Origin of the sequence: Metabacillus malikii, assembly GCF_030813355.1 — a bacterium.
Lineage (GTDB): Bacteria > Bacillota > Bacilli > Bacillales > Bacillaceae > Metabacillus > Metabacillus malikii.
Window position 1 is genome coordinate 1 of sequence record NZ_JAUSUD010000025.1, and the last position, 57,671, is coordinate 57,671.

A 57,671-nucleotide genomic window follows, 5' to 3' on the forward strand; every position below is an offset into this window, starting at 1 on the left:
AGGTCTAGCGAAAGTTAGAAAGAGTGAAGGGCTGAACAATTTTATCGTTATAGAAATCTCAATTGGGGAAGGAAAAAGACCACTGGCAAAACGCGAAAAAGTGGATACCAACCTACGAGAAGGAAAGGAAATAACAAGTATGCATGAAAGAAAGATACTCGATAAGATACTAGACAGGGATAACCTTAACCAAGCATACAAACAAGTAAAGAAAAACAAAGGTGCTGCCGGTGTAGATGGGATGACCGTGGATGAGTTAGCTGGATATATGGCGTTGAATAAGGATGAAATTATTCGTCAAATCCGGAAAAGAGAGTATAATCCTCAACCAGTACTTAGGGTAGAAATACCAAAACCAAATGGTGGAAAGCGCCTTCTAGGTATTCCAACTGTTATAGATAGAGTCATCCAACAGGCAACTGCCCAAGTTCTAACACCCATGTTTGACAAACAATTTAATGAAAATAGCTACGGTTTTAGACCAAGACGATATGCAGAGATGGCCATTCTAAAAGCGTTAGAGTTTATGAATGATGGATACGACTGGATTGTGGATATTGATTTAGAGCGTTTCTTTGACACAGTGCACCACGACAGATTGATGAACCTCATATCGAGAACAGTGGACGATGGAGATGTTATTTCACTCATTCGTAAATTTTTAGTAAGTGGTGTACGAATTGACGAAGACTACAAAGAAACAATAATCGGTACACCACAAGGAGGGAACTTATCTCCGTTACTCAGTAATATCATGCTTAATGAACTGGATAAAGAACTAGAAAACCGAGGATTGCGTTTCGTTAGATACGCAGATGACTGTATTATCATGGTCAAAAGCGAGATGTCAGCTAAGCGAGTCATGAGGTCTGTGTCGAGGTATATTGAAGAGAAGCTGGGTTTAATTGTAAATGTAGAGAAATCGAGAGTGACGAAACCTAATGACCCCGACATGAAGTTTCTAGGGTTTGGATTCTTCAAAGATTATCAAGCTGATTTATACAAAGCAAAACCACATCAAAAATCAGTCCAAAACTTCAAATACAAGATTAAACAACTAACAAGAAAGAATTGGAGTGTTAATACGAAATATCAGGTTGAACGAATCAATCAGTTAATAAGAGGTTGGGTTAACTACTTTAAAGTCGGCTATATGAAGAAACTACTTCGGGCAATAGACGCCAATACCAGGTTTAGACTGCGAATGTGTATCTGGAAGAAATGGAAAACAGCGACGAATCGTAGGAAAAACTTAATTAAACTAGGTATGGACAAATATAGTGCATACAAAAATAGCCACACAAGTAAAGGGGTAACCCGTATCGCTTACTCTTGGATACTAACTACGACAATAACCAATAAAAGACTAGCCCAATTTGGACTAATCTCCTGCACGAAACATTACAACAAAGTGCATGCTTAATATAAAATTGAACCGCCGTATACGGAACCGTACGTACGGTGGTGTGAGAGGTCGGGAGTTAACCACTCCCTCCTACTCGATATTTTTAAAAAGGCAGTTTTCCCAAACATTGTTGCTTTTTACTTAGTTTGTTGTTTTGGGTTGGTTTCCTCTTGCAGTACTCGCTTTCCGCGGGATGGCCTTTAGTGAGAATGGAAATAACTAAAATTTAAATAATAATTTTCAATGAATTATCAATGAGAAAATCTTACCAATTTAGCTACATAGGGCGATTGTGGATTTTTAAAAATTCTTTAAAAAAATTTTAAAATAGTATTCCAATCACATCAACAATGTAAGCGGATACAACAAATCCAATTAATCTAAATTATCAAATAATTCATAAAACACTGTTGACACTTTATTCGATAGAGCGTAATATAAATTCAAATAAAGTTACACAAACATTTGAAAAACAACTAAAATTCAATCAATTCATAAAATAATTTCTAGTTAAAACGTTTGTGTAATTCCAAACCATCTTAAATGAAAATCATGAACTTATAGCAAAAACTTATATAGTAAAACGTTGAAGAGGATAAGTAATCTTTGGTAAAAGTATCTACAGAGAATCGGGTTAGCTGGAAGCCGATGATACTCCCATTAGATGAACTCGCCTCTGAGTGTTAATCTGAACATTAGTAGGATTAACCGAGTCCCTTTCTTCGGTACTCGTTATCAAAGTGAACAGTAAACCTGTTCGTAAGGTGGTCATGTTTTGACCATGAAGAAGGGTGGTACCGCGAAAAAGTTTATTAACCTTTTTGCCCCTTTGGCACACTAGTTTATGTGGAGTCTTATGAGGGGTGGGAAGGTTTTTTATATGCTGTTTTAGCCATTATAAATTTGTGAAGTAGTGAAATATTTATTAAAGGGAGGAAAGAGTATGAGTACAAATGTTCAGTTGAATAGTTCAACAGCCAAATGTACCAACACTATGTCGGGATCGTTAATGCTTATAGAAGCGCTTAAGCAGGAAAAAGTGGAAGTCATCTTCGGATACCCTGGTGGTGCTGTCCTACCTATTTACGATAGTCTATATGATTCAGGTGTATTCCATGTATTAACCCGTCATGAACAAGGTGGCATACATGCAGCAGAAGGCTATGCACGAGTTTCAGGTAAGCCTGGTGTTGTCATCGCAACATCTGGACCGGGAGCTACAAATTTAGTAACTGGTTTAGCTGACGCAATGATTGATTCATTACCTTTAGTAGTCTTTACAGGTCAGGTTGCATCAAGTGTCATCGGCTCAGATGCTTTCCAAGAAGCGGATATACTTGGGGTTACAACTCCGATTACAAAGCATAACTATCAAGTGCGTGAAGTGAGTGAGCTTCCTAGAATTATAAAAGAAGCTTTTCATATTGCAACAACAGGAAGACCTGGTCCGGTGTTAATTGATATACCGAAAGATATTGCCACAATTGAAGGCGAATTTAAATATGATATGCCAATTAATTTACCTGGTTACCAACCTACTAGTGAACCAAACTATCTACAAGTTCGTAAACTTGTAGAAGCAGTAAGTAGAGCGAAAAAACCAGTTATTTTAGCCGGAGCTGGCGTATTACATGCTAAGGCATCAGAAGAACTAGTGAAATATGTAGAACAGCAGCAAATCCCTGTAGTAAATACATTATTAGGATTAGGTGGTATTCCTGCGGATAACCCGTTATTCCTAGGTATGGGTGGAATGCATGGCACATATGCGGCCAATATGGCACTTTATGACTGTGACTTATTGATTAGTGTAGGGGCTAGATTTGATGACCGTCTAACAGGGAATTTGAACCATTTTGCAAAGAAAGCTACCGTTGCACATATTGATATTGACCCTGCTGAAATTGGGAAAAATGTTCCGACACAAATCCCTATCGTCGGTGATGCGAAAACAGTTCTTGAACAATTAATTAAACAAGATGGCAAACGTGGCGACCATAAGGAGTGGAACGAATTAGTTTCTAACCATAAAAAAGAGTACCCGTTAGTCTATAAAGATAGTGATGAGGAATTAAAACCTCAAAAAATTCTTGAACTCATTCATCAATATACAAACGGCGATGCAATTGTAACAACAGATGTTGGCCAGCATCAAATGTGGTCAGCTCAGTATTATAACTTCCTTAAACCGAATAAATGGGTTACATCAGGTGGTTTAGGAACTATGGGCTTCGGGTTACCTGCAGCAATTGGGGCACAGTTAGCTGATAGAGAATCAACTGTCGTTTCAGTTTTAGGTGATGGCGGCTTCCAAATGACATTACAAGAACTTGGTGTTATCCATGAGCTAAATTTACCAATAAAAATTGTTATCCTAAATAATCGTGCTCTAGGTATGGTTAGACAATGGCAAGAATTATTCTATGAAGAGAGATATTCACATTCGAAATTTGTTTCTCAGCCAGATTTTGTCAAACTTACTGAAGCATATGGTATCAAAGGAGTTCGGATTGATAACAGTGAAGGCTGGCAGGAGCGATTAAAAGAAGCGATAACATCCGATGGCCCAGTTTTATTAGATGTCCAAGTTAGTAAGGATGAAAATGTGTATCCGATGGTTGCAACTGGTAAAGGTGTGCATGAAATGGTAGGTGTTAAACTATGAAACGCATTATCTCATTAACGGTATTAAACCAAACAGGTGTCTTAAATCGTATTACAGGTCTTTTTTCAAAAAGACATTTTAATATAGAAAGTATAACAGTTGGTCATTCTGAAACTGAAGGCATTTCACGGATGACATTAGTTGTTAACGTTCAAGAAGAAAAAGAAGTAGAGCAAATTACAAAACAATTGAATAAACAAATTGATGTTATTAAAGTAGTTGATATTACGTCACAGTCAATTGTTTCAAGAGAACTCGCGTTAGTTAAAGTAGTATCTACACCAGCAACACGTATGGAAATTCAAGGACTCATTCAACCTTTCCGTGCAACAGTCATTGATGTAAGTCGTGACAGTGTAGTTGTTCAAGTAACAGGTGAGCCTGAAAAAATTGAAGTACTAATCGACTTACTGAAACCATATGGCATTAAAGAAATTGCTCGTACTGGGACAACAGCGTTCACACGTGGTACTCAGCGAGTATCGAAAGAAGTACCAATTTCAATTGTCTAAATCTTAGGTTTGAAATCTTACCTGAAAATCAGGTTTAAAAGATTCATATAAATAGCAACAAATATACTAGAATTCTTAAAAATTGAGGGAGAGATTATACATGACAAAGGTATATTATAACGGAGACGTAAACGAAGCAGCATTACAAGGAAAAAAAATTGCCATCATTGGTTACGGTTCACAAGGACATGCGCATGCACTTAACTTAAAAGAAAGTGGCTTCGACGTAGTAGTAGGTGTACGTAAAGGTGGTTCATATGACAAAGCGGTTGAAGATGGTCATACAGTTGTTTCAGTTACTGAAGCGGCAGAGCAAGCAGACTTAGTAATGGTATTATTACCAGATGAGCAACAAGCTAAAATTTATGAAGCAGAAATTAAACCTGGATTAAAAGCAGGTAATTCTTTAGTATTTGCACACGGCTTTAATGTACACTTCAGCCAAATCGTACCTCCTGCTGATGTTGATGTATTCCTAGTGGCTCCAAAAGGTCCTGGACATTTAGTAAGAAGAACATTTGAAGAAGGCGCTGGAGTACCTGCATTATTTGCAATCTACCAAGATGTTACTGGAACTGCAAAAGATAAAGCATTAGCATATGCAAAAGGTGTTGGCTCTGCACGTGCAGGTGTTTTAGAAACTACATTTAAAGAAGAAACTGAAACAGACCTTTTCGGTGAGCAAGCAGTATTATGTGGTGGATTAACATCATTAGTAAAAGCTGGTTTCGAAACATTAGTAGAAGCAGGCTACCAACCAGAAGTTGCATACTTCGAGTGCTTACATGAATTAAAATTAATCGTTGATTTAATGTATGAAGATGGTATGGCTGGAATGAGATACTCAATCTCTGACACTGCACAATGGGGTGACTTCGTTTCAGGACCTCGCGTAGTTGATGGCCGTTCAAAAGAAGCAATGAAAGAAGTACTTAAAGATATCCAAACTGGTAAATTTGCTCAAGAGTGGATTTTGGAGAACCAAGCAAACCGTCCACAATTCAATGCAATTAACAATAACGAAAATGCACACCAAATCGAAGAAGTTGGTAAAAAGCTACGTGCAATGATGCCGTTTGTTAAATCTAAGCAAAAACAAAAAGAAGCAGTAGCGAGTGCACAAAAATAATAAAACGATTTTAGCAATAGTCTTACAAACATGCGGCTTAGGGAGAACTTTACCCTAGGCTGCATGTTTTATACAAAAGCACTTTTCTAAAGGCTCTATTCTAAAAGATTTAGGCTTTCCTTTAAGGGGTAAGTAGAAGCTAAAGCTAATGACAAAAACGTGCAATATTAAAAAATGCATGGAAATCATAAAAATTACATTCAAAGGAGGCTGAAGGATGAAAAAAACAATAGCACTATTACCAGGCGACGGCATCGGTAAAGAAGTTGTCGATGTCACAGTCGAAGTATTAAAATCTGTTGCCGAACATTTTAACCACCAATTTCAATTTAACTATGGCTTGATTGGCGGAGATGCGATTGATCAAAAAGGTAATCCACTACCAGAAGAGACATTGGAAGTTTGCCGTAATGCGGATGCTATTATTTTAGGAGCAGTTGGTGGTCCTAAATGGGATCAAAATCCTGTAGAATTACGACCAGAGCGAGGCTTATTAGCACTCCGTAAAGAGCTTGATTTGTTTGCGAATCTACGTCCTGTTAAAACATTTGAAAGTTTACTAGATTCATCTCCATTAAAAAAGGAATATGTTGAAGGGGTAGACTTTGTCATTGTTCGTGAATTAACTGGTGGTCTCTATTTCGGAAAGCCAAGTGAACGTATTGATTATAACGGCGAGGAAGCAGTAGTAGATACACTCTTTTATAAAAGAGCTGAAATCGAACGTATTTTAGTATCTGCATTTGAAATCGCCAAAACTCGTCGAAAGCATGTAACATCAGTAGATAAAGCGAATGTATTGGAATCTAGTAGACTATGGCGCGAAGTTGCTGAAGAGGTAGGAGCTAGATACCCTGATGTAGTACTTGAACATATGCTTGTAGATAATGCGGCGATGCAACTTATTCGTTCCCCTAAACAATTTGATGTTATTGTAACGGAAAACATGTTTGGTGATATTTTAAGTGATGAAGGCTCAATGATTACCGGTTCATTAGGTATGTTGTCATCAGCAAGTCTCTCATCAAGTGGGTTGCATTTATATGAACCTGTACATGGTTCGGCACCAGATATCGCAGGGAAAAACATTGCGAATCCAATCGCAACAATCTTATCAGCAGCGATGATGTTAAGACAGTCTTTAGGTTTAGAAGAAGAAGCGAAAGCAATTGAGAAAGCGGTAGACAATGTTTTAAATTCTGGACTCCGTACGGCTGATTTAGCTGATGGTGGCAAATTTGCTACAACAACAGAAATTGGCGAAGAAATTAAAAATGCTCTTGCAGATGACTATGAAATTATAAATATTATCAATAATTATTCTTAATTTTTGGCTCTTTTCTAAAAGATTGTGGCTTTTCGCACTAACCTTTATTAAGGGTTTGTTGGAGCGAAAGTGCGAGACTCCTGCATGATGCGTGGGAGAGGTGAGACGTGAGCAGGCGTTTACGCTGAGGAGGCTCACCACCCACCCCGCGGAAAGCGAGTACTGTAGCGGAGACAAACCCTAAACGACAACTCAGTTAAAAGCAACATTGTTTACGAAAACAGCCTAATTTTTTTAGGGATATGCCGCAGTAAGTAAAAGGTGAGTATACCCATTATATTAGTTTATTTGAGAGGTTAGACCCTTCTATAAGAGTTCCCTCTCATTTTCCATCTATAAGAAGGGAGTTTATGATGATGCAGCCAAAAACGATCATTGAAAAAATCTATGATGAACATATCGTTCGACAAGAACCAGGTAAACCGGATTTGGTCTATATTGACTTACACTTAATCCATGAAGTTACATCTCCACAGGCTTTTGAAGGGTTACGAGAAAAAAATCGTAAGGTAAGAAGACCTGATCGAACATTTGCAACAATGGATCATAATGTACCGACCATTAACCGTTTTGTCATTAAGGATGAAGTTGCGAAATTACAAATAGGTGCACTTGAAAAAAACTGTCAAGAGTTTGGCATTCGCTTAGCTGACCTTAACAGTGAAGACCAAGGGATAGTTCATGTAATTGGTCCAGAGCTAGGCCTAACACTTCCTGGTAAAACGATCGTATGTGGTGATAGTCATACTTCAACACACGGTGCCTTTGGAGCAATCGCTTTTGGTATTGGTACAAGTGAGGTTGAACATGTATTAGCGACACAAACGATCTGGAGACAACGTCCAAAAACATTGAATATTCATATTCCAGGTAAGCTTCAAGAAGGAGTAACAGCAAAAGATGTCATTTTAGCTGTTATCGGTAAATATGGTGTCCGTTTCGGTACTGGTTTTATTATTGAGTACACAGGAGAAGTAATTGAAAATCTAACAATGGATGAGCGGATGACAATTTGTAATATGTCAATTGAAGCTGGTGCTAGAGCGGGATTAATAGCTCCTGACGAAACAACATACTCTTATATTAAAGGCCGTAAATATGCACCACAAGGCGAGGAATTTGAAAAAGCAGTAGAATACTGGAAAACATTAAAAACAGATGAAGGTGCAACATACGACAAAGTTATTACTTTACAAGGTGAAGAAATCGCACCAATGGTTACTTGGGGTACGAACCCTGGTATGGCTGTAGGCGTTGATGAAACAACACCTGATTTAGCTAATTTCCAAACAGAAGATGAGATAGATGAGGCAAAACGTGCATTTGACTATATGGGATTAAAACCAAATACAAAAATGGAAGACATTACAATTGACCATGTTTTCATCGGTTCTTGTACAAATTCTCGTATAACAGACTTAAGACAAGCGGCTTCCATCATTAAATCATTTAATGGTAAAAAGGTTGCACCAGACGTTAGAGCAATCGTTGTGCCTGGGTCACAAACTGTTAAAAAGGTTGCCGAAGCAGAAGGGTTAGACATCATCTTTAAAGAGGCAGGCTTTGAGTGGAGAGAATCCGGTTGTAGCATGTGCTTAAGTATGAATAATGATGTTGTACCAGAGGGAGAGCGTTGTGCATCAACTTCAAATCGTAACTTTGAAGGTAGACAAGGTAAAGGTGCAAGAACTCATCTTGTTAGTCCGGCAATGGCAGCAGCTGCAGCTTTACATGGTAGATTTGTAGATGTGAGAAATATTAATAAGCAAACAACGACAGCATAATCGATTTAGTAAATAGAACTAAATAAAATAGGAGGGGCAAAATGAAACCTTTTACAACACATGAAGGAAAAGTAGCAGTACTTAATCGTTCAAATGTCGATACAGATCAGATTATTCCTAAGCAGTTTCTAAAACGAATCGAAAAAACAGGTTATGGACGCTTTGCATTTTTTGACTGGCGCTACCTTCCAGACGGCTCAGATAATCCTGAGTTTGAATTGAACAAAGCGGAGAGCAAAGGTGCAACCATTCTATTAGCCGGTGAAAACTTCGGGTGTGGTTCATCACGTGAACATGCTCCATGGGCCTTATCAGATTATGGCTTTCAAGTTATTTTAGCACCATCATTTGCAGATATTTTCCATCAAAACTGTTTAAAAAATGGGTTGCTTCCTATCAGCCTAGAACAATCTGTTTTAGATGTGATTAGAGAACAAGCAAGACAGGAAGGCTACCAATTAAAAGTAGATTTAGAAAATCAAACGTTAACAGATAATGCGAATTTGTCGAAAACATTTGAAGTCGACCCTTATTGGAAAGACATGTTGTTAAATGGTAAGGATGAAATAGATTTAACATTATATTATCAAGAAGATATTTCTAGATATGAAACGGAAAGAAGAGCGACATTTTTATAATGTTTAGCTCTTTTTTTCTTGTTATGTTTTAAGTAATATCATATTAATGAAGAGGTAGCTTGTTTTCGTAAGACAGGATTGATAAACTTGAATAACATTCTGGAATTAAATCGATGGTTGGTGCTTTTTGCTAACTAAGTAAAATCTACAATGTATACAAAAACAGCCTAAAAACAGAAGCTTCATGGAGTTGAAAGCATGGATGATCAGAAAAGAAAAAATGTCATTCCCTTTCCAAATTTAAAGGAACGTTACCTTGATAAAGGAATGGTGTTATTAAAAGAAAAAAAGTTTCAAGAAGCCCTTGAGATGTTTCAAGAAGCTCATAGCTTAGATGATGACAAAGCGGAAGTATTGTTTGGTTTGGCCATGTGCTACATGGAATTGGGTGAATTAACCGAAGCAAAGCGAATTTGTAAAAAAATGCTTTTAGAAGATATCGGACATTACTTTACAGTTCTACAAGTTTACTTAACAATCCTTATTCAGCTAAGAGAATATCGAGAGGTTCAATCTACGATAGAAGCTGTTTTAGAAGAGAATCATCTTCCACCAGAAAGTGCTGAGCAATTTTATCGTTTGCTTGAATTTAGTCGTAAAATGAATCAAGATGAAGATATTAACAGTACAATTGAAGCGGCTGATGATGAAGAACAAGCTGATTATGACCAGGGCTTTTTTACTGACGAGCATAGGCAGCTTGCTTACATACAATCATTGCATGAAGCGAATATTAGTAAACATTTTATAACGTTAAAAGGTCTCTTAGAAAACAATGAGATACATCCTATAATTAAAACAATGACGTTACAACTTATGACGGAACATGCTGTAGACAAGGAAGTAACGGTCAATAAACTAGGTAAAGTATTCACAGTAATACCGGCCGAACTTGAGGATATCTCAGAACAAGCATTTACGAAAAAGGTACTATCAATGTTAGATGATACGCTAGGAAATGAAAATCCAACATTATTTGAAGCTGTCAAAGAATTATGGATTCGACATTTATTCGTACTCTATCCGTTAGCACCAGAGCCTAATGATGTTAATGTTTGGGCAGCAGCACTTCATTTCGTAGGTTATGAGATGCATGGCATTACACTTGAAGCTGAAGAAGTTGAGGGATTATATGAAGTATCATCAGTAGCAGTTGAAAATGCCTGTCATAAAATTTATCAAATAGAAGAAATTTCTTATCTGCAAATATAGTCCTATATGTTGAAAGGTAACTTTTCTATGTTATAATAAGATGGTTGCAAAATAGTGATCATCGTATTTAGGTCTCTTAAGACCGTAAATTTTATCCTGTTCCAGAACGTCCCTTACAAATGGGCAGAGGGGACTCGATAAATGACACAACAAAAGTTTGGCTTTAGTCCATAGCTTTTTTTGTAAATTTATGCGAAATCCTTAAGCATGGTTAGTATTCGGTCCAAACAACCGTACATAAACAGGTATATCTTATTAGGTGAATGTTTACAATGGACAAGCAGCCATTTGAATTTACCTATCACTTATTCGCACAAATCAATATAGATTTTTGGAGGGAACACAAATGTCAGTTAAATGGGAAAAGTTAGAAGGGAACGACGGCGTTCTTACGGTTGAAGTTTCTGCAGAGGACTTCAACGTTGCTTTAGACGAAGCGTTCAAAAAAGTAGTAAAAACAGTTTCAATTCCTGGATTCCGTAAAGGAAAAATTCCACGTGGAATGTTCGAACAACGCTTTGGTGTAGAATCATTATATCAAGATGCTCTTGATATTATCTTACCTGAAGCATATCCAAAAGCAATTGATGAAGCTGGAATTGAGCCAGTTGACCGTCCTGAAATTGATGTTGAACAAATCGAAAAAGGCAAAAACTTAATCTTCACTGCAAAGGTAACAGTAAAACCAGAAGTGAAACTGGGAGAATATAAAGGTCTTGAAGTTGAAAAACTTGATGACACAGTAACTGATGAAGATGTTGATAACGAATTAAAACAACTTCAAGAGCGCCATGCAGAATTAGTTATTAAAGAAGAAGGTTCAATCGAAACAGGCGATACGGCTGTTATCGACTTTGATGGTTATGTAGATGGTGAAGCATTTGAAGGTGGAGCAGCAGAAAACTACTCACTAGAAATCGGTTCTGGTTCATTCATTCCAGGATTTGAAGAGCAACTAGTTGGTCTTGAAGCTGGAGCTGAAAAGGAAGTAGAAGTAACATTCCCTGAAGATTACCATGCGGAAAACCTTGCTGGAAAAGCTGCTGTATTCAAAGTAAAAGTTCACGAAATTAAAACAAAAGAACTACCAGCACTAGATGATGAATTTGCAAAAGACGTTAGTGAAGATGTTGAAACACTTGATGAACTAAAAGCGCAAACTAGAACTCGTCTAGAAGAAACGAAAAAAACTGAGGCTGAAAACCACTTACGTGACACTTTAGTTGAAAAAGCTGCAGAAGGTGTCGAAGTAGACATCCCAAATGCTTTAATTGAAAATGAAATTTCACGTATGATGCAAGAATTTGAGCAACGTTTACAAATGCAAGGTATGAACCTTGAATTATACTTCCAATTCTCAGGTCAAGATGAGGAAGCTTTAAAAGCACAAATGAAAGATGATGCTGAAAAACGCGTTAAGTATAACTTAACTCTTGAAGCAATTGTAAAAGCTGAAAACATTGAAGTTTCAGAAGAAGATGTAGAAGCTGAATTAAATAAAATGGCTGAAATGTACAATATGCCGATTGAAAACATTAAACAAGCGTTAGGCGGATCTGCTGAAGGTCTTAAAGAAGATTTAAAAGTGCGTAAAGCAATCGATTTTCTTGTGGAAAATAGCAAGGTTGTTGCATAATATAAATATAGAGACAAGGCGCGATTGGATCGTGCCTTGTTTTGTACAAATTAGCGGTTAAAATCATTGTCGTAATAAATTTTTAATACATAGTTTATTGTAAAATCAAGTATGTTTTAATTATATTCCTTTGGGAATGATATAAGAAAGCCCATTCATACATACACTAGTTTTAACTCGAAATTCATAACGAATGTCACGTATTGCAGAACAGACCTAAGCAGGATCATTTCCTGTTCATGCCATACTTATGGTAAAATGCAATACATACCTGTTTTAGGTAGCAAGACAATAGCCTGCCCATATTTACATATCAAATTATTAGGTAGGGAAGAAAGAAAAGCAGTTGACTTAGATAAAGATACAAGGGGTGAAACAATGTTTAAATTTAACGACGAAAAAGGACAACTAAAATGTTCATTTTGTGGTAAAACTCAAGATCAGGTTCGAAAATTAGTAGCAGGACCTGGAGTTTATATATGTGATGAGTGTATAGAGCTTTGTACAGAAATTGTAGAAGAAGAGCTAGGTACTGAAGAAGAAGTTGAATTTAAGGATGTTCCAAAGCCGAAGGAAATCGACGAAATCCTTGATGAATATGTAATTGGTCAAGACCAGGCCAAAAAATCACTAGCAGTAGCTGTTTATAATCATTACAAACGTATTAACTCCAATAGTAAAATTGATGATGTTGAACTTTCAAAAAGTAATATTGCAATGATTGGGCCGACAGGTAGTGGTAAAACGTTACTAGCACAAACGTTAGCTCGGATCTTAAATGTTCCATTCGCTATAGCGGATGCAACTTCATTAACTGAAGCAGGTTATGTAGGTGAAGATGTAGAAAATATCCTCTTAAAGCTAATTCAAGCTGCTGATTATGATGTAGAGAAAGCTGAAAAAGGAATTATTTACATTGATTAAATCGACAAAGTAGCTCGCAAATCTGAAAATCCTTCTATTACTCGTGATGTCTCAGGTGAAGGTGTCCAACAAGCATTATTAAAAATCCTTGAAGGAACAGTTGCTAGTGTCCCTCCTCAAGGTGGAAGGAAGCACCCGCATCAAGAGTTTATTCAAATCGATACAACAAATATTTTATTTATTTGTGGTGGAGCATTTGATGGAATTGAACAAATCATTAAACGAAGACTTGGCAAGAAAGTTATTGGTTTTGGTTCAGAAAACAAAAATGCCGACCTTGATAAAAAAGCATTACTTTCACAAGTATTACCTGAAGACTTATTGAAGTTTGGTTTAATACCTGAATTTATCGGTCGTTTACCTGTCATTGCAAGCTTAGAGCCGCTAGATGAGGATGCATTAGTTGAAATCTTAACTAAGCCAAAAAATGCTTTAGTTAAGCAGTATCAAAAAATGCTTGATTTAGATGGTGTAGAATTGGAATTTGAAGATGAAGCACTTCTTGAAATTGCAAAAAAAGCAATCGAAAGAAAAACAGGTGCTCGTGGCCTTCGTTCCATTATCGAAGGTATTATGCTTGATATGATGTTTGATTTACCATCTAGAGATGATATCGTAAAAACAATCATTACAGCTGATACCGTAACAGGTAACACACCACCAAAATTAGTCTTAAATGACGGTACAGTTATTCAAGAAGATAAAAAAACATCTGCATAAGTAAAAAAAGAAGCTGGGACCTCTCAGCTTCTTTTTATATACCTGTATATGTCTAGCTATGATGATTGTTTTAACTCCTATACCATATCCTCATTACTCGCTTTTAAAAACATCAGTACTGCAACTTCTAATAGATAAAGAATTTGTTCCATTCTTATTTTATACTTCCTTTTGTTTACGAATAGGTTTATTCCATTAAAAGCTAGGAGATACTAGCTATAAATAACCGCTAATAAAAATAAAGTATTTTACATATTTGAAACTGATACGGTATCGGTTAGCGCTGTTACCAAGTCTGACATTTTTATTTGTAAATTATTGATAAACATAAACATTGAAAGAGTAGCGGTAAAGACTTCTAAGCAGGAGGGACTACAATGAGTTGGACAAGTATCGCTTTGTTTATTCAGTTGTTTTTCGGAATTATTATCGGGATGTACTTTTGGAATTTATTAAAAAACCAGAGAACACAGAAAATTTCGATTGACAAAGAATCAAAGAAGGAAATGGAACAATTACGAAAAATGCGAGCTATTCGCTTAACAGAACCATTAGCTGAAAAGGTTAGACCGAAAAGTTTTCAAGACATCGTTGGTCAGGAAGATGGTATTCGTTCATTACGTGCGGCATTATGCGGTCCAAACCCACAACATGTCATTATATATGGTCCACCAGGAGTCGGTAAGACTGCTGCAGCCAGACTTGTATTAGAGGAAGCTAAACGAAACAAGCGTTCTCCTTTTAAAGATCAAGCAGTATTTGTTGAATTAGATGCAACAACTGCAAGATTTGATGAGCGTGGTATCGCAGACCCATTAATCGGTTCCGTTCATGACCCTATTTATCAAGGTGCTGGGGCGATGGGACAGGCAGGTATCCCACAACCAAAGCAGGGTGCTGTAACACATGCGCATGGTGGAGTTCTCTTTATTGATGAAATCGGGGAATTACATCCTATTCAGATGAATAAATTATTGAAAGTGCTCGAAGACAGGAAAGTGTTTTTAGAAAGTGCCTATTATAATGAAGAAAACACGCAAATCCCTACTCATATTCATGATATTTTTAAAAATGGCTTACCAGCAGATTTTCGTTTAATCGGTGCTACTACGAGAACGCCTAATGAAATCCCACCGGCTGTTCGTTCACGTTGCTTAGAAGTATTTTTCCGTGATTTAGAACAGGAAGAATTAGCGATTGTCGCAAGAAAGGCTGCCAGCAAAGTAGATATGAATGTTACAGATGAAGGAATTCAATTATTAACCTCTTATGTAAGGAATGGTAGAGAAGTTGTTAACTTGATGCAAATCGCAACTGGGATGGCAATGTCAGAAGACCGCCAAAATATTAGCGTTGAAGATATTGAATGGGTTATCCATTCTAGCCAGCTAACACCAAGGCAGGAAAAGAAAATTGAAAAGAAACCAAAGGTAGGTATCGTAAATGGACTTGCCGTTTACGGGCCAAATACCGGAGCTTTGCTAGAAATTGAAGTGACAGTATTACCGACTGATAAAGATAAAGGTATCTTTAATATTACAGGTATCGTTGAGGAAGAAAGTATTGGAGACCGTTCAAAATCAATCAGAAGAAAAAGTATGGCAAAAGGTTCTATTGAGAATGTATTAACAGTACTTCGTTCGATGGGAATTAGAGCGAATGACTACGACATTCATGTCAATTTCCCTGGTGGTACGCCAATTGATGGTCCTTCAGCAGGGATCGCAATGGCAACAGGCATATTTTCTGCAATTCATAAAATTGCGATCGATAATACTGTTGCTATGACGGGTGAGATAAGCATACAAGGCAATGTGAAACCTATCGGTGGAGTAATTCCGAAAATTAAAGCGGCGAAAAAAGCTGGTGCAAAGACAGTGATTATCCCGAAAGAAAATGTGCAATCGATATTAAAGGAAATTGAGGGCATTAATATTGTTCCTGTTACGACTTTACAGGAAGTGTTTGATTTAGCACTTGTTAATCCACCTACCGAAAAGGCAAACCCACTTATGCCAAATCAACAGGCATTTCCGAAGAAGGAATCTGTATAAAGGGGTCAGTCGCAACTTGAGTATGTATGCTAACGATTTAGCATCATAGTCTGAAGCGACTGACCTTATTATTTTTAAGAGATTTTCTTTTTCAAGTGTCAGATAATAGGGTATACTACCTAAATGAGAAAGTGGTTACAAATAGACAGTGGCGAAAGAATAAGATAGAATTGTACAATAACTAATATTATGTCATGGAGGTATAAACGCATGGCGAGATCGAATACACAAATAGTTCCCCTCCTGCCTTTGCGAGGTTTGTTAGTCTATCCGACGATGGTACTTCACCTAGATGTAGGACGGGATAAATCTGTACAAGCCCTAGAAAAAGCGATGATGGACGAAAATATCATCTTTTTAACAACGCAAAAGGAAATTGCGATTGATGAGCCAAATAAAGAGGATATCTATGAAATTGGCACATTAACTAAGATAAAACAAATGCTAAAATTACCGAATGGAACGATTAGAGTTCTAGTCGAAGGTCTTGAACGCGCTGAAATACAACGTTTTGTTACGGATGAGGAATACTTTTCAGTTGAGGTTGCGATTTATAAGGACCCTGAAACGAAAAGTGTTGAAGAAGAAGCATTAATGAGAACGATGCTTGAATATTTTGAACAATACATAAAGCTTTCAAAGAAGATATCTGCAGAAACTTATGCAACTGTGTCAGATATAAATGAACCTGGCAGAATGGCTGACATTATTGCCTCACATTTACCTTTAAAGCTTAAAGAAAAACAAGAAGTACTAGAAACATTAGATGTTAAAGAGCGAATTAATAAAGTTATTTCGATCATTCATAATGAAAAAGAAGTACTACAGCTCGAGAAAAAAATTGGTCAACGTGTAAAAAGATCGATGGAACGTACGCAAAAAGAGTATTATTTACGTGAACAAATGAAAGCAATTCAAAAAGAACTAGGAGACAAAGAGGGGAAAACGGGTGAGGTTTCTTCAATTACTGAGCGGATCGAACAGTCGGGCATGCCAGAAAATATTAAGGCTGTTGCACTAAAAGAGCTAGACCGTTACGAAAAAATCCCATCTAGTTCTGCAGAAAGTGCAGTTATCCGAAATTATATTGAGTGGCTCTTATCATTACCATGGTCAAATGCTACAGAAGACCGACTTGATATATCGATTGCAGAAGATATTCTTGATAAAGATCATTACGGTCTTGAAAAAGTCAAAGAGCGGGTCATTGAATATTTAGCCGTTCAACAGTTAACGAATTCGTTGAAAGGACCAATCCTATGCTTAGCTGGTCCTCCTGGAGTCGGAAAAACGTCATTAGCCCGCTCAATTGCCAAATCGTTAAATAGAAACTTTGTACGAATATCTCTTGGTGGTGTGCGTGATGAGTCTGAAATCCGTGGACATCGCCGCACATATGTTGGGGCAATGCCGGGGAGAATTATTCAAGGTATGAAAAAGGCAGGAACGATTAACCCTGTTTTCTTACTAGATGAAATCGATAAAATGTCAAGTGATTTTAGGGGTGACCCATCTGCTGCTTTATTAGAGGTATTAGATCCGGAACAAAATCATAGCTTTAGTGATCACTATATTGAAGAAACATATGATTTATCGAAAGTAATGTTTATTGCAACTGCAAATAATCTTGCAACAATTCCAGGACCGCTTCGTGATCGTATGGAAATTATCACGATTGCAGGATATACAGAGCTTGAAAAGGTTCATATTGCAAAAGACCACCTTTTACCAAGGCAATTAGAAGAACATGGTTTAAAAAAGTCCCATCTTCAACTAAGAGAAGATGCTATATTAGCAATCATCCGCTACCACACAAGAGAAGCGGGTGTGCGTGGTTTGGAACGACAGCTAGCAAAAATTTGCCGTAAAGCCGCTAAACTAATTGTGAAAGCGGAACGGAAAAAGATTGTGATAACAGAAAAAAACCTACACGAATTTTTAGGGAAGAATATGTTCCGCTATGGTCAGGCAGAGCTTGAGGACCAGGTCGGAGTGGCGACAGGTCTTGCCTACACAACTGTCGGTGGTGATACATTAGCGATCGAAGTATCAGTCACTCCTGGTAAAGGGAAACTCCTTTTGACAGGGAAGTTAGGCGATGTCATGAAGGAATCAGCCCAAGCAGCCTTTAGTTATATTCGCTCAAGAGCTGAAGAGCTCCAAATTGATGTTGATTTCCATGAAAAAAATGATATTCATATCCATGTTCCTGAAGGTGCAGTGCCAAAGGATGGTCCATCAGCAGGAATTACAATGGCGACAGCACTAATTTCAGCATTAACAAAAAGACCTGTCCGAAAAGAAGTAGGGATGACTGGAGAAATCACTTTACGTGGACGAGTATTACCAATTGGTGGCTTAAAGGAAAAAACATTGAGCGCACATCGTGCTGGATTAACGAAAATCATAGCACCACTGGATAATGAAAAGGATCTGGATGATATTCCAGAAAGTGTACAACAGGATTTAACCTTTGTTTTTGTATCACACTTAGATGAAGTATTAAAACATGCGTTAATAGAGGAGAAAGAATGAAAGTAACTAGTTCAGAAATTGTTATAAGTGCTGTAAAACCGGCACAATATCCAGAAGGAAACCTACCAGAAATTGCCTTGGCAGGTCGCTCAAATGTAGGAAAGTCATCATTTATAAATAAAATGCTCGGTCGAAAAAGCTTAGCAAGAACATCATCTAAGCCAGGTAAGACACAAACATTAAATTTTTTCATTATTAATGAGATTCTTCATTTTGTTGATGTACCAGGCTACGGATATGCAAAAGTGAGTAAAAAAGAGCGTGAAGCATGGGGGAAAATGATTGAGACATATATTACAACTCGTGATCAATTACGTGCAGTTGTACTTCTCATTGATGTTCGTCATCCGCCTACAAAAGACGATGTTCTCATGTATGACTTTTTAAAACACTATGATATTCCGACGATTATCGTTGCTACTAAAGCTGATAAAATACCGAAAAGCAAATGGCAAAAACATATTAAAGTGATTAAAGACACGTTGCAGCTTGAAGCATCTGACTCCCTTGTATTATTTTCATCTGAAACAGGTCAAGGGAAAAATGAGGCATGGAGAATCATTCTAGATTACTCAGGAAAATAATGAAAAAGACTGTATCCCAAACGAACGACTTGGATACAGTCTTTTTTTGTCATGATTTCTTACGAAAAAGTAAAAACAATATTCCTAATAGTAACAATAAAAATGGCCAATATGTTTCAATCAGTGGCACGATACCCTCTACTACCGAAAGAGAGTCACTTATTGATTGCAAGAAATGCAAAAATAGTCCTGTGATAAGTACTAATATGCCAGATGCATAACCCTTTTTAAGTTTTAAACTCGTAAGAATTAAGCCGATAGCTAATATGAATAAAATAGCCGCTGGATGGTCAGGCCAACCTGAAATACCAGCATGTAATAAGAAATGGAGGCCAAGGCCTAATAAAAGAATACCAGGCAAGATGGCACTATTATCCTTATCAAAATGCCCACTTATTAAAAATGCTGCCCCGAGAAGAATGAGGATAAATTGCCAGCTGTTTTGATTTTCAATAAGTTCGATGTTGAATTTTTGTAGTGAATAAAATATACCGAAAGATAAAATGATAATACTCGGGAGTAAAGGTACCTTTTTCATTGTTACACCTCTAATTATTAAGCTATGTGAAAAGTTAAACATAGCTATATTTAAAACGAACAAGTTTTATAGAACGAATCGATTATCATCTTAAAGACTACATTTTTAAAATCTAACCTAAATGTAATTCGAATGAAGGAAATGGTCAAGTAATACATAATCGTTTTTGTTAATAGCAATTGTGAAAACAATCATGTCAGAAATGAATATACTATGAGGGAAATAGCCCAAGTGTGAGCGGGATCACTTGATTAACTTCATATAATTTGTTATTGTACAGAGTGAATAGTTTGAGGATTGTGTCTAATATTGTAGGTTTTTTTATGAGAAGAAAGGCTTACAATTGACACTTAGTGAAAATATTAAATCAAAATTGTGTAATACATCTCTATCATGGTTCAAGAACTTTTCACAAAATATGAATGAGATGTAAATTGAGAATGATATACTAGATTATAGATAACCTTGCATGTGGGGGTGTAAAGGGAAAATGCATATTGTTGTAGTCGGCTTAAATTATAGAACAGCCCCTGTTGAAATTCGCGAGAGACTTAATTTCCAGCCAAATGAATTGTCAGAAGCGATGAAACAGTTAAAAAATGAAAAAAGTATCCTGGAAAATGTGATTATATCAACATGCAATCGTACTGAAATATATGCAGTTGTTGACCAAATCCATACAGGACGCTATTATATGAAATCTTTCCTAGCAGAATGGTTTGATATTGATAAAGAGCATCTAACACCATATTTAACGATATATGAACAAGATGGTGCACTAGAGCATTTATTCCGTGTCGCATGTGGCTTAGATTCAATGGTTTTAGGAGAAACACAAATATTAGGTCAGGTTCGTTCTAGCTTTTTGCTTGCTCAAGAGCATCAAACGACAGGTACTATATTTAATCAATTATTCAAACAGGTTATTACAGTAGCCAAGCGTTCACATTCTGAAACAGATATCGGTGCCAATGCTGTTTCTGTTAGTTATGCAGCGGTTGAGCTTGCCAAGAAGATATTTGGTAATTTAAAAACGAAACATGTGTTAATTTTAGGTGCTGGAAAAATGGGCGAATTAGCGGCACAAAACTTACATGGTAATGGCGTTGGACAAGTTACAGTAATCAATCGTACTGTTGAAAAGGCAAAGGAATTAGCAAGTCGTTTTGATGGGGATGCAAAAGGCATGAATGAACTTCAATGCGCACTCATCGAAGCTGATATTTTAATTAGTTCTACAGGTGCAAAAGATTTCGTCATTACGAGAGAAATGATGGCACTTGTTGAGAAGATGAGAAAAGGTCGACCATTATTTATGGTTGATATTGCTGTACCACGTGACCTTGACCCGAAATTGGCAGAGCTTGAAAGTGTCTTTTTGTATGATATCGATGATTTACAAGGCATTGTTGAATCAAACTTAGAAGAGCGTAAGCAAGCCGCTGAGAAAATTGAATTATTTATTGAAGCGGACATTGTTCAGTTTAAACAATGGTTGAACACGTTAGGTGTTGTTCCAGTTATCTCAGCTCTAAGACAGAAGGCGTTAACGATCCAAGCTGAGACAATGGAAAGTATTGAACGAAAATTACCTGATTTAACGGAACGGGAACGAAAAGTATTAAATAAGCATACGAAAAGTATTATTAACCAATTATTAAAAGATCCAATAATGAAAGTGAAGGAATTATCTGCGGAGCCTAATGCAACAGAATCTTTAGAATTATTTATGAAAATATTTAATATCGAGGATGCTGCCGCGGACCAAGTACAAACAGAGAAAGTGGAAACACTGAAGAGAAATGACAGACTGGTGAAACAACAAGTGTCGCTTCAATCGTAAGTGAGAGGAACCTTTCTATATGGAAATGAGTTTAACTAGAATTAATGAATTAACCATTATTTTTTATGCAATCTGTGTCCTTTTATATTTTATAGATTTTCTTGACCATAACCGGAAGGCTAAAAATGTTGCCTTCTGGTTACTTTCTATTGTTTGGCTTTTACAAACAATTTTTTTATTTAAGCATATGTACGACACGGGGCGATTTCCAGTATTAAATGTATTTGAAGGTCTCTATTTTTATACATGGGTTTTAGTTACCTTATCTCTCGTATTAAATAAATTTTTACATACCGAATTCATCGTGTTTTTTACAAATGTAATAGGTTTTATCATGATGACATTACATACATTTGCACCATCTCAATATGTCTCAGCAGCAGTGTCGAGTCAACTCGTATCAGAATTATTATTTATCCACATTACCATTGCAATCTTATCGTACGGTGCGTTCAGTTTATCTTTCGTTTTTTCGATTTTATATTTAATTCAACACAATCTATTAAAAAAGAAAAAGTGGGGAAAACGGCTGCTACGGTTAGAAGACTTATCAAAGCTAGATTATATGTCATATGTGTTAAATGTAATCGGTGTGCCCATGCTGTTATTAAGCTTAATATTAGGAAGTATTTGGGCCTATATTAAATTAGGGATGTTTTTTTGGTATGATGCAAAGGTTTTAGGTTCATTCTTAGTAATGGTCGCCTATAGCTTTTATTTATATATAAGACTTGTAAAAGGAATACGAGGTAAGACAGTTATATTAATCAATATAGCTTCATTTTTAGTTTTGTTAATCAATTTATTTCTATTCGGTAGTTTATCAAGATTTCACTTTTGGAATCCTTAAAAAGACAATATATCGGTATGTTTACTAGGCGGATGCTAGATACTGCCCTTAATATTTCATCATAGCTGATTTCTTAGAAATATTTGTTTTATGTACTAGTAAAAAGCAACAATGTAAGGAATACAGTTTATTAGAAAGTTAAACGACAAAATTTATTTACACCTTTTAGGAGGATATTATGCGTAAGATAATAGTTGGTTCTAGACGTAGCAAACTAGCATTAACCCAAACCAAATGGGTAATCGAGCAGCTGAAATCATTTCAATTGCCATTTGAATTCGAGATAAAGGAAATTGTCACGAAAGGTGATCGTATCCTTGATGTGACGTTATCTAAAGTAGGGGGAAAAGGGCTGTTCGTGAAGGAAATTGAACAGGCGATGATTGACGGGGAAATTGATATGGCTGTACATAGTATGAAGGACATGCCAGGAATTTTACCAGATGGTTTAACAATAGGATGTATTCCGAAGCGTGAGGACCATCGAGATGTCTTGATTTCGAAGGATAAAAAGAAGTTAGCTGAGCTTCCGAGTGGTGCTGTCGTTGGGACAAGTAGTCTTAGAAGAAGCGCCCAGTTGTTAATAGAGCGTCCAGACCTTGAAATTAAGTGGATAAGAGGAAATATTGACACTCGCCTAGAAAAATTAAAAACAGAAGACTATGATGCGATTATATTAGCTGCAGCCGGATTATCTAGAATGGGCTGGAGTAAGGAAGTTGTAACAGAATTTTTAGAGCCAGAAGTTTGCTTACCAGCTGTTGGACAAGGTGCATTAGCGATTGAATGTCGAGATAATGATAAAGAATTACTAGACTTATTAGCGAAATTTACAGACGAGGCAACACAATTAGCTGTACAAGCAGAAAGAACCTTCTTAACGAAAATGGAAGGCGGCTGTCAAGTACCAATTGCTGGTTTTGCGACGGTTGATCATGATAAAAAGATTAGTTTTACAGGCTTAATCGCCTCACCGGATGGTAAAGAAGTATATAAACAACAAATCACCGGGACTAATCCGATTTCATTAGGGGAAGAAGTATCTAACACTTTAACGGAACAAGGAGCTAAACAATTAATTGAGAAAGTGAAAGCGGAGCTAGATAAGTAATGACTACGGAAACCTTGCCGTTAAAAGGGAAGCAAATACTCATAACACGAGCTAAACATCAAGTGAAAGAATTCGTGGGAAAACTTTCAGCTGTTGGAGGTGTACCGCTTCCTGTACCACTGATTGAAGTTGAAGCGTGCGTTGAGAATGAACAACAAATTAGAGTTGTAATAAATCAACTTAAAAGCTATGACTGCATTGTTTTTACAAGTGCAAATGGTGTAAGTTTTTTTCAAAGTTTTCTAGATAAATGGGGCATACCTTACAGTAATTTAAGTCATTTAATTGCGGCTTCCGTAGGTCGTAAAACAAGCAAACAAATGGAGAAACTACACCTATCTGCTCGTCTTATCCCTGAGGAGTTTGTTGCTGAAAAGCTTGCTGACCATATTGCCGAGCATCTTGCACCTAAATCAAAAATATTAGTCATTAGAGGTAACCTTGCCCGACCGGTGCTTGTCCAGCAATTAAACAACGAGGGGTATAACGTAACAGATTTAATTGTCTATAAAACAGTCCATAATCATCAAGAAGCGAACAAACTAAAAGCATATGTTGAAAATGGACAATTAGATTATATTACATTTACTAGTTCGTCAACTGTTGATAGCTTTATGAAAGTATTTCAGGAGCATCAATTAATGGAAAAACTAAACAATATAAAATTTGTATGTATCGGCCCAATCACAAATAAAACACTTGCAGAGTATGGTCTACAAGGTTTTATGCCTGCTTCGTTTACGATTGATGATATGGTGAAACTAATGATTGAGCTTGAGAAACAATAGGAGGATGAACAATGGATATACAATTTACAAGACACCGTCGCTTGCGTAGTAGTGCTAATTTAAGAGCAATGCTAAGAGAAACTCACCTTCGCGCAGAGGATTTCATTTATCCTTTATTTGTTGTTGAAGGTGAAAATCAAAAAAATGAAGTTCCATCAATGCCGGGAGTGTATCATTTTTCATTAGATTTGTTAAATGATGAAGTTCGTGAGGTACAATCCTTAGGGATAAAATCAATAATTTTATTTGGTGTTCCAGAAGCTCATCAAAAGGATGAATGCGGAACACAAGCATTTCATGACCATGGTATTGTTCAACGGGCAACAAGACAAGTGAAGGAGGCATTTCCAGAGCTACTAGTAGTTGCTGACACATGCTTATGTGAGTACACAGACCATGGACATTGCGGTATTGTCGAAAACGGAGAAATTGTAAATGATTCCTCATTAGAATTGTTAGCAAGAACAGCGGTGAGCCAGGCAAAAGCTGGTGCAGATATTATTGCTCCTTCCAATATGATGGACGGATTTGTTGCTGCGATTCGTAAAGGTTTAGATGAAGCAGGTTATTCACACATTCCAATCATGTCTTATGCAGTAAAATATGCTAGTGCATTTTACGGACCGTTCCGTGATGCAGCTCAAAGTACTCCTCAGTTCGGTGATAGAAAAACATATCAAATGGACCCTGCAAATCGAGAAGAAGCACTTCGTGAGGCGCATTCTGATGTTGAAGAAGGTGCAGACTTCTTAATCGTAAAACCAGCACTTTCCTACTTAGATATTATTCGTGATGTAAAAAATAATTTCAGCCTTCCGATCGTTGCTTACAATGTCAGTGGAGAGTACTCAATGGTAAAAGCAGCTGCACAAAACGGTTGGATCGATGAGAAAGCTACGGTAATGGAAATGTTAACAGGGATGAAAAGAGCTGGTGCAGACATCATTATTACATATTTTGCAAAAGATGTTGCACGTTGGCTGAAAGAAGCTGAATAAAAAACAAATACTGTTTGATAAGGAAGGGGAATACGATGAGAAGCTATACAAATAGTGAGAAGGCATTCAAAGAAGCTATCCAGTTAATGCCGGGCGGAGTAAATAGTCCTGTCAGAGCATTTAAATCAGTAGGTATGAATCCAATTTTTATGGACCATGGTAAAGGCTCTAAGATTTATGATATCGATGGTAATGAATATATCGACTATGTTTTATCTTGGGGACCATTAATTCATGGTCATTCAAATGAAATCGTTGTAGAAGCCATTAAAAAGGTTGTCGAGTCTGGGACAAGCTTTGGTGCCCCAACTCTCATTGAAAATGAATTGGCTAAACTAGTCATCGAAAGAGTTCCATCAATAGAAATCGTCCGTATGGTCAGCTCAGGTACAGAAGCGACAATGAGTGCGTTACGACTAGCTCGCGGATATACTGGGCGAAATAAAATTTTAAAATTTGAAGGGTGCTACCATGGACATGGTGACTCGTTACTCATTAAGGCTGGTTCAGGTGTTGCGACATTAGGTTTACCTGACAGTCCAGGTGTCCCAGAAGGTATCGCGAAAAACACGATTACAGTCCCTTATAATGATTTAGAGAGTGTTCAATATGCATTTGAACAATTCGGTGACGATATTGCAGGAGTTATTGTTGAACCAGTTGCAGGAAATATGGGGGTAGTTCCACCACAACCAGGATTTTTACAAGGCTTACGTAGCATAACGGAACAATATCAATCATTGCTTATATTTGATGAAGTAATGACAGGGTTTCGAGTAGACTATGGCTGTGCACAAGGTTATTTTGGAATAACACCAGATATTACTTGTCTCGGTAAGGTAATCGGTGGGGGTTTACCTGTAGGAGCATATGGTGGGAAAGAAGAAATCATGAAACAAATTGCACCAAGTGGTCCGATTTATCAAGCAGGAACATTATCAGGTAATCCACTTGCTATGACTGCAGGATATGAAACATTAAAGTTATTAACAAAAGATTCGTATCAAGAATTTATTCGTAAAGCAGACCGATTAGAGGCTGGCTTATCAAATGCAGCTAACCAATACGATATCCCACATACGATAAATCGTGCTGGTTCTATGATTGGCTTCTTCTTTACAAATGAAGACGTAACAAATTATAATCAAGCCAAATCTTCGAATCTTGATTATTTTGCAAGGTATTACAGAGCCATGGCTGAACAAGGAATCTTCTTACCTCCTTCACAATTTGAAGGATTATTCCTATCTACAGCTCATACTGATGAAGATATTGACCGAACAATTGAAGCAGCAAAGCATGCGTTTTCAACATTAAAAAACAATTAAAAGTAATAAGAGGGTAACTCAGGCAAGTGAGTCAACACCCATCAAGCATAATCGATAGAATTATAAGCAAGGCATTACATTCTATCGATGAGTGACTGAGGGAGGGGCTATATATTGTTGAGTTACCCTTTTTTTGTCCTTTCTAATAGCATTATAAGATTTATATCATAATTTCATGTTTTCCAACATACATCTGTAATGTCAAGACATTTTGTTTAGGTATTAGAATTGAAGAAGAAGAAGCGGTATCCTAAGCAAAAAAAGTTACTTGCCATAGGAATTGTAACTACATGTTAAGTCTTATTTATTTTGTGTGTTAATGGAGTGAATATCGTGTTATTACACATGTTAGGATGTATTCGGTCATAGAGTCTCATTGGAGGCGATTTGAAAGGAGGAATTTTTTTGTCACAGGAACAAAAACAATTACGATTTTCAGTTGAAGAATCAGTTTGGTTTCAAAAAGGACAGGAAGTATCAGAGCTATTATCAATTTCATTAGACCCAGATATTTCAATTCATGAGCATGATCAATATATATCCATTCGAGGTGCTCTGCAACTTACTGGTGAATATGTGATTGATAGAGAAGCAAAACAGGACGAAGAGCAATATGTCTATGCAAATGTTCGCTATGTAAATGAAGTTCAAACTAGTGAAGATGGTGTAAGTATATTAGCTCACCGTTTCCCGGTCGATATAACAATTCCAAGAAATCGTATTGATAACCTTGAGGAAGTATATGTGTCAATAGAAACATTTGATTATGAGCTTCCAGATGAAAAGAGTCTTAAGCTTGTTGCAGACCTATCGATTAGCGGCATATTAAATGAACAGATTGAACAGCAAGAAGAAGAGGTAGAAGCTGAAGAAGAAGTAGTAAATGTTGAACCGATCCAAAGGGTCGAATCTAAGGAATCTGAAGAACAGGCAGATGATATTGAAAATGAACAAATATTGTCACAAGCTAACCAGCCATTTTCACAGTTTTTCGAAGAACCTGAATTAAATTCTAAAGAAACCGCCGACGCAACACTTCAATCTGACATACAAGAAGAGGCTAAGGAAGTTGAAGAGGTCATTTTAGAACCTCGTATAGAGAATCAAAATGAACCTGAAGAGCAAATCCTAGAAGATAATAAAATTGAAGCAGACTTTGAGTTGATTAGGGCAGTTGAACCTGAGCCTGAACAAAATGAAGCAGAAAGCGTGGAAATAGAAGTAAAAGCAGAGGAAATTGAAGAGACTGTAGAAGCTTCTGAACAGAGTGAATCGGATGAACTTTATGAGTCGGCAGTCATTGAAGTAAGAAAAGAAGCTGAGAAGGAAGTTGAACAACCAAAAGAGGTTCAATATACATTTTTCTCAAAATCGGAACCTACAAATGTTCAGCAGGACACTGAAGAAGATGATGACGACCGAGATGAGGACAATACGAAAGATGCTCATTATTTAACAAGCTTGTTTGCGCGTGATGATGAGGAAGATTTCTCAAGAGTGAAAATGTGTATTGTTCAACAAGGAGACACGATTGAGCAAATTTGTGAACGGTATGATATAACTGTTCAACAGTTGTTACGAGTGAATAACTTCCATGCAGACCAAGATGTATATGAAGGTCAAATACTTTATATACCGGACTATTCTGTCAGCAAATCATGATTAAAAAACAAGAAACAGCATGGGCTTAGCGTTCCTAGGCTGTTTTTTGTTTTTGAAAAGCTGTTTTACCTTTAAAGCAGATTTGAGGTGTCATCCCCATTGTTCATTCAATTTGATGAAATAAAGCCGATATTAAGAGACTATAATATTCAGGCAGAATATGCGGAAGCTCTGAGTAGCAGAGCAGTCAAAATCCATACCGCAACACAGCATTATGTATTAAAGAAGCTCCCAAAACAGCCTAATCCATATTTTCTACAAGTAATCGAAACATTAAACAATCAGCGAATCACACAATATGTTCCAATCTATAAAAATAAATATGACTATTACTTATCACAATTGAATAATGAATATTATTATTTAATGCCCTATTTTACAAATGGCAGAGATGAAGAATTAGACGCTAGACATCAATACTTATTCAAAGAAATCGCCAATCTGCATCGACGTACTGAAACAGAAATAGATTTAAAAGGTGAAGAAGCATCGAGTCATTATAACAAACTTTCAAAACGATGGAACGAAGATAAAACTCTATACGAACAATATGTTGAGCATTGTGAAAAAAAGTTATATCTATCGCCATTTGAATTACAAGCGCTCACCTATTTTATTGAAGTAAGCCGGGCCATTGATTTTTCACTTAGTAAACTGAAAGAATGGTCGGAAGCAATCGAGGAAAAGAAGAAAAGTAGACTCGTTCTAAATCACGGGAAAATTTCAGCACATCATTTTTTATATGATGAGAATGGAACGGGCTATTTAACGAATTTTGAACAGTCAAAATATGCTGCACCGATCGATGATATGCTGCTGTTTATGAATCGGACTGCCTCCACATATCCAACACAATGCCATGATTGTGTGAATTGGTTTTATACGTATCAAAGTGTCTATTCCTATACAAATGAAGAAATGTTGTTATTTCTTAGTTATCTTGCCTACCCTACAAAAATCATGCGGCATATTAAACAAAAGGTCGAATCGTCGCAGCGAGTTTCTGAATTATCAATGAATAGTAAATTGATAAAATCATACTGGCATTTTAAAAATATTGAATACGTTGTAATGACTATAACTGAAACAGAAGACAAGAAAAAGATGGAGGAAGCATCAACAACAGAATAAAGTGAGAGGGGCTGAGTAAATTCTATCCAGCCTCTTTGTTTGTTAATATTGGAACGTAAGAACTCTTCACCGGCATTAATTTAAGCATTAAAGTATTTAAACCCAGTTGTATCTTAGAGCAATTGCTAGAACGATGAGCAAACCTAGTAACAATACATCAAATGATGTTGGGAAAAACACAGTTCGGATCCCTTGAAATATAGTGAGCGGAATAATAATTTGAATGCCTACTTCACGAACTTGTCTTAGCCACGGCGGAAGTGTATAAGGATTAAACCGCTTCTTCATAACAAATTCCTCCTATTAAATCATATATATAGACCTTTCTTATATACACCTAAACTTTAGAGAGTGAAATCATCCAATAAAATTTCAAGCCTAGCCTAGTTACGTGTACTATACACATATGCTACGAAGGTTGCTTGCGTGCCTGTATGAAAAATGAGAAAATTGGAGAATATATTGACGAAAAAAAGTTTTATTTAGTAATATAGTATAGAGACATGACTACATATATCACAAACGTTGAATGGGAAGAGTACAATTGTAGCCACATCACAGAGAGAGAGACTGTAGCTGGAAGGTTTCTTATGTTGGGACATTGGAAGGTCGCCCAGGAGTTGCTTCTTTGAAGATTCATAGTAAAAGTAAAAGAAGCCGGATGCTGTCCGTTAACAATTGAGTGCATAGGCACGGTTATTTAAGTATATCCGTCTGTCTATGAAAAAAGGTGGTACCGCGAAAATTTCTCCTTTCGTCCTTTTAAGGATGGAAGGAGTTTTTATATTGTGCTAGAAAAATCCATCTAATATAAAGAAACAATGTACAGGAGGATAATGAACATGGGTAACAATGAGAAACAACGTGAATTACCAACGAAATACGATCCACAAGCGATAGAGAAAAACCGCTATTCCTTTTGGTTAGAAGGTAAATATTTTGAAGCAACAGGCGATGAGACTAAAAAACCATACACTGTTGTTATACCACCACCGAATGTAACAGGTAAATTACACTTAGGACATGCATGGGATACGGCTTTACAAGATATCGTCACACGTATGAAGCGTATGCAAGGTTATGATGTATTGTGGCTACCAGGGATGGACCATGCAGGAATTGCGACACAAGCAAAGGTTGAAGCAAAGCTCCGTGAAGAAGGTAAATCTAGATATGACTTAGGACGAGAAAAGTTCGTTGAAGAAACATGGAAGTGGAAAGAAGAGTATGCTGGACATATCCGTGAACAATGGGCAAAGGTTGGTCTCGGCTTAGATTATTCCCGTGAACGGTTTACACTAGATGAAGGCTTATCAAAGGCTGTTAACGAAGTATTTGTTACACTATATAATAAAGGCCTTATTTATCGTGGTGAATATATCATTAACTGGGACCCGCAAACGAAAACTGCATTATCGGATATCGAGGTTATTCATAAAGATGTACAAGGTGCTTTCTACCATATGCGTTATCCGTTAGCAGATGGTTCAGGCTCGATTGAAGTTGCAACAACACGGCCTGAAACGATGCTTGGTGATACCGCTGTTGCTGTACATCCTAAGGATGAACGCTATCAGCACTTAATTGGTAAAAAAGTAGTACTACCAATCGTAGGCCGTGAAATACCGATTGTTGGCGACGACTATGTTGATATGGAATTTGGTTCAGGTGCTGTAAAAATTACACCAGCACATGATCCGAACGATTTTGAAGTAGGAAACAGACATAACCTTGAACGTATTCTTGTTATGCATGAAGACGGTACAATGAATGAAAAAGCAGGTATTTATAATGGTTTAGACCGCTTTGAATGCCGTAAGAAAATCGTCTCAGACCTCCAAGAACAAGGTGTATTGTTCAAAATAGAGGAGCATTTACATTCTGTAGGCCATAGTGAGAGAAGTGGGGCAGTTGTTGAGCCATATTTATCAACACAATGGTTTGTCAAAATGCAACCTTTAGCAGATGCAGCAATTGAACTTCAAAACTCAGAATCAGACAAAGTAAATTTTGTACCTGACCGTTTTGAAAAAATGTATATGCGTTGGATGGAAAATATTCGTGACTGGTGTATTTCGCGTCAACTCTGGTGGGGACATCGCATCCCAGCTTGGTATCATAAACAAACAGGTGAAGTCTACGTAAATCAAGAGCCACCAGCAGATATTGAAAACTGGGAGCAAGATAACGATGTTCTTGATACATGGTTTAGCTCAGCGTTATGGCCATTTTCAACAATGGGTTGGCCGAATACAGAAGCAGCAGACTATAAACGTTACTACCCAACAGATGTGCTTGTAACTGGCTATGATATTATTGCATTTTGGGTATCACGGATGATTTTCCAAGGGATTGAATTTACAGGACAACGACCATTTAAGGATGTTCTTATCCATGGTCTCGTCCGAGATGAGCAAGGTCGTAAAATGAGTAAATCATTAGGGAATGGCGTAGACCCAATGGAAGTTATTGATAAATATGGTGCCGACTCGTTACGTTATTTCTTAACAACAGGCAGCTCACCGGGACAAGACTTACGCTATAGTCAAGAAAAGGTTGAAGCGACTTGGAACTTTGCCAACAAGATATGGAACGCTTCACGATTTGCGTTAATGAATATGGACGGTTTAACGTATGAAGAAATTGATTTAAGCGGTGAAAAATCAGTTGCTGATAAATGGATTTTAACTAGACTAAACGAAACGATTGAAAATGTAACAAATCTTGCAGAAAAATATGAATTTGGGGAAGTTGGCAGACAATTATACAATTTCATTTGGGATGATTTCTGTGATTGGTATATCGAAATGGCTAAACTGCCATTATACGGTGAAGATGAGGCAGCGAAGAAAACGACCCGTTCAATACTTGCTTATGTGTTAGATAACACAATGAGATTGTTACATCCATTCATGCCGTTTATTACCGAGGAAATTTGGCAATCACTTCCACATGAAGGTGAATCAATTACAATTGCGAAATGGCCAACAGTTAACAAAGAACTAACAGACGACGCAGCGGCTACAGAAATGAAGCTACTTGTTGAAGTAATACGTTCGGTAAGAAATATCCGTGCAGAAGTGAATACTCCGATGAGTAAGCAAATTGATATGAAAATCAAGGCAAAAGATGAGGTTGTACAATTACAGCTTGAAAAAAATCGTGCCTATGTGGAACGCTTCTGTAATACGAGTTCATTAACAATTGCGACTGACTTACCAGCATCAGATAAATCAATGACAGCTGTCGTAACAGGTGCAGAAATTATTTTACCGTTAGAGGGCTTAATCAATATTGAAGAGGAATTAAAACGCCTTGAAAAGGAAAAAACAAAGCTCGACAAAGAAGTTGAACGTGTTGAGAAAAAACTTAGCAATGAAGGCTTCTTAAAAAAGGCACCAGAAAAAGTAATCGAAGAAGAAAAAGCGAAGCAACAAGATTATATCGAAAAGCGTGACATTGTCATCGCTAGAATGAATGAACTAAAAGGATAACGAACAAAGCTCGGGTGGGTCTATTGGCTCAGCCGAGTTTTTAAAAACAAATTGTATTGGTGGGGTAGAATTGTTTACAAACTATGAAGCAGCAGTCGATTGGATCCATTCCAGATTAAAGTTCGGCGTAAAGCCAGGGCTGAAGCGGATGGAATGGTTATTAGAAAAGTTTCATCATCCTGAACAAAAGCTACAGGTCATACATGTAGCAGGCACGAACGGCAAAGGTTCAACAGTAGCTTATATGCGTCATATCCTCCAAGAGGCTGGTTACAAGGTAGGCACATTTACATCACCATACATTGAAACATTTAACGAACGAATTAGTATCAATGGTGAACCAATCTCAGCCAATGACATGTTAAAGCTAGTAAATGAAATAAAACCATTTGTAGACAAGATAGAGGAAACAGAATTAGGCGGACCTACTGAATTTGAAATCATTACAACAATGATGTACGTCTATTTCGGTAAATATAATAAACCAGATTTCTTATTGCTTGAAACAGGACTTGGTGGGAGATTGGACTCGACGAATATCATCGAAAAGCCAATTCTATCACTTATTACAAACGTAGGCTATGACCATATGAATATATTAGGAGATACGATTGAGGAGATTGCAGCTGAAAAAGCGGGTATTATTAAAGACAGTGTCCCTGTATTTACGACTGCTGAAAACAGAGCTGCGCTACAAGTCATAACAGAAGTAGCAAATACTAAAAATGCACCTATTCATCGCTATGCAGATGAAATGAAAATTTTAGACCATCAAAGTTTTGAAGATGGAGAAAAATTTTCAATTCAAACTAGTCACAGAACATACGAAGATTTGTTCATTTCTATGATGGGAGAGCATCAAACAAAAAATGCATTATTAGCCGTTGCTGCAATGGACTACTTAATCCAAACTGGGATAGCTCATATTACTGAACAACAAATAAGAAAAGGCCTCAAACATACAATGTGGAAAGGTCGCTTTGAAAAGGTCTTAACAAATCCAGAAGTTATTATTGATGGGGCTCATAATATTGAAGGTATTGAGAGTCTTGTGAAAACGTTGGAGAGACATTATAATAATAGAGAGATCCATTTCTTGGTAAGTGTGTTGGAGGATAAAGATTATGCTGCTATGATATCAAAGCTTGCTAGTGTGGCAACATCTATGCATTTTACTACTTTTGATTTTCCGAGAGCAACTCCCTCGTATAAGTTATACTCGGTTTGTTCAATAGAAAATAAAACATTTCACGATGATTGGCAAGATATACTTTTGGAACTGCTAAACAGTTATGAAAATAATGATAATTCGCTGATAATTATAGTTGGTTCTTTATATTTCATATCATTAGTTCGTGGGTATTTATTAAATTAGTATATATTTTTTTCAGTTTAGCTAAAACAAAAATGAATACTAAGTTAAAACGAAGTATCTTTTTAATGACAGAAATAAGAAAAAGCCAGTTAAAGAATTATGCTGGCTTTTAAGTATTACTTAGATTCTCTAATAGGCTTGGCTTCAATAATATTTTCTAAGGATATATCACTTTTATCTGGATAGAATGGGAATGTCTCAGTTGAGTTTGCGAAAGTAATATTAGTCCCACCAGATAATTTTAGAGATTTTGCTACAATTATTCCTTTTAAACTTCCTCCCTGAAGTAATTTGAAATTAGCATTTGGTGCGTAAAACACTCTTGTGTAGGAACTTGAACCACCACTAATTTCAATTGATTTACCACCAGTTACGACATGTCCATAAAAGCCTGAGCCCTCAGTAAAGATAATATTTGCATCTTCAGCAAACAGAGAACCATTAATTTTTTGCTCTCCGCCTGTTCTAAAGGTCTTCGGTCTGGAAGGATTATTTGAGCCTTTTAAAAAAATGGTTAATTTTTGGGTACTTTTATCACTATTTATTGACCCTCCACTAATAACAATATTATTTTTAACATATATTGTTAAACTACCTTGCCCAATTAATTTTATATGACCATCTAAATTAATGTCATTTACTACAATAGACCGATTACTATCTCCTACATTAATAAAGAGAGTTTGGTAATTATCAACTTTTATTGTGTCGAGTGACCAATCAGAATTAGAAAGAGTTAGTGTATAAGAATTGCCTCCAAAAACGTGAATATTACTATTTTGATGTACAGGATAATTCGGAAATACCGGAAACTCTGGCATTATAAATGTTCGTCTTTCACGTAAATTATAAATTTGATTATTTATATCCATCCAATTTGGTTTTTTAATAACATTTGAGCTCGCACCAGGTCCAACAAAAATATCATCTGAAATAAATGCACCACCAGCTAGACTGATGGAATCTTTAATAGAAGAATTTGTTGCAACTTTACCATAAATTTTTCCACCTTCTGATAAGTCAATCGTCGTATCAACAAATGCTGCGATATCAGTTGGAATTTCAAAGCTATTTTTTGGAACCCATGTAATTGAGAATTCTCTCTCAACTGTTCTAGTACGTGAACCAATTGTTCCCTTCGAAGTGATTTTATATGTCCTTTTAGTACTGTCACTTGTAGACTTCGGTTCAATTTTCACATCAACAGTTGGAGTAATACTACCGACTGTTTTCTCGAACTTCGGTACTTCACTGGCGGTTGGAAATAGTCTCTCGACATTAGAGAAGAACTCATCAGCCCTAGAAAAATTCCCATCATTGTATAATTGCTGTACACGGCTTCCAATCGTATTTAAAGTAGCCGTAACCCCTGATTCGGCAATATAGTATGTTTCCTGGTATTCTCTATCCATCGTCGTTTGTTTAAAATTATTTGTAGATAGTGCTAAAAGGCTCAACCCTAGAACAGAAAGGATGACAACAACCATTAATACAACAACAAGTGCTATTCCATGCTGATTAGCCAGTTTTTCTTTTAAATGCTTTGGAATCATGTTTCACCTCAATCAACTCGACTATGGATAACCGTTGATATAGACTCAGTTTTCCCTTTATTATCAGGTAAGCTCGTAATATCAATTGTAATTTCAGGACGGGTTGTCCCCGTACTCTTTACATTAAAAACTCCTATTTTATCAACAATTGGTTCGTCATTTCTAGTAATTTTATTGCTTTCAAGTTTATAAATATTTGTCTTGTTGTTTGTCGTAATTTTTAACGTATTGTTTTTAACAGGAACTTCAACCTTCCCTGTTCTAACTTCATTCGATAAAATATTCATCACAAGTCTAATGTTTGCTTGCTCTTGAATCGTTTTAGATTGGTCAATCATTTGTTTTTGCCCAAATAGATGAAAAGAATTTGCAAGTAAAAGGATTAAGGTGAGTAATGCTAGAGCTGCCAGCAATTCGACTAATGTAACACCTTTGTTGTTTTTAATCATTATCCACCACCTGCTGCTTTCGTTCTTGGCAATATCGTCTCCATTTGTGCTTCGAGTTTATTCGTATGATTTTCGTTAAAAACCTTAATAATAACATGTGTTTGGTTGTTCTTTATTTTTCGTTCAATTTGTAACAAATACCCGTTTTTGTTTGCTTCGTAACATTTTTTATCAGCCTCTGCTTTTTGACAGGATACATTCTTATATTGTTTTAGATGTTCCTCACTATTAATAATTTCCTCGATTTCAGCTTGGGCAACATATGTCGCATCAATTATTTTGCCAGAATTCGTATTTGTACGTGATGACTGGATAAAAAAGGACATGAAGGAAATGACGATGATGCTTAAAATGACAAGTGCAGCAACGATTTCAATCAATGTTAAGCCACGTTCAGAAATCAACATCATGTTCATTTTCCTTTTCATAAAAAAAGCCCCCAAATATATGAACTGTATTAGTTCAATTTAACTAGTTGTAGTTTGAATTAGTATGAAGAAATTTTGATTTTATTATTACAATATCTATTATACAATGTAAGCACGAATATATTGTAGAAAATTATCGTATATTTATAACAATTGACATGAGAAATATGAACTAATAGAGGTGCGGATATGCTTGAATTCCTATTTAGTGTAATTGGACTTGGAATTGTCATGACGATATTAATCGTTATCCCGATTAATTTAACTGTTCGAAGCAAAGTTGTATATGGATTAGCGTCGTTTTTAATATCCACTTTATGCATTTTTGCCTATCATGTATTTGAAACGATTTGGCCGTTATTATTAATTGTTTGCGTACTCTCGATTATCTTAGGGTTGCTAATCTTATCATATATCGAGAATAAAACGACAACATTAAGTGGAAATGTACAACTTGCTAGTCATGTTAATCAAGAGGAGGATTTAGATTTTTTAACTACTCGTGTAGAAAATCTTCCTAATTCTGAAACCGAAAAAATCCCAGTTGAAACAAATGAGGTCGATTTTGAAAAACTATTATCTCAAGAGCCTGTAGATAAAGGGTGATACGATGAATAACCGAAAATTGTTAAGTATACTCATACTTTTATTTTGTAGCATATTCATTTTTGTTTTCGCCCAACTCGGATTAATGACGTTTAGTTCATTTCTCGGTCTGGGTACATATAAAGAAGGGACAAAAATTGCATCGGTCAGTGTAGAAAACCTGACCGAAGAACAGGCAAAAACAAAGGTAGCTTCGGAAATTAAAAATTGGACTGAAGATAATAAGATTGTTTTAACGCTTGACCATTCAATTATTTTAGATAAAGAAGAGGATTATCTTGATTTTCAGTTAGATAAAACCGTTCAAGCTCTTGAAAATAAAAAAACAACAAATCTTTCTGTTGAGGTGAATGAGAAAAAATTAAATGAGCTTCTTCAAACGGAATTTGGACAAGAGCGGGTTCGAGCTGTGGATGTTAAACAATTAAGTGAAAATATAAGAAAAATAGCGACTAGTCTTAACAAAGAACCGGTTGAATTTGATTTACGAACCTTTCTTGTAAAAGATAAATTTGAAGAGAGCTTAATCAGTGAGGCAGTATCCCCATTCGCAAACGGAGCATTATTCAACGAGCGTCTCAAAGATCGTTTTGTCATTGCACCAGGTTCGCAGTTTTCTTTACAAGAGTACATTGATGAACGGAATTTATCTGACATAAATAACGAAATACTAAGTGAAGTAGCAACAACCATTTACACGACAATTTTAGCATCACCATTTGAACTGATTGAACGGCATATAAGCGACGAGTTGCCATCCTATACAAAACTTGGTCAAGAAGCAGCATTTGTCAAAAATAAATGGGATTTAAAATTTCTAAATCCGACAGACCAGCCTTATGAACTAACAATGTTTGTCTCAGACGAGCACTTAACAGTTCAACTAAGCGGTAAACAGCTAGAGGAATACCGTGTATATTTCGAAAACGAACAGAAATATCCGACACGAACGATTGTCCATTATCATCTTGCGCTAGAAGAAAATGAAACAAAATTAGGTGAAGAAGGAAAAGAGGGTCAATCCATTCGAGTTTATAGGCAAGTATTCATCGACGGGAAGCTCGAAAATGAAGTGAAAATTGCAGAGGATTATTACCCACCGGCCTATAAAGTAGTTTATCAAGGGATGCCTTTGAATTTAATCAATACACCGATAATTGACACACCAGATACTGATGATATAGGAGAACAACTAAATAATTCAGATAATCCTGATGAAAATAATCGAACTGAACAGAATCTCAATCAGCTTGATGAACAAACAACTGAAAATCCAAATCATCGTCCTGAAACAACAGAATCTCGTTCAACAGAGGATACAAACCAAAATGAAACAACGGAAGATGAGGAACTTTGGGAAGACCCTAATATTGAAAAGTAAAGGAGGGAATGACGATGGCGAAACGAAAAAGGTTGGGTGATTTGCTCGTTTCAAGTGAATTAATTACGGAAGAACAGCTACAAACAACATTAAAAGAAAAGAACAACAACCAAAAGCTTGGGGATGCCCTCTTACAGCGCGGATATATTACTGAGCAACAATTAATAGAGGTATTAGAATTTCAATTAGGCATTCCTCATGTTAGTTTGTACCGTTATCCGATTGATACATCATTGTTAACGCTTGTTTCAAAGGAAATCGCAAAGCGAAATGTGCTAATTCCAATAAAAAAAGAAGAGAATAAACTGTTTATCGCAATGTCTGATCCACTCGATTTTTATTCAATTGATGATTTAAGGCTTTCAACAGGCTTTCAAATTGAACCTGTTATTGCTACGAAGGATGATATTTTAAGAGCCATTAATAAATATTATGAATTAGAAGATGATATCGATAACCTGTTTTCATATGATGCCCCTGAGGAAGTTCGTGAGGAACAAGTGACAGAGGCTGATTCTCCGGTTATTAAGCTCGTTAATCAAGTCATCCAAAATGCTGTCCAGCAACGGGCTAGTGACATTCATATTGACCCGGAAGATACAAAAGTTTCGATTCGCTACCGGGTCGATGGAAGATTAAAGACAGAGCGTGTCCTGCCGAAGCATATGCAAAGTATGCTTACCGCGAGAATTAAAATAATGGCCAATATGGATATTACCGAACAACGCGTTCCTCAAGATGGACGAATTAAGACTACAATTGAATTTCATCCAATTGATTTACGGGTTTCGACATTACCGACTGTGTTTGGTGAAAAAATTGTTCTGAGGATTTTAGACTTAGGAAGCACATTAAATGATGTCAATAAACTTGGGTTTCACTCAGTGAATTTAGAACGGTTCCGAACATTAATTGAACAGCCGTCAGGAATGGTACTTATCACAGGGCCGACTGGTTCAGGAAAATCGTCAACGCTATACGCAGCATTAAATAAATTAAATTCCGAAGAAGTCAATATTATTACGATTGAAGATCCTGTTGAATATCAGTTAGCTGGAATTAATCAAATTCAAGTGAACGCTAATATCGGATTAACATTTGCAAAAGGGCTCCGTTCGATTTTGCGACAAGACCCGAATATTATTATGGTTGGAGAAATTCGTGATAAAGAAACTGCAGAAGTAGCTGTACGTGCTTCTCTTACCGGTCACCTCGTGTTTAGTACATTGCATACAAATGATGCATTAGGAACAATTACCCGGTTAATTGATATGGGTGTTGAACCATTTTTAGTAGCTTCTTCATTATCTGGTGTTGTCTCTCAACGATTAGTCAGAAAAGTGTGCCGTGATTGTGCAGAGGAAATGGAACCGACAAAACGGGAAGAAGAAATCTTCGCAAGCCGCGGCATGAAGGTTGAAATCGTTACACGTGGCAAAGGTTGCGGAACATGTAATATGACAGGCTATCGTGGCAGAATAGCAGTCCATGAATTAGTTGTGCTCACGAATGAAATGAAACGAGTCGTGATGAATCGTGAACCATTTTCAAAGTTGCGAGAAATTGCCATAAAAAATAAAACGATCTTCCTAATTGATGATGGGCTGTTGAAAGTGAAACAGGGCTTGACAACGACAGAGGAAATTTTACGTGTAGCGACGATGGAGTGATGACAATGAAAGAATTAATAGAACAATTAATGCGCACTGCCTTTGAGTTAAAAGCATCTGACATTCACATAACTGTTGGTATTCAACCGACGTTTCGAATTAATGGCGATTTAAAAAAACATGGAGATACGATATTAACTCCAAGTGACACGTTAGCGATGGCTAAAGCGATCGTCCCTGCATCAATATGGCCTAAATTTGAGGAAAAAGGTGAATTAGATTTTTCATACGGGATCCCAGGTGTTTCTAGGTTCCGTGTCAATATATATAAACAACGGACATGTGTGTCAATGGCGATTCGAATAATCCCGACAAAAATCCCAACATTAGAACAGCTGCAGCTTCCGCAAATTTTAAAGGATATTTCGAAAAAACCGCAAGGACTTATCTTGGTGACGGGTCCTACGGGTAGTGGGAAATCAACGTCATTAGCAGCAATGATTCATTACATGAATCATACGCTAAGCAGGCACATCATTACATTAGAAGACCCAATTGAGTATCTCCACAAGCATGGCACATGCATCATTGATCAACGCGAAGTCGGCTTTGATACGATGAACTTTTCAAATGGGTTACGGGCTGCGTTACGACAGGATCCTGATGTCATTTTAGTAGGAGAGCTCAGAGACTTAGAGACGATACAAACAGCGATTACCGCAGCTGAAACTGGCCATTTAGTATTAGCGACACTACACACATCGAGTGCACCGGCGACAATCGACCGCATTGTTGATGTTTTTCCACCAAATCAGCAAGTACAAGTACGAATCCAGCTAGCTTCTGTTCTCGTTTCAATTGTTTCACAACGCTTATTTCCGACACCTACTCGTGATGGAAGACGAGCGGCTCTTGAAATTTTAATTAATAACTCGGCGATTGCAAATTTAATCCGTAATGAGAAAAATCATCAAATCCAAAGCGTTATGCAAACAAGCCGTGCCCAAGGAATGATGACACTTGAAATGAGCATTCAGGAGCTTGTCAATTCGAATGCCATTTCACGTGAAGTAGCTGCACCTTATTTAAGGGAGAATCATTATGGCTAGGTTTAAATATGAAGGCAGAACGAGCACAGGCAAGACCGCAGGTAAAATCACAAGTACATCAAAACGCGAAGCAATGGTTAAGCTAAAAGAGAAAGGGATTCGAATCATACACATCGAAGAAATCCCTGAAACTTTATTTACAAAAGATATTGCGATTGGTAACCCCGTCAAATTAAAAGATTTTGTTATATATTTACGTCAGTTTGCGACTTTATTAAAAGCAGGGATAACCGTTGTTGATGCAACGAACATATTGGCACATCAAACGTCGAGCAAGCCATTAAGCAGGGCATTACTTGACGTTAGTGAAGAGCTACGTTCAGGAAATCCACTTTCAAAAGCAGCGGCAAAGCATAAACGGATTTTTCCTGCGATGTATATCAATATGGTTAGAGCCGGCGAAGCCACTGGTAACCTTGATGATACGTTGGACAGGCTCGCCCTACACTTTGAAAAACAGCATAAAACACGCCAAAAAATTGTTTCAGCGTTATCCTATCCGGCTGTAGTAGGCGTCATAGCGATAGCAGTTGTCATTTTTTTATTAGTCGCGATTGTCCCGACATTTGTAGACATGTTTGAAGACTTTGGTGCGGAGTTGCCGTTAATAACTCGATTTGTTCTTGGTTCAAGTGAATGGATGCAATCGTATTGGTGGTTAATAGTGCTGCTATTTGCATTACTTACCACTATCTACTTCTTTCTAAGAAGTAAAAAAGAAACGAAGTATTATCTTGACTACGCCTCATTACGGTTTCCGGTGTTCGGAGGCATGCTACAAAAAGCTGCCTTAGCAAGAATGACGCGTACATTAAGTTCCTTGTTTTCAAGCTCAGTCCCGATATTGAACGCTATCGATATCGTTTCCGATGTCGTTGAAAACGAGGTCATCTCAAGAGTATTAAGAAAATCACGGCAATCTCTTGAAAAAGGTGTGTCGTTAACAGAGCCAATGAAAGGGCATTGGGTATTTCCTCCTTTAATCATTCAAATGATTGCTATTGGTGAGGAAACAGGGGCACTTGATGAAATGCTAGGTAAAGTAGCTGATTTTTATGAGGATGAAGTTGAACAAACGACTGACAGATTGAAGAGTTTAATTGAGCCGTTAATGATAGTGGTATTAGCTGGAATTGTTGGTATTATTGTCACATCGATAATGGTTCCGATGTTTGAAATCTTTAACCAGGTTGGCTAAAGAATTCTTTTTAAAAATCTATATATTTAGGATAAAAGACATGCTATAATATGCTTAGTTTTAGGAATTGTACAATATAACGAACAAAATAGGAGATGATGAGAATGAGAAAATTATTAAAAAATCAGCGAGGACTAACATTAATTGAGTTGCTAGCTGTTATTGTTATTTTAGGTATTATTGCGGCAATTGCTGTACCTGCGATAGGGAATTTAATTGAAAATTCTAGAGAAAAGGCTACTGTATCGGATGCGGTGCAAATTATTGATGCAGCTAAAATTGCTAGAGCAGAAAAGCCTGAAACCGTTACTTTTAATAGAGAAGCTTTAAAGGGCTATTTAGATAAAGTTAAGACAGACGAGAATTTCCAAGTGAGTTATAATGAGGGTGTTTATTCAATATCTAATCATCCAGCAGTTTCTATTGTAAACACTACCGCTGGTGCAACATCGGCAACTGAGCAACAATTAGTTGACTTTATAGATTGACCAATGTTTATACTATTCATTTACGGCCTACTCCTAGGCTCATTCTATAACGTTGTGGGCTTGCGAATTCCTGTAAACCAATCAATTATCGCACCTCGGTCAGCTTGTCCGAGGTGTCACCATACTTTAACAGCAGTGGAATTAATCCCTGTTGTTTCTTTTCTATTACAAGGAGGGAAATGTCGCCGTTGTAAAGCGAAGATATCTCCGATTTATCCTTTAGTTGAACTTGCGACAGGAATATTGTTTATGGTTGCACCACTAATAATTGGGTGGAATGGTGAACTACTTGTTGCCCTCACCTTAATATCTCTATGTATGATCATCTTTGTTACAGACATTACATATATGCTTATTCCAGATAAAATACTGTTGTTTTTTTTAGGATTGTTTGTCATTGAACGGATTGTGTTTCCGCTTAATCCTTGGTATGACTCTTTAGTTGGCGGAGTTGTTGCCTTCAGCCTGTTACTCTTTATTGCCTATATTAGTAAAGGGGGAATGGGTGGTGGAGACATTAAGCTATTTGGCCTACTTGGCATTGTTTTAGGGTTGAAAATTGTCTTACTTGCATTTTTCCTCTCGACACTTATTGGTACTTTAGATGGAATACGACGGATGGTATTAGGAAAATATAAGAAACGAGAGCCTGTTCCATTTGGACCTTCGATTATCGTCGGTACGCTTATCGCATACTTTTTCGGGGACTCATTAATTGACTTATATATATCGTTAATTGGCTTAAATGTTGGGGGTTACGAATATGGCCATTTCTTTTAATCGAAAGATTGGGAATTTAGTAATTAAAGATCATATGATTCGTTATGCTGAATTAAAACAAGGTACTCCTATCGTGTTAAATAAATGTGAAGAACGGCAAATTCCTCCAGGTATGATTGTCGACGGAAGGATTAAAGATGAAACAGGATTTTCACTCTTGCTGGATGATTGTGTAACAAGCTGGGGGATTAAAGGTAGAAGTGTCCGTTTTAATGTGCCTGATTCACACGTCGTTATCCGGAAAATTCAAATTCCCATTGATGTTGAAGACGATGAAATAAGGGGATATTTATATGTAGAAATGGGTTCAACTATCCACTTACCTTTCGATGAAGTTGTTTTCGACTATGTCCCTTTAACAAAGAATAATAAAATGCAAAGTATCCTCTTAGTAGCATCTTCTGAACAACTCGTTCAGCAATATACAGACCTTTTATCATCAGTCAAGCTTAAACCAATCGTAGCCGATATATCATCACTTTGTTGTTTCCGGTTATTACATCGGAATGGGAAAAAGAGCAATGACCTAATCTTCCTTATCCAATTTGATGTTAGCTCTGTCAATCTTACAATATTTAATGACCATAAACCTGAATTTATGAGACATTTATATTTCGAAAATGAAGAGGCAGGGCATCATTCCGCAAATGAATGGGATGATATTTTAAAAGAGATTGAGCATGTGTTAAATTTTTATCGCTTTTCTTTAAACGATGGTGAGCAAGAGATCAATCAATTCATATTAACAGGTGACCATCCTAATCTTTTAGAATTCAATCAATTTATTAATTCGAGATTTGAACGTAACGTTACCTTACTGGCTAACGAAATTATTTGTTCTTTAGATAAAACGCCGATCCCATATACATTTCATCTACCAGCAGGATTAGCACTAAAAGAGGTGGAGTAAAGTGTTAGCAGAAATTAACTTACTTCCAAGAAGAGATCGGAAAAACCAAGCAAAACGAGCCATCATTTTATTGATTGCAATGATTACGTTAATTACTTCATTGCTTTTTTTCTTTCAAACACGCTCTATTCTCCAAGAAAATGAACAAGTAACGTCAAAGAATCGTACACTTCAGGGGCAACTAGAGGAGAAATTGGCCAATCAAAATGAGCTTAAACAAAATTCTTCAGTTGAGATACTGCAGTCTGCAGTAAATTTTGCTGATGCTATTTCCAAGGATGTACTGCCTTATTTAGAAGAATTGGTTGCCTTGTTACCTGAAAGAGGCTTTTTTATTAATTACGAACAAGCAGACCCACGGTCAATTAAAGTTGTCATTCAGTTCGATTCGAATCGAGAGGCAGCCTTTTATCTAGCGAGATTAAAGGAATCACCAACATTTGTGAACGTTTTTTTAAGCGAATTGAATTCGCAAATTGAATTGGATGAAGAGCAGGCATTAGAGGCTACAGAAAAAATTGTACCTAGAGTATTGGCAACATATGAACTTGAAGTGAAATCAACTGTGCGAATTATCGAGAACGGCGGTGAGAATAATGAGGATTGAGCTTCATAGAAAACATGTAATCATTCTCATCGCATCTGTCATTCTGCTAGGTCTCCTCTATTTAGGTGGGTATTTTCTCTATTTGCAACCAATAAAAGACGAGATTCAATATAAAAAGAAATCGAATACGTCATTGCAAGAGAAACTAGATAAACCATTGGCAGAGAAAGAATCTCGTGTAAACAGCTACTCGCTACTACAAAGAGTACCTGTCGATACATTAATTGACCAATTTGTCCTCGACTTAGAAAAAGCAGTAATTGTTTCAAACAGTACGATTCGTTCGGTTGATTTTTCAGTAGGCGAAGTTGTCTTACCTGAGACTGAGGAAGAAGAAGCAAATATTGAGGATGAAAGTGGCAATGAAGATGAGTTGGATCCTAACTTAGAAGAAGGCGAAGCTGCTACCGAAAAGGTAATCGAAATACCGGGTGCACCAGAGGGGTTAGAACAGCTTTCAATTAACATAAGTGTTACATCAGAGAATTTTCTGGATTTGAAAAAGTTTGTCGAAGTAATTGAGTCTCAAACGAGGATTACGATGGTGAACCAGTTATCATTTAGTGAACCCGCAGAAGTTACGGAAATAACAGATATTGTAAAGCCTATCAATTATGAACTGCATTTGACGGCCTTTTATTTACCGACTTTATCGGATTTGATTGAGGAAGACCCATCTATTATTCCACCCCAACCGAGTGAAAAGACAAATCCGTTCATCATCCGAATAAGCAAATGATACAACGCATAAATTGACGAAAACTTTTAAGGATAAGACGACAAATGTCTTGTTCTTTTTTTTGTCCTATCTGTTACTATGATAAGCAAAATGACCGCACGTGTTTTGCTCAGGGAAGGGTGGTAAGCAAATGGACAAGCAAACAACAAATTCGATTAAGGTAAAAATAAATGGCAAGGATCGCCCCACACAAGAAAAAACAGCCCATGAACATATCTCAATTTCCTCTTGGGATGAAAAACTCGAAGCAAGAAAAGAAATTGCCTCAGCAAAACAGCCAAATGATGACGAGTTCCCTTGGATTTTACCAGATGAAAATACTGTATTTGAGGAAGACCCGAAAGTTGTCATACCTAATAAGAAAAAGAAAACATTCTCTAATCAATCGGTCACACCTTTTCATTACCCGGTGAAATCAAAGAAAGGTACGACTGGTGGTTATCCGCTTCGGAAAATAGTGAGTATTTTTGTGTTAGCGATTAGTCTTGGAGTAGTATTTGGTTTTGTTGCATTAAACTTTTTATCAAATAAAGATATGCCAAATGCTGAGCCTGTAAACGGTACGATACAAGACGGTGATGTAGCACCGGTTGCAACGGATAAAGAAGATGAAAAAAAGGCTGACACAGAAAAAGCAAACGTGCCCGCAACAACGAATGTAACTCTTTCATTATATGTTGTCCAAGGTGGGATTTTTTCAACAGTGGAAGCAGCTGATAAAGTAACTAGTAATATTTCTAACAATGGGTTTGCTGCAACTGCTATTGAAACAGATGGGAAATTTACAGTTTACGCGGGCGTTGGTCAACAGAAAAGTGAGACTACTGCCCTTGCAGACATATACAAACAACAAAATCTATCGGAAATTGAATTTTGGGGCGGTAAAAATATTACGCTACAAATAGCTACAACATCTGGCGGAGAAAAGTGGGTGAATGCTATTCAGACGCTAGCATCCCTCTCTGCACAAGCAGCGAACAACGCCACTGTAGGTGAAGAGAAATTATCGACACTAGAAACAGAGATAAATAAAATTGAAGCAAAAAGTGACGATGAGAAAAAGGCAATGACACTATTGAAAGAAGCGGTAAAAGAGGTGAAAAATAAGCAAGGCTGGAAAGCACAGCAGCAACTGTTGGAAGTTATTAAAAGTTTAAAAGCTTAGGTGGATATGAGTGGATTGAGCAAGTACTAAACGGGCTCTTTTCACTCTTTTTTAATGAAATTCTAGAAGTAGGAAAATTAATTTTTCGCAAATTGTCCTTATTAGCCCTGTTTGTTACTATATAGGCGTATCTTCTAATCTGAAACGAAGAAAGGTTTTGATTTCATGACTTCAACATTAATACTAGCTTCAGCATCACCACGCAGAAAGGAGCTTCTCGAATTATTACAAGTGCCATTTAAGGTGATGCCAAGTGATGTCGATGAAATAATTGACAACTCACTTCACCCTAAAGAAATTGTCCAGCAGCTTGCAAAGCAAAAAGCAGAATTTATCGCAGACAAAGTAGACAATGCTTATGTGATTGGCTCTGATACAATTGTGGCATTTGAAAATCAAATGTTAGGTAAGCCTAAAACTGAAGAGGAAGCAATTAAAATGCTACACATGTTATCTGGTAACACTCATGAGGTATACACTGGTGTATCAATTGTAACAGACAAGCGTTGCATTACTTTCTGCGAGAAAACAGAGGTCACTTTCTACCCATTGTCAGCAGAAGAAATTAACCAATATGTCGCTACAGGTGAGCCGATGGACAAGGCTGGCGCATATGGGATTCAAGGCTATGGCGCACTGCTTGTTGAAAAAATAGTCGGTGACTATTATGCGGTAGTTGGCCTACCAATCGCAAAAGTAAAAAGGAAATTACGAGAACTCGGGTACTATGAACAGTAAACTTCGCTAATGGACTTTGAAACAAAAGTGAGCAGTAAGGGAAATAAGGAGGAGAATATGGCTAGTACATCATTTAAAATCCGCGATTTTCCACAAGATGAACGACCGAGAGAACGATTAATTAAAGATGGACCAGATAAACTGACTAATCAAGAATTGCTGGCGATTATTTTACGAACAGGTACAACGAAAGAACCCGTCCTTGAACTATCACAAAGACTTTTAAATCATTTTGAAGGATTAAGAATGCTAACAGATGCTACCGTTGAAGAAATAACGTCAATATCAGGTATCGGTAAAGCAAAGGCTGCTCAAATATTAGCAGCCCTTGAAATTGGCAGAAGAATCAATCGGCTCAATTTTGATGATCGATATACAATTCGCTCACCACAAGATGGTGCTAACTATGTCATGGAGGAAATGAGATTCCTAAGCCAAGAGCATTTTGTTTGCCTCTACTTAAATACGAAAAATCAAGTGCTTCATAAACAAACTGTTTTTATTGGCAGTTTAAATGCCTCGATTGTACATCCAAGGGAAGTGGTGCGCCCATAAGGGTATTTAGAAATTCTGCTCTAGCAAAGCAGTAGGGAAATATCACATTCAGTACCCTATCATCAGCCAACTTATCCGTTAGGGAAACCAAGCGGGGAGTGTAGCATGTTGGAAAAGCCATAAGTTGTCTAGTTACCAAGGCAAGACTGAATGGCGAGATGAAAATTCATAGACAAGGATGAAAGCTGGATTGCTTGAATGGTAGCTCAAGGGGGACTACGGGGACCTTCAGCGGGAGGTAACGATTTACGCTGTGCGAAGTATGCATGTTTCTTTTAGACTTCGAGAAACATGAAGTGATACTACTTCGTCCATCTTCTATATGGAAGAAAAGAGTGAAAATCACATCCGAAACTATGAAGTGCTATATTTCTAAATGTCTAAATGGGGATTGCCTAAGTCGGAATGCTTTAAATACAGCTATGCATAATGCCTAATAAGGTGATAAATTTCAAGCTGAAAGGCAAGAAAGATGATGCTGAATATCTGATATGGCAACGGAGCTCTCGTAGTAGTCTGAGATAGGGAAAGCCTATTACATGGCGAAGGGGAGCAGTTTATCTCGTTTAATACCAAATTGGGAAGGAGCGTGAGGCTCTATGAGAAATCCAAAAGTAGTGTTAAGCAATCTAACTTCCAAAGCAAAAAACGAAACGTATGTTTTTGAAAGGCTGTATCGAAATTTATATAACACCGAGTTTTATCTAGAAGCCTATGCCAAACTTTCACCTAATAAAGGAAGTAATACAAAAGGTATCAATGACAACACAATCGATGGAATGAGTTTAGAAAGAATCGAGCGTTTAATTGAAAAACTAAGAGAACAAACCTATCAACCAAAACCAGCACGTAGAACATATATCCCGAAGAAAAATGGTAAAACACGACCTTTGGGTATTCCAACTTTTGAGGATAAGTTAGTGCAAGAAGTTGTACGGCGAATCCTAGAAAGTATTTATGAGCCACAATTCTCAAATCATTCGCATGGTTTCAGACCAAATCGTAGCTGCCACACAGCTTTAAAGGAAATACGCAACACCTTCACAGGTACGAGATGGTTCATTGAAGGGGATATAAAAGGATTCTTTGATAATATCGACCATCATGTGTTAATCGGACTTTTACGAAAACGCATTAGGGATGAGAAATTAATTAATTTAATTTGGAAATTCCTAAGAGCAGGTTATGTAGAAGAATGGACTCTTCACAAAACCTATAGTGGGACTCCTCAAGGTGGCATCATTAGTCCTTTATTATCGAATATATATCTGCATGAATTAGATAAATATGTTGAACAGTATGCACTGGACTATAACAAAGGTGAAAAGCGAACACATAATATTGTCTATCTTAACCTGTCATCAAAAATCAATTATCGTGAAAAGAAAAATAAATGTGATTGGGAACGACTAACCAAAGAAGAAAAAGCTAAAAGGCTTCGAGAGTTAAAAACTCTATACAAAGAACTGCAAAGCCATGATAGCAAAGACCTTTTCGACCCAAATTATCGTCGAATGAAATATGTGAGATACGCAGATGATTTTATTATCGGTGTCATTGGTAGTAAAAAAGAAGCAGAACAAATCAAGAAAGATTTAACAGATTACCTTGCAGATAAACTCAAATTAGAATTGAGTGCTGAAAAGACGTTGATAACTCATAGCCAGAAAAACGCAAGATTCCTAGGGTACGACATTCGAATAGCAAGGAATAGGCACAGAATGAAAATGCCGAATGGCACGAAGAAGCGTAAGTTTAACTATCAAACGAAGCTGTTCGTCCCACATGAGAAATACATCAAAAAACTCATCGATTTAGGCGCATTAAAGATTGGCAGAAACAATGGGTGGAAACCTATTCATCGTCCGTATTTAGTGCATAACGATGATTTGGAAATCCTTCGAACATACAATGCGGAAATTGAAGGGCTATATAATTACTATCGATTAGCAAGTAATGTACATGTACTTCAATCTTTCCGACAAACAATGAAATACAGCATGATTAAAACGTATGCCAGTAAATATAAAAGTACCGTCAGTAAAATGATTACAAAATTTAAGATAAACGGGAAATTCGGTATACGCTATGAAACGAAGGATGGACCTAAAGTTGCCTTTTTTACGGAACAACGAATGGAGAAGAACTCGGAAATCAAAAAACAGTCTGTAGATATAATTGAAAATACTTTACTTTATGGTGGTAGGACAAGCCTCGTTGAACGTCTTTTAGCCCAAAAGTGTGAATGGTGTGGTGCAGTAAATGTTCCATTAGAAATGCATCATGTCAATAAGCTTAAAAATTTAAAAGGCAAGAAACGATGGGAACAAACCATGATTGCAAGAAATCGCAAGACGGTTGCCATGTGTGTGAAATGCCACCAAGACTTACACAATGGAAAGTTAGATTGATAAATGGAAAGCCGTATACTCTGAGAGGAGTACGTACGGTTTGGAGGGGAGTTCTTGGAAACCTACTTAGGTAACTAAGCAAGGCGCCGGGTACTTACCCTACTATAAGGAAGCTTTAAAACGTTCTGCTGCTTCAATTATCTGTGCTCATAACCATCCGTCAGGAGTGCGCCTGCAAGGTGAATAATTTTAGTGATTACTTAGTAATCTAGAACTCCTTACAATGTTCTATGGTCAGCATCTTACCTCGAAGGGAAACCTGGAGAGGAACAATAGCATGATGTGAAAAGGAGAAAAGACGGCAAAGCTATCTCGCCGAGTCAGTTCTTCAGACCAAGTGATGTATGGTAAAGGCTAGACTGCTTGAATCCTAGACGAATGAGCGATGGATGCGCCATTGCCTACGATAGCTTATAGGCGATGAGGACAAAATGGGAGACGTAGCTCCTGAACGTCTATTAGTATAATAATATACTTCCCTTCGTAAGGTTTGTCCTTCAATTCTCAAGGTATGAGGAAACCGTCGAAAGGGATACCTACCCATCACGTATCTGAAATTATCTCATAATGCAGGGATTACCTAAGTGCGATTGTCAGTCTATTAGCATAAGGTAACGGAGTCTCCGTAGTACCCTACGTTTGCTTGTAATAAGTTTAGCATGGGAAAGGGAGACAGGTTGATATAACGATAGCATAAAGGAAGTCATGAATATGACAAAATATCCTTTAAAGGTTCGTATAAGGGATACAACTTATCAATGATGGTAGTTACAGTTGTTTCACACATAATAAACTGAAAAAAATTATCGTTATTGCACATAATAATTTATATCAGAAATGATACCTTAACAAATGAACGAATTAATCTTATAATGGATGAGCGAGAAAGTTAATAAATGGTATGTTCATTATGTTTTTGTGTAAACACATACTCACAGTAATAGGTGTGAGAGAAAAGTTATCTAATAATTTTGCATAAAAAACGGCTAGGCTCTATCTTATTACACTAAGAATGATGTAAATAAAAAATCATTTTGGGAAACAGGCATGGAAAAAGTACATACTTGAAATGATTTATGCAAACGATAATGAGACGCTGTAACATTTATCGAAAAAGAAGTATTTTCTCATATCAACTGGCGAGCCGTATACGCTGAAAAGTGTACGTACGGTTCTGAGGGGGAAACGGTGAAACCTATTTTGATAAAACAAGGCGCAAAGTTTCTACCCTACGATCCAACACCTAGTAGAGAAGATATTGAAGTAACGAAGCGTTTAACAGAGTGTGGCAAAATGCTTGGTATAGAACTTTTGGACCATCTGATAATCGGTGACCAAAAATTTGTTAGTCTTAAAGAAAAAGGCTACGTGTAACACTTTTTTTTTTGAGTATTTACGATATAATAAGGTTTATGAGTTTTTTTTATAAAATGCTCATTGTTAAACAGGAAAGATGAAGAAGCAGTTTAGGAAACGAACCTCACTACAAAAGAATGCGTGAATAAGTAATCCTCAAATATTAACAATGTATGTATTCTGTCCATTTTCCTATGATTAATAAAAAATTATATACTTCGTTTCAGAAAGGAAGATACACCCTATGTTCGGAATTGGAACAAGAGACCTTGGAATAGATTTAGGGACTGCAAATACTTTAGTTTTTGTAAAAGGAAAAGGGGTTGTCGTGAGAGAACCTTCAGTAGTAGCATTACAGACAGATACAAAACAAATCGTAGCGGTCGGAAATGATGCGAAAAATATGATCGGTCGTACACCTGGAAATGTTGTGGCATTACGTCCGATGAAAGACGGCGTTATCGCTGACTACGAAACTACAGCAACTATGATGAAATATTACATACGACAAGCAACAAAAACAAAAGGTGTTTTCGCAAGAAAGCCTTATGTAATGGTTTGTGTCCCTTCAGGAATAACAGCAGTAGAAGAACGTGCAGTTATTGATGCAACAAGACAGGCTGGCGCAAGAGATGCTTATACGATTGAAGAGCCATTTGCTGCAGCAATTGGAGCGAATCTTCCTGTATGGGAGCCAACTGGCAGTATGGTTGTTGATATTGGTGGGGGTACAACTGAGGTTGCAATTATCTCATTAGGAGGAATTGTTACAAGCCAATCGATACGTGTTGCTGGTGACGAAATGGATGAAGCCATTGTTACATACATCCGTAAAACATATAACTTAATGATTGGTGACAGAACATCAGAAGCGATTAAAATGGAAATTGGTTCTGCTGGTGCACCAGACGGCGTTGACAATATGGATATTAGAGGAAGAGACCTTTTAACAGGCTTACCTAAAACAATTGAAATTACTGCTGAAGAAATTGCTGAAGCACTAAAAGATACAGTCTACACAATTGTTGACACTGTTAAGAATACATTAGAAAAAACACCGCCTGAATTAGCTGCTGATATTATGGATCGCGGGATCGTTTTAACAGGTGGAGGTGCCCTGCTCCGTAACTTAGACAAAGTAATCGGTGAGGAAACGAATATGCCTGTCCTTATCGCAGAAGAGCCATTAGATTGTGTTGCAATCGGAACAGGTAAGGCTTTAGAGCATATAAACCTATTTAAAAACAAAGCAAGAGATAGTCGATAATGAGTAGGGTGACTAAAACGAAAGGGTCAGACCTTGTCATGTCACCCTCCTTCGTATTTATCGGAAATTTTTTAGTTAAGAGGGTGTCCCTATGCCACAGTTTTTCTTAAATAAACGGCTTATTATTTTACTAGTCAGTATCATTTTTCTAGTGGCATTAATCGGTTTTTCAATAAAGGACAATCGGAACTTATCATGGCCCGAGCAATTCATCCAAGATACAGTAGGCGTATTTCAATCTATTTTTCATAAACCAGCCACGTACGTTTCTAGTTTCTTTGAAAATGTAAATGATTTAAAAAACACGTATGAAGAAAATGAATTGTTAAGAAGCAGACTAGATGAATATATGCAATTAGAGGCTGACCTTCAGGAGTATAAGCTTGAAAATGAAAAATTACTTGCTGAACTAGGCGATGTCTCTAATTTAAGAAAATATAATCCAATCATTTCAACTGTTTATAGTCGAAACCCAGATCGATGGTATGATTATATTTCAATTGACAAAGGTGAAGAGCATGGAATTGTACCAAATATGGCTGTCGTTACAACACAAGGATTAATTGGAAAAGTCAAGTCTACTTCCCAATTCACATCAACGGTACAATTATTAAGCGCAAAAGATTTAAAAAATAGAATATCAGCAGAAGTATTACCTTTAGATGTGAAAAAGGAAGAAGATGCAGCTGATAATCAAAATAAGAAAACCGCAAGCAGTGAACGTGTAATGGGCTCTATTGAAGGCTATGATGAGAAAAAAGGTGCATTACTATTAAAGCGTATCGAATCAAAGATAGAGTTAACCGAAGGCCAAAAGGTTATTACTTCTGGTAAAGGTGGTATATTTCCGGCTGGGATTATGATTGGCGAAATTATTGAAATCGAACCGGATTCATATGGATTAGAAAAAATGGCATATGTAAAACCATCTGCTGATTTTTATGATATTGATAGAGTTTGGGTTGCCGAGCGTGTAGCACCAACTGATAAAGAAACGATGGAAAATGAGGAGGAGGAATCGTGAGGCGCTTTTTTCTTCCTTTTCTCGTCTTTTTCGCTTTTATAAGTGAAGGAATTTTTGCTCATTTAGTTCATTTTTCATTTGCTCAACAAGACCAGCTATTTGTCCCACGTTTTTTGTTAATTGTCGTTATCTTTATTACTGTGTACTTAACTAGGGCACAAGGAATGCTATTTGGTCTAATATTCGGTCTTCTTCATGATATTGTGTATATAGAGGTAATGGGAATCTATTTAATTGTATATGCGCTTTTTGCCTACTTAATTTCAAAAGCAATGAGAGTTCTACATAATAATATTTTTATCGTACTTTTATTAACAGTATTATCAATTGCCATTTTAGAGTTCTATGTATTTGGTGTAAACTATTTGATAGGTACAACTAACATGTCGATGTATGATTTTACAACATTAAGACTACTACCTACTCTTGGATTAAATGCAGCGGTAGCACTACTGGTCATCTATCCATTCAAAAGATACTTAACAAAAATCAAAATTGATGAATCTGATGAACTTTAATACTGGACTGAAAACATATACCTTTTTTTATACTATTAAAATAGTAACTTGTTACTAAAAATATTGATGAATTTATAATAAAAAAAGGATTTAGAGCATTTCTGTCGAATAGTAAAATCGTTGAGGTGAACGTCGTGAAGGTCCAAAAACAACAACAATATGTTACGATTAAAGGCACAAAAGATGGCTTAACGTTACATCTCGATGATTCGTGTTCCTTTGACCAATTACTCCAAGAACTCGAGGAAATGCTATCTTTAAAACAATATATTCACGGGTCTGGGCCTGTTATTGGTGTGAAAGTAAAGGTTGGAAACCGTTTTGTGAATAAGGATCAACGAGAAAAGCTTGAATCAATGATTACGCAAAAAAGAAACCTCATCGTCGAGACGATAGATAGTAACGTCATGACAAAGGATGAGGCATTACGTTTAAAAAGAGAAACAGAGGTAACATCTGTCGCAAAGATTGTTCGTTCCGGGCAAATTTTACAAGTTAATGGTGATTTGCTATTGATTGGTGACGTAAACCCAGGCGGTACAATTATGGCAACAGGTAATATCTTTGTTCTAGGTGCGTTAAGAGGAATTGCTCATGCTGGTGCGGATGGAAATAATGAAGCAGTTATTGCAGCATCTATGTTAAAACCAGCACAACTTCGAATAAGTGAAACGATAAATCGTTCTCCTGACCATCTATCAAGTGAAGAAAATGAGATGGAATGTGCATATCTTAATGAAAATGGTGAAATGGTCATTGAGCGATTACAGCAACTTACTCATTTACGACCTAATTTAACAAGGTTTGAAGGAGGAATCTAATAATGGGTGAAGCGATTGTCATTACCTCAGGTAAAGGTGGAGTTGGGAAAACAACGACATCGGCAAATTTAGGGACAGCTTTGGCTATATTAGGCAAACGTGTTTGCTTAGTAGATACAGACATCGGTCTTCGAAACCTAGATGTTATAATGGGGCTAGAAAATCGGATAATTTATGATTTAGTCGATGTAGTGAATGGGCGTTGTAAAATGCACCAGGCACTTGTAAAGGACAAGCGTTTTGAAGATCATTTATATTTATTACCAGCTGCTCAAACAAGTGATAAAACATCCGTACAGCCTGAGCAAATTAAAAAAATTATTGAAGAATTAAAACAAGATTATGATTATATCATTATTGACTGTCCGGCAGGCATTGAACAAGGCTATCAAAATGCTGTCGCTGGTGCAGATAAAGCAATTGTTGTCACGACTCCTGAAGTATCAGCTATTCGTGATGCAGATCGTATAATCGGTTTATTGGAAAAAGAAGATATGGAACCTCCAAAACTTGTCGTTAATAGAATACGAAATCATCTTGTTAAAGACGGGGACATGCTAGATGTTGATGAAATCGTTTCACATCTTTCAATTGATTTGATTGGCATCGTTGCCGATGATGATGATGTGATTAAGGCGTCTAACAATGGTGAACCTATTGCTATGGACCCAAATAATCGTGCTGCGATTGCTTATCGAAATATCGCACGTCGTATTCTTGGTGAGTCCGTTCCATTACAATCATTAGAGGAACAAAATAAAGGCATGTTAACAAAATTAAAGAAATTCTTCGGTGTACGAGTATAACGAAGAGTTTCATAGTTTACTAGTAAAAGACTAGTGTTTGATTATTTTTGCTTGATTGGCAACAATAGTCAACCACTAGTCTTTTGTTATTTCCTAAAGGTGTCGGAATTTTTTGTTCATAACCGCAGGGGACAAGACATAAACTTGTACAAACTGACTAAAAGGATTGATGGGGATGAGTCATCGAGCGGATGAAATTAGAAAAAGAATTGCAAAACGAAAACGTGAAAGAGGAATAACCGTTAATGAACCAAATGACAGCTCTAAACGAACATCCTTATACATGACAGATGAAGAGAGGTATGGAAGTTATTCACCACCTTCCTTTGAAGGAGGCCCCCAAAACGGAAAAAATGGGCATCCTTTGTTTAAAGCAGAAGTGTTTATTTTTAAAATACTATTCTCTGCTGTCATTGTATTACTAGTCGCGATTATCTTTAAAAATGGTTCGCCGATGTTTGATAAAGCTAAGTCAGCAATTACGTATTCGATGGAGGAAGAGTTCCAATTTGCAGCAGTATCAAGTTGGTATCGAGACCAATTTGGTGAACCGTTAGCATTATTTAATCCTAAACAAGAACAGGAAAATACGGATAAAGAAAAAACTGAGACAGCACAATTAGCAGTACCAGCGACAGGAAGAGTGCTTCAATCTTTCCAAGACAATGGTCAAGGGATTATGGTTGAAACGGATTTACCTAAAGTTGAAGCTATGGATGAAGGTCTTATCATCAAAACAGGTGAAATGGCTGATACCGGCCTAACAATGGTTGTTCAACATAGTGATGGTTCCGAATCTTGGTACGGAAATTTAGATAAAATAAATGTCCCGCTGTATACGTATGTAAAGAAAGGTGAGGAGCTTGGAAATATTAAATTAAATGAAAAACAAAAAGGTACTTATTATTT

General features: G+C 36.8%; 46 protein-coding genes, 4 pseudogenes and 2 other annotated features (1 of these 52 running past the window's edge). Of the genes and pseudogenes, 45 read left to right on the forward strand and 5 right to left on the reverse strand.

The features are described from left to right. The 13 genes and pseudogenes from ltrA (J2S19_RS19180) to yihA all read left to right on the forward strand — a co-directional run. The coding region (gene ltrA, locus J2S19_RS19180; protein WP_442406293.1) for a group II intron reverse transcriptase/maturase at positions 1-1,423 on the forward strand (1,423 nt) is incomplete at its 5' end. A 559-nt stretch (positions 1,424-1,982) separates the two neighbouring features. Then, positions 1,983-2,237: a binding site (T-box leader), on the forward strand. 111 nt (positions 2,238-2,348) lie between these two features. Next, entirely contained in the window at positions 2,349-4,070 is a 1,722-nt protein-coding gene (gene ilvB / locus J2S19_RS19185; protein ID WP_307345189.1) for an acetolactate synthase large subunit, read from the forward strand. Continuing rightward, positions 4,067-4,582: an acetolactate synthase small subunit gene (gene ilvN, locus J2S19_RS19190; protein ID WP_307345192.1), complete on the forward strand. Its 516-nt coding sequence runs from the start codon at positions 4,067-4,069 to the stop codon at positions 4,580-4,582. The genes ilvB and ilvN overlap by 4 nt, the downstream gene beginning before the upstream one ends. A gap of 100 nt (positions 4,583-4,682) precedes the next feature. Beyond that, positions 4,683-5,711 (forward strand): ketol-acid reductoisomerase, encoded by a 1,029-nt coding sequence (ilvC, locus tag J2S19_RS19195; RefSeq protein WP_307345195.1) that lies wholly within the window; start codon positions 4,683-4,685, stop codon positions 5,709-5,711. Positions 5,712-5,928: 217 nt separating this feature from the next. Then, positions 5,929-7,038, forward strand: coding sequence for a 3-isopropylmalate dehydrogenase (gene leuB, locus J2S19_RS19200; RefSeq protein WP_307345198.1), 1,110 nt, complete (start codon positions 5,929-5,931; stop codon positions 7,036-7,038). 356 nt (positions 7,039-7,394) lie between these two features. Beyond that, positions 7,395-8,822 carry a 3-isopropylmalate dehydratase large subunit gene (leuC, locus tag J2S19_RS19205; RefSeq protein ID WP_307345200.1) on the forward strand — a complete coding sequence of 476 codons (1,428 nt, stop codon included), beginning with the start codon at positions 7,395-7,397 and terminating at the stop codon, positions 8,820-8,822. A 41-nt stretch (positions 8,823-8,863) separates the two neighbouring features. Next, positions 8,864-9,460: a 3-isopropylmalate dehydratase small subunit gene (gene leuD / locus J2S19_RS19210; protein WP_307345202.1), complete on the forward strand. Its 597-nt coding sequence runs from the start codon at positions 8,864-8,866 to the stop codon at positions 9,458-9,460. Positions 9,461-9,658: 198 nt separating this feature from the next. After that, the gene (locus tag J2S19_RS19215) at positions 9,659-10,672 is read left to right on the forward strand and encodes a tetratricopeptide repeat protein (RefSeq protein WP_307345204.1); all 1,014 of its coding nucleotides are present in this window, start codon (positions 9,659-9,661) and stop codon (positions 10,670-10,672) included. A 346-nt stretch (positions 10,673-11,018) separates the two neighbouring features. After that, positions 11,019-12,308 carry a trigger factor gene (gene tig, locus J2S19_RS19220; protein WP_307345207.1) on the forward strand — a complete coding sequence of 430 codons (1,290 nt, stop codon included), beginning with the start codon at positions 11,019-11,021 and terminating at the stop codon, positions 12,306-12,308. A 378-nt stretch (positions 12,309-12,686) separates the two neighbouring features. Then, positions 12,687-13,952: pseudogene (gene clpX, locus J2S19_RS19225) on the forward strand (ATP-dependent protease ATP-binding subunit ClpX). 377 nt (positions 13,953-14,329) lie between these two features. Then, positions 14,330-16,006 carry an ATP-dependent protease LonB gene (gene lonB, locus J2S19_RS19230; RefSeq protein ID WP_307345210.1) on the forward strand — a complete coding sequence of 559 codons (1,677 nt, stop codon included), beginning with the start codon at positions 14,330-14,332 and terminating at the stop codon, positions 16,004-16,006. Positions 16,007-16,216: 210 nt separating this feature from the next. Beyond that, positions 16,217-18,541: an endopeptidase La gene (gene lon / locus J2S19_RS19235; protein WP_307345213.1), complete on the forward strand. Its 2,325-nt coding sequence runs from the start codon at positions 16,217-16,219 to the stop codon at positions 18,539-18,541. Continuing rightward, a complete protein-coding gene (yihA, locus tag J2S19_RS19240; RefSeq protein WP_307345216.1) occupies positions 18,538-19,125 on the forward strand; it encodes a ribosome biogenesis GTP-binding protein YihA/YsxC in 588 nt (195 codons plus the stop codon). Before lon ends, yihA begins: the two co-directional genes overlap by 4 nt. Positions 19,126-19,174: 49 nt before the next feature. Here the strand turns inward: yihA and J2S19_RS19245 are convergent, their stop codons facing one another. Then, positions 19,175-19,663 (reverse strand): hypothetical protein, encoded by a 489-nt coding sequence (locus tag J2S19_RS19245; RefSeq protein ID WP_307345220.1) that lies wholly within the window; start codon positions 19,661-19,663, stop codon positions 19,175-19,177. A 490-nt stretch (positions 19,664-20,153) separates the two neighbouring features. On the opposite strand from J2S19_RS19245, the gene hemA reads away from it, so the two are divergent. From hemA to ysxE, 8 genes are all read left to right on the forward strand, one after another. Then, positions 20,154-21,506 (forward strand): glutamyl-tRNA reductase, encoded by a 1,353-nt coding sequence (gene hemA / locus J2S19_RS19250; RefSeq protein ID WP_307345223.1) that lies wholly within the window; start codon positions 20,154-20,156, stop codon positions 21,504-21,506. Between the two features lie 19 nt (positions 21,507-21,525). After that, positions 21,526-22,356, forward strand: coding sequence for a cytochrome C assembly family protein (locus J2S19_RS19255; RefSeq protein ID WP_307345226.1), 831 nt, complete (start codon positions 21,526-21,528; stop codon positions 22,354-22,356). 178 nt (positions 22,357-22,534) lie between these two features. After that, complete coding sequence (gene hemC / locus J2S19_RS19260) at positions 22,535-23,467, forward strand: hydroxymethylbilane synthase (protein WP_307345229.1); 933 nt, start codon at positions 22,535-22,537, stop codon at positions 23,465-23,467. Beyond that, positions 23,467-24,255, forward strand: a complete 789-nt coding sequence (locus J2S19_RS19265; protein ID WP_307345232.1) for a uroporphyrinogen-III synthase — start codon at positions 23,467-23,469, stop codon at positions 24,253-24,255. Before hemC ends, J2S19_RS19265 begins: the two co-directional genes overlap by 1 nt. Before the next feature lie 11 nt (positions 24,256-24,266). Further along, positions 24,267-25,253, forward strand: coding sequence for a porphobilinogen synthase (gene hemB, locus J2S19_RS19270; RefSeq protein WP_307345235.1), 987 nt, complete (start codon positions 24,267-24,269; stop codon positions 25,251-25,253). A gap of 35 nt (positions 25,254-25,288) precedes the next feature. Further along, positions 25,289-26,581, forward strand: a complete 1,293-nt coding sequence (gene hemL, locus J2S19_RS19275; RefSeq protein WP_307345238.1) for a glutamate-1-semialdehyde 2,1-aminomutase — start codon at positions 25,289-25,291, stop codon at positions 26,579-26,581. A 405-nt stretch (positions 26,582-26,986) separates the two neighbouring features. Then, positions 26,987-28,243, forward strand: a complete 1,257-nt coding sequence (spoVID, locus tag J2S19_RS19280; RefSeq protein WP_307345241.1) for a stage VI sporulation protein D — start codon at positions 26,987-26,989, stop codon at positions 28,241-28,243. A 99-nt stretch (positions 28,244-28,342) separates the two neighbouring features. Further along, positions 28,343-29,374, forward strand: a complete 1,032-nt coding sequence (ysxE, locus tag J2S19_RS19285; RefSeq protein ID WP_307345244.1) for a spore coat protein YsxE — start codon at positions 28,343-28,345, stop codon at positions 29,372-29,374. 96 nt (positions 29,375-29,470) lie between these two features. On the opposite strand, the gene J2S19_RS19290 is transcribed toward ysxE, so the two are convergent. Next, positions 29,471-29,662: a YszA family small membrane protein gene (locus tag J2S19_RS19290; RefSeq protein WP_307345247.1), complete on the reverse strand. Its 192-nt coding sequence runs from the start codon at positions 29,660-29,662 to the stop codon at positions 29,471-29,473. 228 nt (positions 29,663-29,890) lie between these two features. Then, positions 29,891-30,139, forward strand: a binding site (T-box leader). Positions 30,140-30,216: 77 nt separating this feature from the next. On the opposite strand from J2S19_RS19290, the gene J2S19_RS19295 reads away from it, so the two are divergent. Then, complete coding sequence (locus J2S19_RS19295; RefSeq protein WP_307345250.1) at positions 30,217-32,868, forward strand: valine--tRNA ligase; 2,652 nt, start codon at positions 30,217-30,219, stop codon at positions 32,866-32,868. A gap of 70 nt (positions 32,869-32,938) precedes the next feature. After that, entirely contained in the window at positions 32,939-34,243 is a 1,305-nt protein-coding gene (locus tag J2S19_RS19300; protein ID WP_307345253.1) for a bifunctional folylpolyglutamate synthase/dihydrofolate synthase, read from the forward strand. Positions 34,244-34,359: 116 nt separating this feature from the next. On the opposite strand, the gene J2S19_RS19305 is transcribed toward J2S19_RS19300, so the two are convergent. The 3 genes from J2S19_RS19305 to J2S19_RS19315 are packed head-to-tail and all read right to left on the reverse strand — an operon-like array spanning position 34,360 to position 36,673. After that, positions 34,360-35,796: a DUF7305 domain-containing protein gene (locus J2S19_RS19305; protein ID WP_307345255.1), complete on the reverse strand. Its 1,437-nt coding sequence runs from the start codon at positions 35,794-35,796 to the stop codon at positions 34,360-34,362. Between the two features lie 8 nt (positions 35,797-35,804). After that, the gene (locus J2S19_RS19310; RefSeq protein WP_307345259.1) at positions 35,805-36,245 is read right to left on the reverse strand and encodes a prepilin-type N-terminal cleavage/methylation domain-containing protein; all 441 of its coding nucleotides are present in this window, start codon (positions 36,243-36,245) and stop codon (positions 35,805-35,807) included. After that, positions 36,245-36,673, reverse strand: a complete 429-nt coding sequence (locus tag J2S19_RS19315) for a type IV pilus modification PilV family protein (protein WP_307345262.1) — start codon at positions 36,671-36,673, stop codon at positions 36,245-36,247. Before J2S19_RS19315 ends, J2S19_RS19310 begins: the two co-directional genes overlap by 1 nt. A gap of 189 nt (positions 36,674-36,862) precedes the next feature. On the opposite strand from J2S19_RS19315, the gene J2S19_RS19320 reads away from it, so the two are divergent. The 22 genes and pseudogenes from J2S19_RS19320 to J2S19_RS19425 form a co-directional block, all read left to right on the forward strand. Further along, complete coding sequence (locus J2S19_RS19320) at positions 36,863-37,279, forward strand: hypothetical protein (protein ID WP_307345266.1); 417 nt, start codon at positions 36,863-36,865, stop codon at positions 37,277-37,279. Positions 37,280-37,283: 4 nt separating this feature from the next. Beyond that, positions 37,284-38,660 carry a VanW family protein gene (locus J2S19_RS19325; protein ID WP_307345268.1) on the forward strand — a complete coding sequence of 459 codons (1,377 nt, stop codon included), beginning with the start codon at positions 37,284-37,286 and terminating at the stop codon, positions 38,658-38,660. 8 nt (positions 38,661-38,668) lie between these two features. Continuing rightward, positions 38,669-40,330 (forward strand): GspE/PulE family protein, encoded by a 1,662-nt coding sequence (locus J2S19_RS19330; protein ID WP_307345271.1) that lies wholly within the window; start codon positions 38,669-38,671, stop codon positions 40,328-40,330. A gap of 5 nt (positions 40,331-40,335) precedes the next feature. After that, positions 40,336-41,379, forward strand: coding sequence for a type IV pilus twitching motility protein PilT (locus J2S19_RS19335; RefSeq protein WP_307345274.1), 1,044 nt, complete (start codon positions 40,336-40,338; stop codon positions 41,377-41,379). Further along, positions 41,372-42,577, forward strand: a complete 1,206-nt coding sequence (locus J2S19_RS19340; protein ID WP_307345277.1) for a type II secretion system F family protein — start codon at positions 41,372-41,374, stop codon at positions 42,575-42,577. The genes J2S19_RS19335 and J2S19_RS19340 overlap by 8 nt, the downstream gene beginning before the upstream one ends. Before the next feature lie 104 nt (positions 42,578-42,681). Beyond that, the gene (locus J2S19_RS19345; protein WP_307345280.1) at positions 42,682-43,065 is read left to right on the forward strand and encodes a type II secretion system protein; all 384 of its coding nucleotides are present in this window, start codon (positions 42,682-42,684) and stop codon (positions 43,063-43,065) included. A 3-nt stretch (positions 43,066-43,068) separates the two neighbouring features. Continuing rightward, positions 43,069-43,845: a prepilin peptidase gene (locus J2S19_RS19350; RefSeq protein WP_307345282.1), complete on the forward strand. Its 777-nt coding sequence runs from the start codon at positions 43,069-43,071 to the stop codon at positions 43,843-43,845. Next, positions 43,829-44,755: a type IV pilus biogenesis protein PilM gene (gene pilM / locus J2S19_RS19355; RefSeq protein ID WP_307345284.1), complete on the forward strand. Its 927-nt coding sequence runs from the start codon at positions 43,829-43,831 to the stop codon at positions 44,753-44,755. Before J2S19_RS19350 ends, pilM begins: the two co-directional genes overlap by 17 nt. A 1-nt stretch (position 44,756) precedes the next feature. Continuing rightward, complete coding sequence (locus tag J2S19_RS19360; RefSeq protein ID WP_307345287.1) at positions 44,757-45,362, forward strand: PilN domain-containing protein; 606 nt, start codon at positions 44,757-44,759, stop codon at positions 45,360-45,362. Next, on the forward strand, positions 45,352-46,101 hold the full coding sequence (locus tag J2S19_RS19365; protein ID WP_307345290.1) for a hypothetical protein: 750 nt from the start codon (positions 45,352-45,354) through the stop codon (positions 46,099-46,101). The genes J2S19_RS19360 and J2S19_RS19365 overlap by 11 nt, the downstream gene beginning before the upstream one ends. Before the next feature lie 130 nt (positions 46,102-46,231). Next, complete coding sequence (locus tag J2S19_RS19370) at positions 46,232-47,266, forward strand: SPOR domain-containing protein (protein WP_307345292.1); 1,035 nt, start codon at positions 46,232-46,234, stop codon at positions 47,264-47,266. Between the two features lie 165 nt (positions 47,267-47,431). Further along, on the forward strand, positions 47,432-48,004 hold the full coding sequence (locus J2S19_RS19375; RefSeq protein WP_307345294.1) for a Maf family protein: 573 nt from the start codon (positions 47,432-47,434) through the stop codon (positions 48,002-48,004). Between the two features lie 57 nt (positions 48,005-48,061). After that, positions 48,062-48,553, forward strand: a pseudogene (locus J2S19_RS19380) (JAB domain-containing protein); the annotation flags it as partial. Between the two features lie 605 nt (positions 48,554-49,158). Then, positions 49,159-50,970: a group II intron reverse transcriptase/maturase gene (ltrA, locus tag J2S19_RS19385; RefSeq protein WP_307345297.1), complete on the forward strand. Its 1,812-nt coding sequence runs from the start codon at positions 49,159-49,161 to the stop codon at positions 50,968-50,970. 103 nt (positions 50,971-51,073) lie between these two features. After that, positions 51,074-51,157 (forward strand): annotated as a pseudogene (locus tag J2S19_RS19390) (JAB domain-containing protein); the annotation flags it as partial. 1,046 nt (positions 51,158-52,203) lie between these two features. Next, positions 52,204-52,344: pseudogene (locus J2S19_RS19395) on the forward strand (JAB domain-containing protein); the annotation flags it as partial. A 226-nt stretch (positions 52,345-52,570) separates the two neighbouring features. After that, on the forward strand, positions 52,571-53,593 hold the full coding sequence (locus J2S19_RS19400; protein WP_307345299.1) for a rod shape-determining protein: 1,023 nt from the start codon (positions 52,571-52,573) through the stop codon (positions 53,591-53,593). Between the two features lie 91 nt (positions 53,594-53,684). After that, positions 53,685-54,617 (forward strand): rod shape-determining protein MreC, encoded by a 933-nt coding sequence (gene mreC / locus J2S19_RS19405; RefSeq protein ID WP_307345301.1) that lies wholly within the window; start codon positions 53,685-53,687, stop codon positions 54,615-54,617. Further along, a complete protein-coding gene (gene mreD / locus J2S19_RS19410) occupies positions 54,614-55,135 on the forward strand; it encodes a rod shape-determining protein MreD (RefSeq protein ID WP_307345303.1) in 522 nt (173 codons plus the stop codon). The genes mreC and mreD overlap by 4 nt, the downstream gene beginning before the upstream one ends. A gap of 134 nt (positions 55,136-55,269) precedes the next feature. Next, positions 55,270-55,956, forward strand: coding sequence for a septum site-determining protein MinC (gene minC, locus J2S19_RS19415; protein ID WP_503128649.1), 687 nt, complete (start codon positions 55,270-55,272; stop codon positions 55,954-55,956). A 2-nt stretch (positions 55,957-55,958) separates the two neighbouring features. After that, positions 55,959-56,762, forward strand: coding sequence for a septum site-determining protein MinD (minD, locus tag J2S19_RS19420; RefSeq protein ID WP_307345307.1), 804 nt, complete (start codon positions 55,959-55,961; stop codon positions 56,760-56,762). A 175-nt stretch (positions 56,763-56,937) separates the two neighbouring features. Continuing rightward, positions 56,938-57,671, forward strand: the 5' portion of a protein-coding gene (locus J2S19_RS19425; protein WP_307345309.1) for a peptidoglycan DD-metalloendopeptidase family protein. It continues 58 nt past the right edge of the window; the window shows 734 of its 792 coding nt (coding positions 1-734); it begins with the start codon at positions 56,938-56,940; its stop codon lies beyond the right edge, outside the window.

Coding starts and splice junctions, on each gene's coding strand:
- J2S19_RS19325 (WP_307345268.1), top strand. CDS start 37,284: ATGAATAACCGAAAATTGTTAAGTATACTCATACTTTTATTTTGTAGC.
- J2S19_RS19330 (WP_307345271.1), top strand. CDS start 38,669: ATGACGATGGCGAAACGAAAAAGGTTGGGTGATTTGCTCGTTTCAAGT.
- J2S19_RS19375 (WP_307345294.1), top strand. CDS start 47,432: ATGACTTCAACATTAATACTAGCTTCAGCATCACCACGCAGAAAGGAG.
- lon (WP_307345213.1), top strand. CDS start 16,217: ATGGCGAGATCGAATACACAAATAGTTCCCCTCCTGCCTTTGCGAGGT.
- J2S19_RS19370 (WP_307345292.1), top strand. CDS start 46,232: ATGGACAAGCAAACAACAAATTCGATTAAGGTAAAAATAAATGGCAAG.
- ilvB (WP_307345189.1), top strand. CDS start 2,349: ATGAGTACAAATGTTCAGTTGAATAGTTCAACAGCCAAATGTACCAAC.
- J2S19_RS19400 (WP_307345299.1), top strand. CDS start 52,571: ATGTTCGGAATTGGAACAAGAGACCTTGGAATAGATTTAGGGACTGCA.
- J2S19_RS19305 (WP_307345255.1), bottom strand. CDS start 35,796: ATGATTCCAAAGCATTTAAAAGAAAAACTGGCTAATCAGCATGGAATA.
- J2S19_RS19340 (WP_307345277.1), top strand. CDS start 41,372: ATGGCTAGGTTTAAATATGAAGGCAGAACGAGCACAGGCAAGACCGCA.
- mreC (WP_307345301.1), top strand. CDS start 53,685: ATGCCACAGTTTTTCTTAAATAAACGGCTTATTATTTTACTAGTCAGT.
- J2S19_RS19310 (WP_307345259.1), bottom strand. CDS start 36,245: ATGATTAAAAACAACAAAGGTGTTACATTAGTCGAATTGCTGGCAGCT.
- leuB (WP_307345198.1), top strand. CDS start 5,929: ATGAAAAAAACAATAGCACTATTACCAGGCGACGGCATCGGTAAAGAA.
- leuC (WP_307345200.1), top strand. CDS start 7,395: ATGCAGCCAAAAACGATCATTGAAAAAATCTATGATGAACATATCGTT.
- J2S19_RS19315 (WP_307345262.1), bottom strand. CDS start 36,673: ATGAAAAGGAAAATGAACATGATGTTGATTTCTGAACGTGGCTTAACA.
- pilM (WP_307345284.1), top strand. CDS start 43,829: ATGGCCATTTCTTTTAATCGAAAGATTGGGAATTTAGTAATTAAAGAT.
- ilvN (WP_307345192.1), top strand. CDS start 4,067: ATGAAACGCATTATCTCATTAACGGTATTAAACCAAACAGGTGTCTTA.
- minD (WP_307345307.1), top strand. CDS start 55,959: ATGGGTGAAGCGATTGTCATTACCTCAGGTAAAGGTGGAGTTGGGAAA.
- hemL (WP_307345238.1), top strand. CDS start 25,289: ATGAGAAGCTATACAAATAGTGAGAAGGCATTCAAAGAAGCTATCCAG.
- ltrA (WP_307345297.1), top strand. CDS start 49,159: ATGAGAAATCCAAAAGTAGTGTTAAGCAATCTAACTTCCAAAGCAAAA.
- J2S19_RS19350 (WP_307345282.1), top strand. CDS start 43,069: ATGTTTATACTATTCATTTACGGCCTACTCCTAGGCTCATTCTATAAC.
- hemB (WP_307345235.1), top strand. CDS start 24,267: ATGGATATACAATTTACAAGACACCGTCGCTTGCGTAGTAGTGCTAAT.
- leuD (WP_307345202.1), top strand. CDS start 8,864: ATGAAACCTTTTACAACACATGAAGGAAAAGTAGCAGTACTTAATCGT.
- tig (WP_307345207.1), top strand. CDS start 11,019: ATGTCAGTTAAATGGGAAAAGTTAGAAGGGAACGACGGCGTTCTTACG.
- lonB (WP_307345210.1), top strand. CDS start 14,330: ATGAGTTGGACAAGTATCGCTTTGTTTATTCAGTTGTTTTTCGGAATT.
- hemC (WP_307345229.1), top strand. CDS start 22,535: ATGCGTAAGATAATAGTTGGTTCTAGACGTAGCAAACTAGCATTAACC.
- J2S19_RS19215 (WP_307345204.1), top strand. CDS start 9,659: ATGGATGATCAGAAAAGAAAAAATGTCATTCCCTTTCCAAATTTAAAG.
- J2S19_RS19245 (WP_307345220.1), bottom strand. CDS start 19,663: ATGAAAAAGGTACCTTTACTCCCGAGTATTATCATTTTATCTTTCGGT.
- J2S19_RS19295 (WP_307345250.1), top strand. CDS start 30,217: ATGGGTAACAATGAGAAACAACGTGAATTACCAACGAAATACGATCCA.
- ilvC (WP_307345195.1), top strand. CDS start 4,683: ATGACAAAGGTATATTATAACGGAGACGTAAACGAAGCAGCATTACAA.
- J2S19_RS19320 (WP_307345266.1), top strand. CDS start 36,863: ATGCTTGAATTCCTATTTAGTGTAATTGGACTTGGAATTGTCATGACG.
- J2S19_RS19345 (WP_307345280.1), top strand. CDS start 42,682: ATGAGAAAATTATTAAAAAATCAGCGAGGACTAACATTAATTGAGTTG.
- J2S19_RS19365 (WP_307345290.1), top strand. CDS start 45,352: ATGAGGATTGAGCTTCATAGAAAACATGTAATCATTCTCATCGCATCT.
- J2S19_RS19255 (WP_307345226.1), top strand. CDS start 21,526: ATGGAAATGAGTTTAACTAGAATTAATGAATTAACCATTATTTTTTAT.
- J2S19_RS19335 (WP_307345274.1), top strand. CDS start 40,336: ATGAAAGAATTAATAGAACAATTAATGCGCACTGCCTTTGAGTTAAAA.
- hemA (WP_307345223.1), top strand. CDS start 20,154: ATGCATATTGTTGTAGTCGGCTTAAATTATAGAACAGCCCCTGTTGAA.
- yihA (WP_307345216.1), top strand. CDS start 18,538: ATGAAAGTAACTAGTTCAGAAATTGTTATAAGTGCTGTAAAACCGGCA.
- J2S19_RS19290 (WP_307345247.1), bottom strand. CDS start 29,662: ATGAAGAAGCGGTTTAATCCTTATACACTTCCGCCGTGGCTAAGACAA.
- J2S19_RS19265 (WP_307345232.1), top strand. CDS start 23,467: ATGACTACGGAAACCTTGCCGTTAAAAGGGAAGCAAATACTCATAACA.